The organism is Streptomyces sp. NPDC056628 (assembly GCF_042792555.1).
GTDB lineage: Bacteria > Actinomycetota > Actinomycetes > Streptomycetales > Streptomycetaceae > Streptomyces.
The window spans coordinates 1-56,528 of sequence record NZ_JBHTWG010000024.1; the positions used below are offsets into that span (position 1 = coordinate 1).

At 72.6% G+C, this 56,528-nt stretch carries 47 protein-coding genes and 1 riboswitch (1 of these 48 running past the window's edge); of the genes, 13 read left to right on the plus strand and 34 right to left on the minus strand.

Annotated elements, in window-relative coordinates:
- The 4 genes from ACFRAC_RS24950 to ACFRAC_RS24965 all read right to left on the minus strand — a co-directional run.
- A partial coding sequence (locus tag ACFRAC_RS24950) for an Hsp70 family protein (RefSeq protein ID WP_382927655.1) occupies nt 1-371 on the minus strand: 371 nt, incomplete at its 3' end.
- 81 nt (nt 372-452) lie between these two features.
- Nucleotides 453-623, minus strand: a complete 171-nt coding sequence (locus ACFRAC_RS24955; protein WP_382927658.1) for a hypothetical protein — start codon at nt 621-623, stop codon at nt 453-455.
- Nucleotides 624-956: 333 nt separating this feature from the next.
- Nucleotides 957-1,523 (minus strand): type 1 glutamine amidotransferase domain-containing protein, encoded by a 567-nt coding sequence (locus tag ACFRAC_RS24960; RefSeq protein WP_382927663.1) that lies wholly within the window; start codon nt 1,521-1,523, stop codon nt 957-959.
- 239 nt (nt 1,524-1,762) lie between these two features.
- On the minus strand, nt 1,763-2,212 hold the full coding sequence (locus ACFRAC_RS24965) for a DUF1931 family protein (protein WP_382927665.1): 450 nt from the start codon (nt 2,210-2,212) through the stop codon (nt 1,763-1,765).
- Between the two features lie 560 nt (nt 2,213-2,772).
- On the opposite strand from ACFRAC_RS24965, the gene ACFRAC_RS24970 reads away from it, so the two are divergent.
- Together ACFRAC_RS24970 and ACFRAC_RS24975 are read left to right on the plus strand one after the other, a co-directional pair.
- Complete coding sequence (locus tag ACFRAC_RS24970; RefSeq protein ID WP_382927667.1) at nt 2,773-3,150, plus strand: DUF2267 domain-containing protein; 378 nt, start codon at nt 2,773-2,775, stop codon at nt 3,148-3,150.
- A gap of 159 nt (nt 3,151-3,309) precedes the next feature.
- Nucleotides 3,310-4,362: an LLM class oxidoreductase gene (locus tag ACFRAC_RS24975; RefSeq protein ID WP_382927671.1), complete on the plus strand. Its 1,053-nt coding sequence runs from the start codon at nt 3,310-3,312 to the stop codon at nt 4,360-4,362.
- A gap of 39 nt (nt 4,363-4,401) precedes the next feature.
- Here the strand turns inward: ACFRAC_RS24975 and ACFRAC_RS24980 are convergent, their stop codons facing one another.
- From ACFRAC_RS24980 to ACFRAC_RS24990, 3 genes are all read right to left on the minus strand, one after another.
- Complete coding sequence (locus tag ACFRAC_RS24980; protein WP_382927675.1) at nt 4,402-5,010, minus strand: NADPH-dependent FMN reductase; 609 nt, start codon at nt 5,008-5,010, stop codon at nt 4,402-4,404.
- Nucleotides 5,011-5,023: 13 nt separating this feature from the next.
- Complete coding sequence (locus tag ACFRAC_RS24985; protein ID WP_382927680.1) at nt 5,024-5,869, minus strand: aldo/keto reductase; 846 nt, start codon at nt 5,867-5,869, stop codon at nt 5,024-5,026.
- Between the two features lie 118 nt (nt 5,870-5,987).
- Nucleotides 5,988-7,163, minus strand: a complete 1,176-nt coding sequence (locus ACFRAC_RS24990) for an MFS transporter (RefSeq protein WP_382927683.1) — start codon at nt 7,161-7,163, stop codon at nt 5,988-5,990.
- Nucleotides 7,164-7,447: 284 nt separating this feature from the next.
- Between ACFRAC_RS24990 and ACFRAC_RS24995 the strand changes: the two genes are divergently transcribed.
- On the plus strand, nt 7,448-8,338 hold the full coding sequence (locus ACFRAC_RS24995; RefSeq protein WP_382927687.1) for a LysR family transcriptional regulator: 891 nt from the start codon (nt 7,448-7,450) through the stop codon (nt 8,336-8,338).
- Here ACFRAC_RS24995 and ACFRAC_RS25000 read toward each other — a convergent pair.
- Together ACFRAC_RS25000 and ACFRAC_RS25005 are read right to left on the minus strand one after the other, a co-directional pair.
- Entirely contained in the window at nt 8,325-9,509 is a 1,185-nt protein-coding gene (locus ACFRAC_RS25000) for a hypothetical protein (protein ID WP_382927692.1), read from the minus strand. The two genes, ACFRAC_RS24995 and ACFRAC_RS25000, sit on opposite strands and share 14 nt — an antisense overlap.
- 150 nt (nt 9,510-9,659) lie before the next feature.
- The gene (locus ACFRAC_RS25005) at nt 9,660-10,040 is read right to left on the minus strand and encodes a DUF2267 domain-containing protein (RefSeq protein WP_382927695.1); all 381 of its coding nucleotides are present in this window, start codon (nt 10,038-10,040) and stop codon (nt 9,660-9,662) included.
- A gap of 347 nt (nt 10,041-10,387) precedes the next feature.
- On the opposite strand from ACFRAC_RS25005, the gene ACFRAC_RS25010 reads away from it, so the two are divergent.
- The gene (locus ACFRAC_RS25010; RefSeq protein ID WP_382927698.1) at nt 10,388-11,812 is read left to right on the plus strand and encodes an NAD-dependent succinate-semialdehyde dehydrogenase; all 1,425 of its coding nucleotides are present in this window, start codon (nt 10,388-10,390) and stop codon (nt 11,810-11,812) included.
- Between the two features lie 244 nt (nt 11,813-12,056).
- On the opposite strand, the gene ACFRAC_RS25015 is transcribed toward ACFRAC_RS25010, so the two are convergent.
- The 3 genes from ACFRAC_RS25015 to uvrA all read right to left on the minus strand — a co-directional run bounded on the left by ACFRAC_RS25015 (nt 12,057) and on the right by uvrA (nt 15,901).
- A complete protein-coding gene (locus ACFRAC_RS25015) occupies nt 12,057-12,377 on the minus strand; it encodes a DUF2795 domain-containing protein (RefSeq protein WP_382927700.1) in 321 nt (106 codons plus the stop codon).
- A 218-nt stretch (nt 12,378-12,595) separates the two neighbouring features.
- Entirely contained in the window at nt 12,596-13,258 is a 663-nt protein-coding gene (locus tag ACFRAC_RS25020) for an SDR family oxidoreductase (RefSeq protein ID WP_382927703.1), read from the minus strand.
- Between the two features lie 174 nt (nt 13,259-13,432).
- Nucleotides 13,433-15,901, minus strand: coding sequence for an excinuclease ABC subunit UvrA (gene uvrA / locus ACFRAC_RS25025; RefSeq protein WP_382927707.1), 2,469 nt, complete (start codon nt 15,899-15,901; stop codon nt 13,433-13,435).
- A 459-nt stretch (nt 15,902-16,360) separates the two neighbouring features.
- Between uvrA and ACFRAC_RS25030 the strand changes: the two genes are divergently transcribed.
- On the plus strand, nt 16,361-18,538 hold the full coding sequence (locus ACFRAC_RS25030) for an FUSC family protein (protein WP_382927710.1): 2,178 nt from the start codon (nt 16,361-16,363) through the stop codon (nt 18,536-18,538).
- A gap of 112 nt (nt 18,539-18,650) precedes the next feature.
- On the opposite strand, the gene ACFRAC_RS25035 is transcribed toward ACFRAC_RS25030, so the two are convergent.
- Nucleotides 18,651-20,081 carry an endo-1,4-beta-xylanase gene (locus ACFRAC_RS25035; protein WP_382927713.1) on the minus strand — a complete coding sequence of 477 codons (1,431 nt, stop codon included), beginning with the start codon at nt 20,079-20,081 and terminating at the stop codon, nt 18,651-18,653.
- Between the two features lie 375 nt (nt 20,082-20,456).
- Here ACFRAC_RS25035 and ACFRAC_RS25040 point away from each other — a divergent pair, with 375 nt between their 5' ends.
- On the plus strand, nt 20,457-21,269 hold the full coding sequence (locus ACFRAC_RS25040) for an SAM-dependent methyltransferase (RefSeq protein WP_382927717.1): 813 nt from the start codon (nt 20,457-20,459) through the stop codon (nt 21,267-21,269).
- Between the two features lie 115 nt (nt 21,270-21,384).
- Here the strand turns inward: ACFRAC_RS25040 and ACFRAC_RS25045 are convergent, their stop codons facing one another.
- The 4 genes from ACFRAC_RS25045 to ACFRAC_RS25060 all read right to left on the minus strand — a co-directional run bounded on the left by ACFRAC_RS25045 (nt 21,385) and on the right by ACFRAC_RS25060 (nt 28,183).
- Complete coding sequence (locus ACFRAC_RS25045; RefSeq protein WP_361353694.1) at nt 21,385-21,627, minus strand: DUF5302 domain-containing protein; 243 nt, start codon at nt 21,625-21,627, stop codon at nt 21,385-21,387.
- A gap of 166 nt (nt 21,628-21,793) precedes the next feature.
- Nucleotides 21,794-22,126, minus strand: coding sequence for a deoxyxylulose-5-phosphate synthase (locus tag ACFRAC_RS25050; protein ID WP_382927722.1), 333 nt, complete (start codon nt 22,124-22,126; stop codon nt 21,794-21,796).
- 110 nt (nt 22,127-22,236) lie between these two features.
- Nucleotides 22,237-26,151 (minus strand): glycoside hydrolase family 2 TIM barrel-domain containing protein, encoded by a 3,915-nt coding sequence (locus tag ACFRAC_RS25055; protein ID WP_382927731.1) that lies wholly within the window; start codon nt 26,149-26,151, stop codon nt 22,237-22,239.
- Nucleotides 26,152-26,245: 94 nt separating this feature from the next.
- On the minus strand, nt 26,246-28,183 hold the full coding sequence (locus ACFRAC_RS25060) for an ABC transporter ATP-binding protein (RefSeq protein ID WP_382928378.1): 1,938 nt from the start codon (nt 28,181-28,183) through the stop codon (nt 26,246-26,248).
- Between the two features lie 143 nt (nt 28,184-28,326).
- On the opposite strand from ACFRAC_RS25060, the gene ACFRAC_RS25065 reads away from it, so the two are divergent.
- Entirely contained in the window at nt 28,327-29,091 is a 765-nt protein-coding gene (locus ACFRAC_RS25065) for a crotonase/enoyl-CoA hydratase family protein (RefSeq protein WP_382927735.1), read from the plus strand.
- A 321-nt stretch (nt 29,092-29,412) separates the two neighbouring features.
- On the plus strand, nt 29,413-30,507 hold the full coding sequence (locus tag ACFRAC_RS25070; RefSeq protein WP_382927738.1) for a mechanosensitive ion channel family protein: 1,095 nt from the start codon (nt 29,413-29,415) through the stop codon (nt 30,505-30,507).
- A gap of 31 nt (nt 30,508-30,538) precedes the next feature.
- Here ACFRAC_RS25070 and ACFRAC_RS25075 read toward each other — a convergent pair whose 3' ends face one another.
- The gene (locus ACFRAC_RS25075) at nt 30,539-32,104 is read right to left on the minus strand and encodes a M1 family metallopeptidase (protein ID WP_382927741.1); all 1,566 of its coding nucleotides are present in this window, start codon (nt 32,102-32,104) and stop codon (nt 30,539-30,541) included.
- A gap of 244 nt (nt 32,105-32,348) precedes the next feature.
- Between ACFRAC_RS25075 and ACFRAC_RS25080 the strand changes: the two genes are divergently transcribed.
- Together ACFRAC_RS25080 and ACFRAC_RS25085 are read left to right on the plus strand one after the other, a co-directional pair.
- Entirely contained in the window at nt 32,349-34,568 is a 2,220-nt protein-coding gene (locus tag ACFRAC_RS25080; protein WP_382927746.1) for an NADP-dependent isocitrate dehydrogenase, read from the plus strand.
- Between the two features lie 160 nt (nt 34,569-34,728).
- The gene (locus ACFRAC_RS25085) at nt 34,729-35,526 is read left to right on the plus strand and encodes an N-formylglutamate amidohydrolase (RefSeq protein WP_382927750.1); all 798 of its coding nucleotides are present in this window, start codon (nt 34,729-34,731) and stop codon (nt 35,524-35,526) included.
- Between the two features lie 9 nt (nt 35,527-35,535).
- Here the strand turns inward: ACFRAC_RS25085 and ACFRAC_RS25090 are convergent, their stop codons facing one another.
- The 3 genes from ACFRAC_RS25090 to ACFRAC_RS25100 are packed head-to-tail and all read right to left on the minus strand — an operon-like array spanning nt 35,536 to nt 38,089.
- The gene (locus ACFRAC_RS25090; RefSeq protein WP_382927755.1) at nt 35,536-36,027 is read right to left on the minus strand and encodes a hypothetical protein; all 492 of its coding nucleotides are present in this window, start codon (nt 36,025-36,027) and stop codon (nt 35,536-35,538) included.
- Nucleotides 36,024-36,599: an RNA polymerase sigma factor gene (locus ACFRAC_RS25095; RefSeq protein WP_382927763.1), complete on the minus strand. Its 576-nt coding sequence runs from the start codon at nt 36,597-36,599 to the stop codon at nt 36,024-36,026. The genes ACFRAC_RS25090 and ACFRAC_RS25095 overlap by 4 nt, the downstream gene beginning before the upstream one ends.
- 59 nt (nt 36,600-36,658) lie before the next feature.
- Nucleotides 36,659-38,089 carry a S8/S53 family peptidase gene (locus tag ACFRAC_RS25100; RefSeq protein ID WP_382927773.1) on the minus strand — a complete coding sequence of 477 codons (1,431 nt, stop codon included), beginning with the start codon at nt 38,087-38,089 and terminating at the stop codon, nt 36,659-36,661.
- Nucleotides 38,090-38,235: 146 nt separating this feature from the next.
- Between ACFRAC_RS25100 and ACFRAC_RS25105 the strand changes: the two genes are divergently transcribed.
- On the plus strand, nt 38,236-40,803 hold the full coding sequence (locus ACFRAC_RS25105) for a CHAT domain-containing protein (RefSeq protein WP_382928392.1): 2,568 nt from the start codon (nt 38,236-38,238) through the stop codon (nt 40,801-40,803).
- 25 nt (nt 40,804-40,828) lie between these two features.
- Here the strand turns inward: ACFRAC_RS25105 and ACFRAC_RS25110 are convergent, their stop codons facing one another.
- A complete protein-coding gene (locus ACFRAC_RS25110) occupies nt 40,829-42,637 on the minus strand; it encodes a LuxR C-terminal-related transcriptional regulator (RefSeq protein WP_382927777.1) in 1,809 nt (602 codons plus the stop codon).
- A gap of 94 nt (nt 42,638-42,731) precedes the next feature.
- Here ACFRAC_RS25110 and ACFRAC_RS25115 point away from each other — a divergent pair, with 94 nt between their 5' ends.
- The gene (locus ACFRAC_RS25115) at nt 42,732-43,817 is read left to right on the plus strand and encodes a M12 family metallopeptidase (protein ID WP_382927782.1); all 1,086 of its coding nucleotides are present in this window, start codon (nt 42,732-42,734) and stop codon (nt 43,815-43,817) included.
- Between the two features lie 91 nt (nt 43,818-43,908).
- On the opposite strand, the gene ACFRAC_RS25120 is transcribed toward ACFRAC_RS25115, so the two are convergent.
- The 7 genes from ACFRAC_RS25120 to ACFRAC_RS25150 all read right to left on the minus strand — a co-directional run bounded on the left by ACFRAC_RS25120 (nt 43,909) and on the right by ACFRAC_RS25150 (nt 51,119).
- The gene (locus ACFRAC_RS25120; protein ID WP_382927790.1) at nt 43,909-45,321 is read right to left on the minus strand and encodes an NtaA/DmoA family FMN-dependent monooxygenase; all 1,413 of its coding nucleotides are present in this window, start codon (nt 45,319-45,321) and stop codon (nt 43,909-43,911) included.
- A 17-nt stretch (nt 45,322-45,338) separates the two neighbouring features.
- Complete coding sequence (locus ACFRAC_RS25125) at nt 45,339-46,526, minus strand: LLM class flavin-dependent oxidoreductase (protein WP_382927815.1); 1,188 nt, start codon at nt 46,524-46,526, stop codon at nt 45,339-45,341.
- 75 nt (nt 46,527-46,601) lie between these two features.
- The gene (locus ACFRAC_RS25130; RefSeq protein ID WP_382927829.1) at nt 46,602-47,624 is read right to left on the minus strand and encodes a transporter substrate-binding domain-containing protein; all 1,023 of its coding nucleotides are present in this window, start codon (nt 47,622-47,624) and stop codon (nt 46,602-46,604) included.
- Nucleotides 47,625-47,715: 91 nt separating this feature from the next.
- The gene (locus tag ACFRAC_RS25135) at nt 47,716-48,501 is read right to left on the minus strand and encodes an amino acid ABC transporter ATP-binding protein (protein ID WP_382927859.1); all 786 of its coding nucleotides are present in this window, start codon (nt 48,499-48,501) and stop codon (nt 47,716-47,718) included.
- Nucleotides 48,498-49,481 carry an amino acid ABC transporter permease gene (locus tag ACFRAC_RS25140; RefSeq protein WP_382927900.1) on the minus strand — a complete coding sequence of 328 codons (984 nt, stop codon included), beginning with the start codon at nt 49,479-49,481 and terminating at the stop codon, nt 48,498-48,500. Before ACFRAC_RS25140 ends, ACFRAC_RS25135 begins: the two co-directional genes overlap by 4 nt.
- Before the next feature lie 355 nt (nt 49,482-49,836).
- Nucleotides 49,837-49,944: riboswitch (SAM riboswitch) on the minus strand.
- 38 nt (nt 49,945-49,982) lie between these two features.
- A complete protein-coding gene (locus tag ACFRAC_RS25145) occupies nt 49,983-50,882 on the minus strand; it encodes a glutathione S-transferase C-terminal domain-containing protein (protein ID WP_382927909.1) in 900 nt (299 codons plus the stop codon).
- A gap of 138 nt (nt 50,883-51,020) precedes the next feature.
- Nucleotides 51,021-51,119: a putative leader peptide gene (locus tag ACFRAC_RS25150; RefSeq protein ID WP_361353748.1), complete on the minus strand. Its 99-nt coding sequence runs from the start codon at nt 51,117-51,119 to the stop codon at nt 51,021-51,023.
- A gap of 161 nt (nt 51,120-51,280) precedes the next feature.
- Between ACFRAC_RS25150 and ACFRAC_RS25155 the strand changes: the two genes are divergently transcribed.
- A complete protein-coding gene (locus ACFRAC_RS25155; RefSeq protein WP_382927922.1) occupies nt 51,281-52,021 on the plus strand; it encodes a class I SAM-dependent DNA methyltransferase in 741 nt (246 codons plus the stop codon).
- 19 nt (nt 52,022-52,040) lie between these two features.
- Here ACFRAC_RS25155 and ACFRAC_RS25160 read toward each other — a convergent pair whose 3' ends face one another.
- From ACFRAC_RS25160 to ACFRAC_RS25180, 5 genes are all read right to left on the minus strand, one after another.
- Nucleotides 52,041-52,499, minus strand: coding sequence for an Rrf2 family transcriptional regulator (locus tag ACFRAC_RS25160; RefSeq protein ID WP_361353751.1), 459 nt, complete (start codon nt 52,497-52,499; stop codon nt 52,041-52,043).
- A gap of 69 nt (nt 52,500-52,568) precedes the next feature.
- On the minus strand, nt 52,569-53,825 hold the full coding sequence (locus tag ACFRAC_RS25165) for an acyl-CoA dehydrogenase family protein (RefSeq protein ID WP_382927934.1): 1,257 nt from the start codon (nt 53,823-53,825) through the stop codon (nt 52,569-52,571).
- Nucleotides 53,826-53,915: 90 nt separating this feature from the next.
- The gene (locus ACFRAC_RS25170) at nt 53,916-55,070 is read right to left on the minus strand and encodes an LLM class flavin-dependent oxidoreductase (protein ID WP_382927941.1); all 1,155 of its coding nucleotides are present in this window, start codon (nt 55,068-55,070) and stop codon (nt 53,916-53,918) included.
- A 46-nt stretch (nt 55,071-55,116) separates the two neighbouring features.
- The gene (gene ssuE, locus ACFRAC_RS25175; protein WP_382927949.1) at nt 55,117-55,674 is read right to left on the minus strand and encodes an NADPH-dependent FMN reductase; all 558 of its coding nucleotides are present in this window, start codon (nt 55,672-55,674) and stop codon (nt 55,117-55,119) included.
- Nucleotides 55,675-55,716: 42 nt separating this feature from the next.
- Nucleotides 55,717-56,528, minus strand: partial view of a sulfite oxidase gene (locus ACFRAC_RS25180; protein WP_382927957.1) — the 3' portion only. It continues 478 nt past the right edge of the window; the window shows 812 of its 1,290 coding nt (coding positions 479-1,290); its start codon lies beyond the right edge, outside the window; its stop codon occupies nt 55,717-55,719.

Consider the following 56,528-nt stretch of genomic DNA (forward strand, 5'->3'; position numbering starts at 1 on the left):
TCGTCGGCGAGCTTGCGCAACACCTGAGCGCTGATCTCCTCGGGCGCGTACAACTTGTCACGCACCTTGAAACGGGCCTCACCGTTCTCACCCGGCACCACGTCGTAGGCGACGGCCTTCGCCTCGTCGGAGACCTCGTCGAAGTGCCGGCCGATGAACCGCTTCGCCGAATAGATCGTGCCCTTCGGATTGAGGATCGCCTGACGGCGGGCCAACTGACCCACCAGCCGCTCCCCGGTGTCGGTGAAAGCCACCACGGACGGTGTCGTACGGTTGCCCTCGGTGTTGGGCACGACCGTAGGCTCACCGCCCTCCCACACGGCGATCACCGAGTTCGTGGTACCCAGGTCGATACCCACTGCCTTCGCCATGAGGAACTCCTCCCGCGGCTGTCGACGTCCGTCGGCGACCGTTCATCCTCCGGGCTCTGTCCGCCCGGCTTCGAAACTCGTTCAGCTGGCGGGGCCGCTGCGCGGGCGGCCGCCCGTGTTCGCGCCAGCCCTGCTGTCCAGCGCGGCGACCGACCGGACGGCCTCGTCGGCGACGTGCTGATCCACCACGACGTCGTACCGGCTGGGTTCCATCGAGCGGACCGAGGTGATGTCCGCGGTCTGCTCGGTCATGGCCTTTCCCTCTTGCCGACGGACCGCCGAGCGGTCCTACAGGCCCCAAAGTGGCTGTTCACCCGGTCATCCGCCTGCGCCCAGCGGGTCGAAAAGTGGCGCCAACGGTCGGTCCGCGAGGACAGGCGTCTCCAGGCTGGTACGGCGCGCCGCGGCGGTCCTGTCCCTGGGCGTGGCGACGTTCGACGCGGCCGCGCGACGCCACGCCCAGGGACAGGCGCCCGTACGGAGGCGACCGCCGCGGATGACCGGCCCGTGGCGTGGGGAGTGAGTCCACGGCCACCGTGCACCGCATGCACCGCATGCTCTCTCCGCGGCGACCTGGCCGTTGGTTCAGCCGGGCGTGGGATGGTGCGCCCGGGCGAACTGCTCCACGATGGCGGCGCAGAAGGCAGGCAGGTCGGCTGGGCTGCGGCTGGTGATCAGCTGCCCGTCGACGACCACCTCCTGATCGGCGACGACCTCCGCGCCGGCGTTGCGCAGGTCGGTGCGGATGCTGGGCCAGGACGTGAGGCGGCGGCCGCGCACTGCGTCGGCTTCCACCAGGGTCCAGGGGCCGTGGCAGATCGATGCGACCGGCTTCCCGGTGGCCATGAAGTCCTTGACGAACTTCACCGCGTCGCGGTCCATGCGCAGTTGGTCGGGGTTCATGGTGCCGCCGGGCAGGAGCAGGGCCTGGTATTCGTCGACGGAGGCGTCGGCGACCAAGCGGTCCACGGGGAAGGTTCCTGCCGAGTTGAGGTCGAACTGGCGGGCCTGGATCTCGCCGGGATGGAGCGAGATGATCTCGGTCTTCGCACCCGCGCCCTGCAGCGCACCGCGCGGCAGGTCGAGTTCCACGCGCTCGACGCCGTCGGTGGCCAGAATCGCCACCCGCATCCCTTGCAGTTCCTGTGTCATGGTGTGGCTCCGTTCACGAGTCGCTGGTCGTACGACGAGAGCGGCAGGGCCTGTCCGGATCCCCTACCGGGGACCGAAAGCCTCGGCCGAGGGTGCCCCGAGCGTGTGTCGGCCGGAGCTGCCGTCGGAGTGACCTACGACTTCGGTCCGGGCCCAGCCGTCGCCGTGGGCGTCGACGGGCCGGTGTCCGTCTGCCGCCTTGTCGGTTCAGATCGGTGACATGCACCGGGGCGCGACTGCTACAGCAGCCGGTCGAACACCGCGGTCGCGCCGTCCCAATGGCTGGTCTGCGGGTTCTTGACGTCCGGGTACATGATTTTGAACGTGTCGGCGAGGGCGACGCTGAGACCGCCGATGATCTCGGGGTAGCGCTCTTCGGTCTCCTGGGTGGGTGTCCTGTCGAGGGGCGGGTGCGTGGCGAGCTGTTCCAGGATCGGCTTCAGCTCGACCTCCTCGTCAAGCCGCCGGAACCGGTGGATGCTCTCCTGGAGGCCCTTGGTGATCGGTAGGTCCCACGGTTCGACGATATCCCGGCCGTTGGCCTTGGCCGACGCCTGGCCGACGACCAGGAGGTCGTAGAGCTTGGCGTCGACGAAGTCGCCGTACCGCCTCAGGTCGCTCTTGTCCACGTCGAGGCCTGCGGCGGCGCGGAAGAACCTCTCGAACTTCGACACACCCATCACAGCCATGCCTCTCGCCTCCTCACCGGGAACCGGACCGGACGGCGTCGTTCGCTCCCGCCGGCGCCGCCATCGGCTGTTACCGGTCGAGATTCGCAGAGCCCGCCTGCTGGGCGCCTCCGCACCCCAGGCCGAAAAAGAACACCCCTTCCTACCCTGGCGGAACAGCATCGACCTCGCAGTGCGGCTGATGGAGATCACCCGACGGCTCGCGCCGTGGAACGCTCTGGACGCCGAGCGGGCCGGCCGGAAACGCGACGGCGGGAAAGCCGGCCGCGCCCCCAGGCACGGCGCCCCGACGCACGTCCGGCAGACCGGTGGCGGTGTCCCCTTCGCCGTGGCGGAGGCCGTCCGCACCTGTGCTCGGGGGTCCACGGAGCCCGCCGATTTTCCGCCCGTCGGGGGCAGGCAGCGAGTGGCCCACATCCCGAGCATGGAAGTGGGCTCCGCTGAGGCGCACGCACGATGAGGCGCATCAGCCCGCAACCACCAGGCGCACGACGCAGCCCTTCGGTGGCTGTCTCAGGCCCACGACAGGCAGGTGCAAAGCATCAGAAGGGGAACGCCTCATGGACTACAACACCTTTCTCGACACCGTCACCCGGCGCGCCCCTGTCCCCCCGGAGAAGGCGGAGCCCCTCACCCGTGCCACCCTGGAAACCCTGGCCGAGCGGCTCACCCGGGGTGAGGCGGAGGACCTCGCGTCCCAACTGCCCAAGCAGCTGAAGGAACCGCTGGTCTCCCCCACCCCGGAGGCCGAGCGCTTCGGACTCGACGAGTTCATCGATCGGGTGAGCAGGCGAGCAGGGGTGAGCCCGGACGAGGCCCGCGAGGGCGTACGGGCGGAGCTGAGCACCCTGAGGGACGCGGTCAGTGACGGCGAGTTCCGCCAGGCGATGTCCCAGTTGCCCCAGGACTTCAAGGCTCTCGTCGGCGCCCCGGGCTAGAAGGAGCCATGAGGCAGAGCGCGCTCCTGTCGGAACGTCGGCGCCACGTCGGCGAAGGGATGCGCGAGGACCCTCGGTCGGGCAGCCTCAGCACACGTCCGACGCAGACCCGGGTTCGGATCCGGACTCGGACTCGGCATGAGATCGCCGGAGGATCGCATGACACAGTCGACAGCTCCTTCAGCCGGCGCACCCGTGGACGTCGAGGGCAGGGCGCAGCGGCCGTTCTCCGAGCACGCGGCCATGGCCAGGGCGTACCCCGACGGCAGGATGACCGTCGGAGCCATCACGCCCCTGGAGGGATTCGACGGGCCCGTGCCGTCCCTGGCCGGGCACATCGAGCGGATCCAGCAGGCCGAGCAGGCCGGCTTCGCCTCGGTGTGGGTCCGTGACGTGCCGCTGCTGGACCCGAGCTTCGGGGACGCCGGGCAGGTCTTCGACCCCTGGGTGTACCTGGGTCAGCTCAGTGCCCGCACCACCTCGATCACCCTGGGGACCTCCAGCATCGTCATGCCCCTGCGGCATCCCTTGCACACCGCCAAGGCGGCCGCCTCGGTGGACCAGTTGTCGGGCGGGCGGCTCCTGCTCGGGGTGGCCACCGGTGACCGGCCCGTGGAGTTCCCGGCCCTCGGTCAGGACCTCGGCAGCCGGGCCGAGAGGTTCCGGCAGTCGCTGGAGTACTTCCGTGTCGTCCTCGAGCATCGTTTCCCGCACGTGGAGTCGCCGCTCGGCCGGATGCACGGCACCGATCTGCTGCCCAAGCCGGTGTACCAGCGGATCCCCGTACTGATGACGGGACGCGGCCGACAGGACGTCCGGTGGATCGCCGACAACACGGACGGCTGGCTGTACTACACCCCGCCGCTCCAGCAGCAGGCCGAGAACATCGAGCGGTGGCGGGAGCTGACCCGGGGCGACGACGGCAGGTTCAAGCCGTACGCGCAGGCCACCTATCTGGATCTGACCGAGGATCCGCTGGCCCTGCCCCGGCGCATCCACCAGGGCTTCTCGGTGGGCCGGGTGTCGTTCCTGGCGATGATGCGGGCCTGGCAGGGCATCGGCATCGACCAACTGATGATCAACTTCAAGCAGAGCCGCCGTCCGGTCGCCGACGTGATCGACGAACTGGCCGAACACGTGCTGCCGCACTTCCCGCCCGGGCGCTCCGGGGCGCGTGGCGAGCACCGGCCCGCGGAGCGGACCGGGCCCTGAGGGAGCACGACCCCGGTACCCCGCGTGACAGGGCCGGGCTCAGTCCCGGGAGGCCCCGGACGGCCGCTCCTGCGCGTAGTCGCACGTGCCCTCCGCCTGGAATTGCAGGGCCGCCCTGGTCACCTCCGCGCCGAGGCCGCGCAATTGGTCCGCGACCCCCTGGTCGGTGAGGAGTCCGTCGCCGTCGAAGACCCGGGAGGACCGCGGGACCGCCAGCACCAGTGGCACGGCCCAGCCGCGCAGCGACCGCACGATGAACTCCATCGCGTTGATCGCCTGCAGGCCCTGCACTCCACCGGCGGTCGTCAGCATCCCGACGGGTTTGTTGCTCAGGTAGGGCGGGTCGCGGTCGGCCAGGAGGGCGAGCCAGTCCACCGCGTTCTTGAACGCGCCGCTGACCGACCCGTGGTAGGTCGGGCTGCTCCACAGCAGGGCGTCGGCGGCCTGAACGGTGTCCGCGAGCCGGCGGGCGGACGGAGGGGCCTCGCGCTCGGACGTGTAGAACGGAAGACGCAGCCGCTTGAGGTCGAGCACCTGGGTGTCGGCGCCCCCGTCGGCCGCCCCCTCGACCGCCACACACAGTGCCGTGAGGCTGGTCGACGGGGTGCGCAGGGAACCTCCCAGCCCGACGACGAGCGGGCGCGTCATCCTGTCAACTCCTTCAGAGCATCTCCAGGGGCGTGGGCCCGCTGGGCGGCGGGAACACCTCGTCGAGGACGACGAGCACCTCGGGGGGAAGGTGGAGGTCCACCGCGCCGCGGTTCTCCCGAACGTGATCGGGCGATCCGGAACGCGGGATCGCGACCACGCCCTGTCGCAGCACCCAGGCGAGTGCCACCTGGGCCGGTGTCGCTCCGAGGGCCTGGGCCACGGCGCCCAGTGCCTCGACCCGCAGGATCCGGCCCTGCTCGATCGGGGAGTAGGCCATGACCGTCACCTCCGCCTCGCGGCACCAGGGGAGCAGATCCCACTCGATGCCGCGCCGGGAGAGGTTGTACAGCACCTGGTCGACGGCCACGTCGTCGCCACCGGGGAGGGTGACCAACTCGGTCATGTCGGCCACGTCCAGATTGCTCACGCCCCAGTAACGGATCTTCCCCGCCTCCATCAGGTCGGCGAATCCCGCCAGGGTCTCCTCGAGTGGCCACCGTCCCCGCCAGTGCAGCAGGTACAGGTCCAGCCGTTCCGTACGGAGTCGCCGCAGGCTGCCCTCGCAGGCGGCGACGGTGCCCTTCCGGTCGGCATGGCCGGGCAGCACCTTGCTGACGAGGAACACCTCCTCCCGGCGTCCGCGGAGGGCCTCCCCCACGAGCAGCTCGGCTGCGCCCTCGCCGTACATCTCCGCCGTGTCGACGACGGTCATACCCAGGTCCACGCCCAGTCGCAGCGCGGCGATCTCCTGTTGACGCCGGGCGGGGTTCTCACCCAGGTACCAGGTGCCCTGCCCGGCCGCCGCGATCTCCTCACCGGAGGGGAGCGCAACAGTCTTGGCCGATTCCGCAGACATCTCGGGCCTCCTGTCTGCCGCGGATCCGTGGCCCGCGCGCCCGCACCGGGTGCCCAGTTCCGCGCCGCCCAACAGCCGTGTCGCAGGCGCCGCGAAGAGGTCAGGAGGGGTGAGCGGACTACGCCGGGAACTCGCCGGAACCGGGTGCGCGATCCCGCAGCGCAACGACCACCGACACGACGGCGCCGCAGGAGAGGACCGTCGCGAAACCGATCATCGCGGTCTGCACGGCGAAGTGCCGCAGGGCGATGCTGAACAGGACGGAGGGCAGGCCCATTCCCAGGTACGCGACGACGAAGAACACGGCGAGGACCCCGGCGCGCGAGGCGGGCTCGGCCACTGAACCGGCCCGTACGACGCCTCCCTTGAACAGCAGACCGGAGCCGGCTCCCGACAGGGAGACGGCGGCCAGATAGAGCCAGAGCGCCGGGTGGTACAGGGCGACGGCGCACAGGGCCAGGCCGATCGGGAAGGCCACCGCCCCCACGGTCAGGACCCGGCGCAGTGGAAGACGTCCCAGCACCAGCTGGGCGGCCGCCGCGGAACCGAACATGAGGAAGGCCGCCAGGCCGACCACGAGGTGCGAGTCGGTGTGCAGGGTGCCGTGGAGCACCCTCGCCCCGAGGGAGGAGATCAGGCCGAGGATCGCGAAGGCGAAGGCGCCGAGCGCACCGGCCGCGCCGAACGTCCGCCGGCCGCCGGGGCGCAGGACGAACCTGCTGGGCGGTTCCGCCGCGGGCAGCTCCAGGTCCACGGTCTCCGGGGTGCACAGCACCAGCGCCAGGCACACCCCCATGGCGAGCGTGAAGATCGCCTGGGTGGTGATCAGGGGCGCGGGAAGCCACTCGGCGGCGGCTCCGGCGACCAGGGGCCCTGAGGCCAGGCCGCCGAGGTTGGCGGCGGTCGCCACGATGCCGGGCAGCACCGAACCCGTCCGTTCCGGGCGGGCCTCGTCGTAGAGGTCGTGCAGGTACGTCGTCGCGGTCGAGGCCATCAGCCCCAGTCCGACACCGTTGAGGACCCGGCCCGCGATCAGCCCCGGCAGGTCCCGCCACACCATCAGTACGACCGACGCGACGATGCCGACCAGCAGCGCCGGGACGATGATGCGCCGCCGGCCGAGCCGGTCCGACAGGTGTCCCAGTCCGAGGAAGGCGGCCGCCGCGCCCACGACCATCGAGGCGTACGCCACCGTGACCGTGGTCGCGCCGAAGTGGTCCCGGGCCTCGTACAGCGGCCACAGCGGGGTCGGCGCGGTGCCGAAGGCCATCAGCACGGTGAAGGCCACCGCCACGAACCAGAAGCCGGTCGTGTGCGTGGCACGGCGCCGGACGCGGGCCTGGGACGGCAGGGCGGCGGGGGCGCGGGGCGGCAGGCCGGCGGGAGCGAGAGCCTGGATCTGGTGGGTCGGGTCGCCGGGAGCGTCGGCTGTGGGACGGCTCAGCGGCGTCGGTGCGGCAGGCAGGGGTACCCCTCCTCGGACGGAAGCGGATGGCTTCTTCCATCCTCCTCACCAGCCAGGATCAACGCCAACGAATGTTTTTGCTGGGCTCGAGCCATGCGAGAGATACTTCTCTTGTGGAGCTACGTCAGCTGGAGCACTTCATCGCCGTCGCCGAGGAGCTGAGCTTCACGCGCGCCGCCCGTCGGCTGCACGTGGTGCAGTCGGGGGTGTCCGCCGCGATCCGCTCCCTGGAGCGCGAGCTCGGCTGCGCGCTGTTCGAGCGCACCTCGCAGCAGGTTCGGCTCACCGGGGCGGGCGCGGCGCTGCTGCCGGAGGCCCGGGCCACCCTGCACGCCGCCCAGGCGGCCCAGGACGCCGTCCGTGCCGCCCAGGACACGCTGCGCGGCACGGTGAACGTGGGCGCGATGGCCTCGGTCGAGGTGGTGGACCTGCCCGCGCTCCTCGGGCAGCTGCACGCGCGGCATCCGGCGATCGACGTCCGGCTGCGGCTGGCGACGACCGGCTCGGCGGGACTGGCGCACGCGCTGCTCAGCGGGGACCTGGACGTGGCCTTCCTTTCGCTGCCCGAGCGCAAACCCGCCGGGATCGACGCCCGGGAACTGGCCACGGTGCCGCTCGTGCTCGTGGTGAGCGCCACCCATCCGCTCACCCAGCGGGGGGAGTTGACACTCGCGGACCTCGCGGACGAGCCCTTCGTGGACTTCCCGCCGGGCTACGGCAACCGCGAGGTGGTCGACCGGGCGTTCGCGGCGGCGGGCGTCGTACGCCGGGTGGCCCTGGAAGTGCCCGACATCGACATGGGGGCGGCACTGGTCCGGCACGGTCTGGGCATCGCCTTCCTGCCCGCGTTCGCCGTTGCCCGCACCCCCGGCCTGCACGTCCTGGACGTCCACGGCACCGTGCTCCGCTGGAGCATGCATCTCGGCACGTCGTCGACCCGGCGGCCCAGCTCGGCTCTGCGGGCGCTGCTCGACCTGGTCGACCTCCACGTCATCGCCCTGTGACGCCCGGACCGCCGCCCGGGCGTCCTTCGTCGGTGGTGTCCGGCCCCCCGCGTCCGTCTCGCTCCGCCCGCGACATCTGCCGCAGCATCCGCTGACGCTCACGCTGCCGTCGTCCGTAGGCGGCGTCGGCCACCTCCTCGTCCCCTTCGAGGCCGGTGCCGAAGGCCCCGCCGATCATCCCGATGGCGGTGATGAACCAGGCCAGGAAGAGGTAGTCGCCGACGCCGACCTGCCGTCCGATGAACTTGCGCAGGACGGACGCGTCCAGCAGCAGGAAGGAGACCGCGACCAGAGTCGCGAACAGGGCCGTGCCCAGCACCACCACCGCGAGCGAGATGGTGAGCAGGGTGACCAGGTTGTAGGGGTACAGGGGGTGGTGCCGTGCGGGGAGGTGGGCGCCGCGCTCCCAGAGCTGGTGGTCGACGATGATCCACAGGGTGAGCGCGACGGCGGACACAGTGGTGATGACGGCATTTTGCACGGCGCCGAGTTCGGTGGCGAGGTTCCAGGCGGCGGTGTTGACGAACAGGACCGTAGCCGTGGCGAACACGCCCGCCAAGGCCCGGGAGAGGGAGCCGAACAACCGCCACGGACGGTTGGCGTACACCATGCCGGCGACGAGTCGGGCATGGCCGCGCAGGCCGGGCACGACATAGCGCTGGGGCTGCTCGGGGCCGGGACCGGTGTCCGGTACCGGTTCGCGCGGCGGGCGGCCGATCACCTCCGGGTGCCTGGGCGTCTCCTCGTCCGTGACCAGCACTCGGACGACATCCACGACGGCCAGCCGCACCCGCCGCCGAAGGCGGCGGGCCCCCAGGGCGGGAAGGGAGATGAGCGCGGCCCGCAGCGCGGTGTCGACCTCCACGCTGATCGGGTAGAGCCGGGCCCGCCGCGGAAGGTCGGTGAGAAAGACCGCCACGTCCCATACGGCACGGTCCAGGTGACGTCTGACGATCTCGGCGATGTCGGAGACGTCGGCCTGCTCGCTCCCGCCCAGCGGGGCGGTCATCGTGTCGACCTGCCATCCGACCTGGGCACGGACTGACCGGGTCAGATGGGCGGGCAACCGGGGGGCGAGAGCCCGGGCGATGTCCGACGGCAGGCCGGGGTCGGCCACCAGCACGACGCGTACGGTTCTGCCGGAGGACGTCTCCGGCACGTCAGCCGTCATGACCGCACCTTCGTGTGAGCCTCACGCCATGGCGGCCGCGAAGGACCAGCGGTCCACGGGTGTCACCCACCGTGCCGCCGGCCCCCTGCGCACACTCGGCGTCCGGGCCGCTGCCGCCGTGGCGCGGTCGGCGTACCGGAGGATCCGGGGTCACCCGGCGGACTCGACGGCCTGCGAGAAGTCCGTTCCGAGCTGCGACATCAGGTCGTTGAACTCCTTCTCGCTGATCGCCTCCCGGAGCACGGCCAGCACGGTCCGCACACCCCGGTCGGCTTCCTCCTCCTTGAGCATGGTGCGTTCGGCCACGCGCCGGACGCTGTCCTGGTGGCCGAAGCGCTCGATGCGGCCCGTGGCTCCACGGCGTACCGACTCGGCGAGGCCTTCGGGGAGCTCGGTGATGAGGTCCCTGGCCTCCCCCGCGCTCAGCCTGTGCGCCAGCGTCTCGAGCGTGGCCCGGGTCAGGTCCGCGGCCTCCTGCCGGCTCAGTCCTGTGCGCTCGGCGACGGTACGGAGGAATTCCTTCTCGTCCATGCGTCGTACCCCTTCGCTGCTGTGTTGCGACGAACGGCGCGCCCCCCTGCAAGCCTCCCACGCCGACCCGGCCCGCGCCCGCGCACGGACGGCGGTGACCACGTACGACCACCGCAGCTCGACGCCTCCGTGCACCGTGGTGTGCGGAGCGTTGCCGGCCAGGATGGTGTCCCGGACGTGGGGTCCGGCGTCTTCGCACACAGGCCGAGAGCCACACCATGAGAGCGCCGACGTAGCCGAACCGGGGCTGCGACCAGGTGCCCGATTTGTAGGAGATTATGGGGAATCGGCAAGTGTGAGTGCGTCCGGGAGTGGTAACCCGGTGATCCCCACTCCAGGGAGGCGCCATGGACGCCCATGTCACTGCCCAGGGAAGCCCCATCGCCACGGTCAATCCGTACACCGGTGAGAGGGTTCGGGAATTCCCAGAGCTGAGCGCGGAGGAGGTAGAGCGCGCGGTCGACGCGGCGCACCGCGGCTTCCCGGACTGGCGTGCCCGGTCGCGGGCCGACCGTGGGGCCCTCGTGCAACGCGCCGGCCGGCTCATGAAGGAGCGCAAGGAGGAACTGGCGGGGCTGCTGACCCTCGAGGTCGGCAAGCTGATCGACTCGAGCCGTGCCGAGGTCGACCTCGCGTCCGACATCCTCATCTACTACGGCGAGCACGGCCCCGAGCTGCTGGAAGAACGACCCCTGCCGGTGCCCGACGGCACGGCCGTGCTGGTGAACGAGCCGCTCGGCGTCCTCCTCGGTGTGATGCCGTGGAACTTCCCGCTGTACCAGGTGGTCCGGTTCGCGGGCCCGAACCTCGTCCTCGGCAACACGATCCTGCTCAAGCACGCGAGCAGCTGCCCCCAGTCCGCACTGGCACTTGAGCAGCTGTTCACGGACGCGGGTGCGCCGGCCGGGGTCTATACCAACCTCTTCGTGCGAGGCAAAGACGTCGGGAGGATCATCGATGACTCTCGTGTGCAGGGAGCGTCACTGACCGGAAGCGAGCGGGCGGGCGTGAGCTTGGGCGAGATCGCCGGCCGCAACGTCAAGAAGTCCGTCCTCGAATTGGGTGGCAGTGATCCCTTCGTCGTACTGGACGGTCACAACCTCGAGCGCACCGTGTACGCCGCGTTCCTCGGCCGGATGGGCAACACCGGGCAGTGCTGCGTGGCGGCCAAGCGTTTCATCGTCCTCGCCGACGTCTACGACGCCTTCGTCAGCGGGCTGCGTGACCGCATGGGCGAGGTGCGACCGGGAGATCCAGCCGACCCCGCCACCACGCTCGGCCCACTGTCCTCCGAGGCCGCGGCCGACCTCCTGATGGAGCAGGTTCGTGACGCGGTGGACAAGGGAGCCACGGTGGTGCTGGGCGGAGGGCGGCCCGACCTGCCGGGCTCCTTCGTCGAGCCGACCATCCTCACCGACGTCACACCGGAGATGCGGGCCTACCGGGAAGAGCTCTTCGGCCCCGTCGCCGTCGTCTACCGGGTCGCCGACGAGGACGAGGCCGTGGCGCTGGCCAACACCTCCCGCTACGGCCTGGGAGGCGCGGTCTTCGCCGCCGACCCGGAACGTGCTCGCGGAGTCGCGGACCAGTTGGAGGCGGGCATGGTGTGGATCAACCACCCGACCGCGTCCAGGCCGGAGCTGCCCTTCGGCGGCATCAAGCGCTCCGGCTACGGGCGCGAACTCGGCGACGTGGGCATCGTGGAATTCGCGAACCGCAAGCTCGTGCGCTACGTGGACGCCGACGCCCCGATCGTGGAAGTGCTGGGCTGACCTACGCCCGGTCGACCGGCAGAAGGGCGCCGCACCGCAGGTGTGACGCCCTTCTGCCGGTCCAGTCCGTGCGGGCCGTGGCGCCACCAGCGCCACCACTGTGCCGTGCGCGGCTCGCCGGCAACCCGGCCTGAGGCCAGGGCGGAGCCAGCTCCGGCCGGACCGCTCGGCGCCGGCGACGGCGCCGAGCGGGCCGCGGGGCGGCATACCCGCTGAGGGGCGCGGCCGGAGCGAGCGGCCGCTGTCAGCTGTCCAGCTCCTCCTCGACCGGCGGTTTCGGCACCTCGCGCAGACGCTGGGACTGTCCGGGCCTGCCGCCCTTCCGGGCCTGCTCGGCTCGCTGAGCCGGGCTCAGCCCCAGGTCGGAGTCGGGGTCCACACGGACCGACCGGGCCACCTCCTTGCGGTTGGCGTACTGGTCGGGCGGAATGCCGCGCAGTGCCTTGATGACCTCTGGCGGGGCGCCCTTCCGGCTCGCCGCTTCTATCAGCGTGTTCTTGTCGGCGGGGAAGTCGACATCCTTGATGGCCTCCACCACGTCCCGGGCGCTCGTACTGTGAGTCATGGCTCCTTCTCCCTCATCGGAATCCGGAATCCTGGGCCACCCGGGTAACCGGCAGGGACCGCTCACTCACCTTCTTCACCCGCCGGATTTCACCGGTTTGCCGGACTGGTCCAAAAGGACCCCGCCTGGACGGAGGTGATCGTCGTGCCCGAACCCGGGATCAGGAAGTACGGCACCGAGCACTGGCACAGCGGGTTTGTGATCGGCGGCGTGCGGCGTCAGTCGCCGGCCACGGCGCGCACCGCCTCCTCGACCGGCGTGGACCCGCTGATCAGCTCGAGAATGCGCCCGGCGGTCCTGGGCTCGTGGAGCAGGGCGGCCAGAACCGCGGCCACGTCGTCGCGCGGCACCTGGCCGCGGTCGGTGTGCTCGGCGAGCGTGACGCGCCCGGTACCGGGGTCGTCGGTCAGCAACCCCGGGCGCAGAATCGTCCAGTCCAGTCCCGGGCGGGAGGCGATGTAGGCGTCCGCCTCGCCCTTGGCCTTCAGGTAGGCGGCGAACACCGGGTCGGTTCCGGGCGGCGGCGGGCGGTCCGCGCCCATCGAGGAGATAACCAGGAAGCGGCGCACCCCGGCGCGCTCGGCCGCGTCGGCGAGGAGGATGGCCGCGTTCCGGTCCACCGTCTGCTTGCGTTCCACGCCGCTGCCCGGTCCGGCGCCCGCGGCGAACAGTGCCGCGTCGGCGCCGCCGAGGTGGCCGGCGACCTCCTCCACCGAGGCGTGCTCCAGATCGCACACCACTGGTTCCGCGCCGTCCGCGCGCAGGTCGTCGGCGTGGTCCGGGTTGCGGATCAGCCCAGTGACGTTGTCGCCGCGCGCCGAGAGCAGCCGGGTCAGCCGGCGCGCGATCTTTCCGTGTCCACCCGCGATCACCAAGTGCATGGGGTCATTGTTGCCACACGCGACCGCTCCCGCCGGGCTGCGGGACCGCTACGGCGGGTCGGGTCCCGCGGTGGCGCAAAGTCCGCGTACTCGCGCGTCGCGCTGGTGCGCGAGACCACCCGGCCACCGGGTCGCGCCGCGGGTGCCCGGGGACGCGCGATCGTGATTCTGCCGTCAGGAACGCGCGAGCCGGGCCGCGAGATAGGGCGCGGTGGCGCTGCGGCGGGCTTTCGCCACCTTGGCCGGCGGGCCCGACGCGACCACCCGGCCGCCCGCGTCGCCACCGCCCGGGCCGAGGTCGATGACCCAGTCGGCGGTGGCGACCGTGTCCAGGTCGTGCTCGACGAGGACGACCGTGTTGCCGGCGTCGACGAGCCGGTGCAGCTGGCGCAGCAGCAGCGCGATGTCCGAGGGGTGCAGCCCCGCCGTCGGCTCGTCCAGCAGGTAGAGCGCGTGCCCGCGGCGGGCTCGCTGCAGTTCGGTGGCCAGCTTGATGCGTTGGGCCTCACCACCGCTGAGTTCCGTCGCGGGCTGGCCCAGCCGCAGGTATCCCAGTCCCACCTCGCGCAGCGTCTCCAGACTGCGGGAGGCGGCCGGGACGGCGGACAGGAACGTGGCGGCGTCGTCGACGGACAGCGCCAGCACTTCCGCGATGTTCTTGCCGCGGTAGGTGACCTCCAGCGTTTCGGCGTTGTACCGGGCGCCGTGGCAGGTCGGGCACGGCGCGTAGGTGCCGGGCAGGAACAGCAGTTCCACCGCGACGAACCCTTCGCCCTGGCAGGTCTCGCACCGGCCTTCGGGCACGTTGAAGGAGAACCGCCCGGCCGAGTAGCCGCGCGCCCTGGCCTCGTCCGTCGCCGCGTACAGCTTGCGCACCGCGTCGAACATCCCCGTGTACGTGGCCAGGTTGGACCGGGGAGTCCGGCCGATGGGCCGCTGGTCGACCAGGACCAGCCGGTCGAACGACTCGACCCCCGACGCGTCCTGGACGTCGACCTCAAGCTGAGCCTCCTCGGGCTCCTCGGGTACGAGTCCGAGGTGCTCGCGGACGACCTCGGCGAGCACCTGCGTCACCAGCGTCGACTTTCCGGAACCGGACACGCCCGTCACCGCCGTCAGTACGCAGAGCGGTACGTCGACGGACACGTCGCGCAGGTTGTGGCGGGAGACGCCGCGCAGGTGCAGCCAGCCGTGCGGTGCGCGCGGGCGGTGATCGAGCGGCTGGGCGCGCCCGAACAGGTACTGGCTCGTGGCCGACTCCCCGACCCGCTCGAGACCGGCGACCGGGCCGCTGTACAGCACGCGTCCGCCGCCCTCGCCCGCGCCGGGACCGATGTCGACCACCCAGTCCGCCCGCCGTACGACGTCCATGTCGTGCTCCACGACGAACAGCGAGTTGCCCGCCGCCTTGAGGCGGTCCAGCACGTCGAGCAGCGGTTCCGCGTCGGCCGGGTGCAGGCCCGCGGAGGGTTCGTCGAGGACGTAGACGACGCCGAACAGCCCCGAGCGCAGCTGGGTCGCGATCCGCAGGCGCTGCGCCTCGCCGGGCGACAGGGTCGTCGAGCGGCGCCCGAGGCTGAGGTATCCGAGGCCCAGACCGAGCAGTACCTCGATCCGCGCGACCAGATCCCCGCAGATCCGGACCGCGACCTCGGTCGTCTCCCCGGACCGGGCGGTCGACGTGGTGGGGTCGGCCTCGGACCGCCCGGCGACCGGCCGCAGCAGCGCCACGACCTCGGTGAGCGGCATCGCGTTGATCTCGGCGATGGAACGTCCGGCGAAGGTCACGGCCAGCGCCTCGGGCCGCAGTCCGCTGCCGTGGCACTCGGGGCAGGGCACACTCACGACGAACCGGAGCGCCCGTTCGCGCATCTTCTCGCTCTTGGAGTCGGCGAGGACGTGCATGACGTGCTTGCGGGCGCTCCAGAACTTGCCCTGGTAGCCGTAGTCGATGCGGTCCTCCTCCGGCTCGATATACACGGAGGGCTGCTCGTCCGTGTACAGCAGCCAGTCCCGGTCCTTCTTCCTGAGCCTGCGCCACGGCCGGTCGATGTCGATGCCCAGGCCGTTCACGACACTGCGCAGGTTGACGCCCTGCCAGGCGCCCGGCCAGGCGGCGATCGCCCCCTCGCGGATGCTCAGCGAGGGGTCCGGGACGAGCAGGTCCTCGGCGACGTCGTGCACGACGCCCAGTCCGTGGCAGTTCGGGCAGGCGCCGGCCGCGGTGTTGGGTGAGAACGACTCGGCTTCCAGCCGTTCGGCCCCGGGCGGATAGGTGCCGGCACGGGAGTACAGCATGCGCAGCAGATTGGACAGCGTGGTGATGGTGCCGACCGTCGAGCGCGAGCTGGGCGATCCGCGTCGCTGCTGCAGGGCCACGGCCGGTGGGAGTCCGGTGATCTCCTGCACGTGCGGTGCGCCGACCTGTTGCAGCAGTCTTCGGGCGTACGGGGCCACGGACTCGAAGTAGCGGCGCTGGGCCTCCGCGTAGAGCGTGCCGAACGCGAGCGAGGACTTGCCCGAACCGGAGACTCCGGTGAAGGCGACCATCGCGTCCCGCGGAACGTCGACATCGATGTTCCGCAGGTTGTTCTCACTGGCGCCCCGGACATGCACGAAGGGGTCGGTCGCGTCCTCGGTCACCCTTCCTGATTACCTGATCGCCCCGGGAAGCGCGCGACAGGCGCCGTGACCGTGCGCGAGGGGAACGGGGACGTCGTCGTGGTGGTTGTTTCGCCTCGGAGGTCGACGGGGACCCGGACGCTGTGCCGCCAGAGCGCCGAAGCTCCGCCTGGCGGGCCGGCGGCAAAACGACCGTTGCACCTGATCCAGGTGAACGGCCCCCTCCGCCCGTCCGCCGGACGGGGCCGGGGGCGGTCGCCGCGCACCGGCCGGACCTGAACCGACAACGATGGCCCGCGCTCCGGCCCGGAAGACGGACGGCGGACGCTCAGCAGAGTGTCCGCCGTGGCAGCACCACCGTCGGCGGCTGCGGCCGCCGGCCGGCCGGCGGGCCGTGTGGGAGGCTTCCTTGCCTGACGGTTGCCGCACCTCGACCAGGCCGACGCGACACGGCACAACGTTCCGGCCAGGCGGACACCCGTGAGCTGGCGGCGGGCCTTCGGGGAAGTCGCGCGATCCGGACTCAAGATCGAGGAGACGCGGCTGGAGCCCCTGCTCGCGCTGCGTGCGGCCGCTGGGGTGGCGCTCGTCATCGGGCCGACGCTGTGGCTGGTCTCCCCCGCGTATGCCGCGTCCGCCGCCCTCGGCGCCTACTCCGCGGGTGGAGCCACTTTCCAGCGCAACTGGCGTCCACGCAAGGTGGTCGCGCTCGGCGCGGGCGCGGGTCTGGCGCTCAGCACCTTCGTGGGCTACCTGGCGGCGGGGCGACTCGTGACGTTCCTGCCGCTGCTGGCCGTATGGGCCTTTGCCGCGGGAATGGCGTGGGCCGTCGGAACGACCGCCGGGATCGTCGCGGCGACGACCGTGGGCAGCATGCTGGTGACCGTCACCTTGCCCACGAGCGTCGGGCGAGCTCTGGAGCACGCCGGGGTCATCGCGCTCGGGGGCGTGGTGCAAGCCGTGCTGATCCTGCTGTTCCCGATCCGGCGTTGGGGCGCGCATCGTGACGCGCTCGCCGACGCTCTGGCGGCCGTGGCGGACTACGCACGCCGGCTGCGGCACGACCCGACCGCGCCGTTCGACCCGGAGCCCCTGATGACGGCCCGGGACGCGGCCGCCGTGACGCCGTCACAGGCCCGCACCCGGCCCTCCGTCCTGCACGGCCCCCGGGGACTCGCCGAGCGTATTCGGCCGGTCGTCGCGGCGCTCGCCGATCCGGACGTGGGCGCCCCGGCGGAGGGACCCGGGCGGGACCGGGCGCGGGAGTTGCTCGACGCGGCCGCCGACGTCCTGGATGCGGCCGCCCGTTCGATCCGCCGCGGCACTCCCGCCGAGATACCGCCCCGGAGCGCGGACGTCCTGCGCGTCGACGAGGAGCACGAGGTGCTGGAGGGCCCCGCGCGGCAAGCCGCCGAACAGCTCGTGGAACTGCTCGGCGAGGCGTTGGAGATCGCCGGGAGCGGCGGAGCGCGCGACAAGGCGCCTCCGCCGCCCGGCCCCGCGAGCGCCCAGTTCCTGGTGCGCCCGACCATGCTCCGGCTGGTCCCGGTCGTCGCCCAGTCGGTCCGCCGTGAGCTCCGCCGGGACTCACCCGTGTTCCGGCACGCCGTCCGCCTGGCGGCGGTGGCCACGCTCGGCTATCTGATCGCCGCCCGGCTCCCCCTGGGCCACGGCTACTGGGCGCCCATCGCCTCGGTGATGGTGATGCGGCCGGACTTCCACCAGACGTACGCGCGTGCGGTGGCCCGTCTCGCCGGGACCCTGGCGGGGGTCGCGCTCGCCACCGGCATGGTGCGGGTCCTGGGCCCGGACGCCCACCTGTCCGCCGCGCTGGCGGTGGTCTCGGCGGGCCTGTCGTACACGCTGAACCGTACCGGCTACGCCTACTCCCAGTGCTTCACCGCCGCGTACGTCGTCTTCCTGCTCGGCATGGGCGGCCAGGCATGGGAGCAGACGGTCCCGGAGCGGGTGGTGCTCACCCTGCTCGGCGGGATCCTGGCCATGCTGGCGTACGTGGTGTACCCCGCATGGGAGACACCCCGGCTGCCGGGCCGGCTGGCGGACTGGCTCGCCGCCGACGGCCGCTACGCCGCCGCAGTGCTCCGCAACTACGCCGAACCGACCCGGGAACATCGCGCCGACATGCGCATGGCACTGCTCGCCAGCAGGGACGCACGGGCCGCCTGGCAGGAGGCCTACCACCGGGCACGGCACGAACCGGTCGCCCCCCGGGGTCTGACGTCCCGCGAGGCGGAGGAGGCGCAGGAGGCACTGAAGCGGTTCGGCCGGGCGGCGATGCTCATGGAGAGCCACGTCCCGCGGGCCGACAGCCGTTTCGTCCCCGAGGCGGAGCGGCTCGCCGAGGCGCTCGAGGCGGACGTCGAGCGGGCGGCGGACGATGTGCGCGAGCACCGGAACCCGGACTGGGGGCGCCTGGAGGAGGCACTCCGCGCGTGGGAGGGCGCCGCCGGCGGCAAGGGAAGCCCGGTCGTGCGGCGCGAGGCGGAACTTCAGAAACGGGCCTTGGAGGACCTCGCGGCAGCCGTGAGCCGCACCCCCTTGGAACGGGACGTGAACTCTGCTCGCGAGGAGCAGCGCGTGCGGGCGACCCTGGCTGCGGAGGGTGACGGATCGGAGCCCGCGCACCGGGGTGGTTGACGGCATGGCGACGGGGAGCGCCGCACCTCCTGGACCTGAGGGGTGGCCCCATCAGGACGGGCCGCCGTCCTCATGACGGCGGCCCTGGAGCCTGTGTCTGGCGGCTTGTGTCTCAGGTGCGGGTCCAGCGCTGGTTGCCGCCGCCCGAGCAGGAGTAGAGCTGGATCCGGGTGCCGTTGCCGGTGCCGGCGGCGTCGAGGCAGAGGCCGGACTGGACGCCGACGATCGATCCGTCGGAGTCGAGGCGCCACTTCTGGTTGTCGCCGCCCCAGCAGCTGTAGATCTGGACCTTGGTGCCGTTGCCGGTGCCGGCGGCGTCCAGGCATTTGTTGCCGTAGACCCGCAGCTCACCGGCGTCGGTCACGGTCCACTGCTGGTTGCTGTTGGTGTGGCAGTCCCACAGTTGGAGCTGTGTGCCGTCGGTGGTCGACGCGTTGGGGACGTCCAGGCAGCGACCCGAGGCGACGCCCTTGATCTGGCCGCCGCCCCCGGTCGGCGGGGGCGTGGTCGTGCCGCCGTTGAGCGCGTTGAGGACGGCGGTGTACGCGGCCTTCTTGCTGCCGTCGTTGTTGAACAGCAGCGGCGTGTCACTGGCGCGCCAGGAGTCGCTGTCGCGCACGCCCCAGACGGTGACGCCGAGGCAGCGTGAGACGGCCAGGCAGTCGTTGACCACGGCGGCGTACGTCGAGGACGGGGCACCCTGGATGTCGAGTTCGGTGACGGCGACGTCGACGCCGAGGGCCGCGAAGTTCTGCAAGGTGGTGCGGAAGTTGCTGTCGTAGGGGCTGCCGCTGTTGAAGTGCGACTGGAAGCCGACGCAGTCGATGGGCACGCCGCGCGACGTGAAGTCCCGGACCATGTTGTACATGGCCTGGGTCTTCGCCCAGTTCCAGTTCTCCACGTTGTAGTCGTTGTAGCAGAGCTTGGCGGACGGGTCGGCGGCGCGCGCGGTGCGGAAGGCGACCTCGATCCAGTCGTTGCCGGTGCGCTGGAGGTTGGAGTCGCGGCGGGCGCCCGAACTCCCGTCGGCGAACGCCTCGTTCACCACGTCCCACTGGGCGATCTTGCCCTTGTAGTGGGCCATCACGCCGTTGATGTGGTCGATCATGGCCTGGCGCAGGGAGCTGCCGCTGAGGTTCTGCATCCAGCTGGGCTGCTGGGAGTGCCAGGCGAGCGTGTGGCCTCGCACCTGCTTGCCGTTCTGCACGGCCCAGTTGTGGACGCGGTCGGCGGAGCTGAAGTTGAACTGGCCCCGCTGGGGTTCCGTGGCGTCGATCTTCATCTCGTTCTCGGCCGTCACCGAGTTGAACTCCCGGTTCGCGATCGACGTGTACGCCGAGTCGCCCAGCTTGCCCGAGGCGACGGCGACGCCGAAGTAGCGGCCGCTCTGTGCCGCGGCGGCGCCCAGCGTGCTCTCGGCGGCGTCGGCGTTCGTGGGTGCGACGAGTGCGGTCGTCAGCCCCAGGACGCCGGCGGCCAGCACCATCAGCGGACCACGGATCCTCTGGCGGACGGCGGCTCTGGGAAGGGCTTGGATGCCCATGGGGGTGCCTCCTTCGTGGTTCTCACGGAACGGCCGAAGAGCGGGGGAAGGCGCGCGCTTTCTGTAGGCGGATCATTGAGGCTTGACGGTGGATCGTCAAGGACTCTCGCAAGAATATTTCCGATTGAGGATCGAATGTTTCGCCGACCCCGTAGGGCCAGAATCCCTCATGATTCCAGCGTGATCGACGGTCGATACCGACGGTTGATCACCGCTTTTTCGCCAGGCAATGACAGGGCCGTCATGAGTACTCCGAAACTTTCGTACCCACCCTGGGAGCCCGTTGATGGGCTCCCCTCCCACCCCGTCCACCAAGACGCGGAAGAATCCCCGCACTTGATCACTTTGATCACCACGGTGTGTGAAGCTGTCCCCATGGAATCCTCGGAATCTTCGCCCGCCGACGTCGTGGCGAGGCTGCAGACCGATCGCCCCCACTCGGCGCGGGTCTGGAACTACCTGCTGGGCGGCAAGGACAACTACCCCGTCGACAGCGAAGTCGGGGACGTCATCCTGTCGACGTTCCCGGAGTTCGCCGCCGTCGCCCGGCTGCAGCGGCGGTTCCTCTCGCGCGCCGTGCGCTTCCTGGTGCAGGAGGCCGGCATCCGTCAGTTCCTGGACATCGGGACGGGCCTGCCCACCGCGGACAACACGCACGAGCTGGCCCAGCGCATCGCGCCCGAGAGCCGCATCGTGTACGTGGACAACGACCCGCTCGTGCTGGTGCACGCCGAGGCGCTGCTCACCAGCAGCGACGAGGGGGCATGCGCCTACGTGGACGCGGACGTCCGCGACCCGGAGCGGATCCTGGCCGAAGCCGCCAAGACGCTCGACTTCAGCCGCCCGGTCGCCCTCACCATGCTGGGCATCATGGGGCAGATCTCGGACGACGACCGTCCCGTGGAGCTGGTGAGCGCCCTGCTGGCGGGGCTGCCCGCGGGCAGCTGGCTGGCGCTGAGCGACGGTACGAACACCAACGAGGCGCTGAACACGGCGGTCGCGGCGTACAACCAGCAGTCGGCCAACACCTACCACCTCCGGTCGCCGCAGGAGATCGCCTCCTACTTCGACGGCCTGGACCTGGTCGAGCCCGGGGTCGTCGCCACGGCCTCCTGGCGCCCGGACCCCGACGCGTCCGAGACGGACACACCCGACGTCTCCGTCGCCGGGGTCGCGGCCAAGAACTGATCGGGCTCCGCCACGGCAGCCCGCAGGACGGCGCCTGGCCCGCAACGCGCGCTGCGGACAGGCGCGTTGCGGGCCAGGCGTCGGTCGTGCGGCCGGGCCGCGAGGCCGACCGGGATCAGCCGCCGCTCTTCCGGCGGAACGACCGCTGGTTCGCGGCCGGACCGTGGGCCGCTCGCACCTTCGACGCGTTCGCGTGCCCGGCGCCCTCGGCCGCGTCCGCCTGCGCACCGCGCCTGCGCGCCAGGGCCTCACGGAACTTGCGCTTCAGGTCGTAGGCGCCGTCGTCGTCCGGCGTCAGAGGGGACGTCTCGGCGTCGGCCGGTTCCGAACCTTCCGTGGCGGGCTGCTCTGCGGTCATGGTGACCTCCTGGGTTCGGGGGGACGGGCGGGCCCAGCTTGTCATGCCGGGGCACCGCGAGGAGCGGTCGGCATGGCGGGGCGGGGTGACAGCCCGACATTCAAGCCACGGTGCACGTCGGGCTCCGGGGGTGGTGTCCCGAGGCGTGTCGGGCTCGCGGTCTCCGTCATGGCACGTCGTAGTGCACGAGCGCCCTGGCGAAGGACTCGCCGGTGCGGCGGGCGTATGCCATCCGCTCGCGTACCTCCCTCAGCGTGCGCGGCCGGTACCCCGGTCCGCCGCAGCAGCTCTTGTGGAACCGGATGCCCGCGTGGAGCAGGACGGTGAGCACGCGCCACGCGTCGCGGTCGCGGCGCGGCGGCGCGGCGAAGGCCGATCCCGCGTGGATCAGCGGTCGCGCACAGCGCGGGCAGATGCGCCGTGGCCGGTCCCTGTCGTAGGGCTGCTTGTACGAGGCCCTGCAAGAGAGGCATACGTAGGCGGTTTTGCCGTGGGACATGCCGTCAGGGTAGGCGCCCCTCCGGACGCACTCGACAGGTTTTCGGGGCGGTCCGCGACAGCAGGTGGCCGGCGGGGTCTCCCGCCGGCCACACCTACCGCCGCTCCCGGTCACTCCAGCGCGGTCGGCCGGCGCGCTGCGCGCATCGCCCGGGACGCGTCCGCGAGCGGGCGCAGCCGGTACGTGTAGGAGTAGTCGCGGTCGGCGAACAGCTTGTACTCGTCGTGGGTGTGGGCGCCCCAGCTGTTGTCACCGCCGACGCCCATCTGGCGGTGGGCGATCCGCAGGACGACCTCCTCGCGCGGGGTCAGCTGGTAGGCGTGGCGCACGCCGGTCGACAGGTCCTCGGGGGTGAAGTGCGAGGCGTTGACCTCCACGAGGGGTTCGCCGGTGACGAGGAGTCCCGGGCCGCGGCCGCCGGTGAGGGCGAACCAGCGCACGTCGGTCCGGTTGCCGTTCTCCTGCGGGCGCAGATAGGGGGTGCCCTGGCCGGAGACGGTGCCCGAGTGGACGCCGACGTCGGTGGCGTCGTTGCGGTCCCAGTGGTTCTCCTCGGGGCCGCGGCCGTAATACCGCACCTTCTCCAGCCGGGCGGGCAGGAGCAGCAGGGTGCCCACCTCCGGGATGTAGGGGAGGGAGGCCGCGCCCGGGTGGAGGGTGTTGTCGACCTTGATCTCGCCGTTGCCGAAGACGGTGTACGTCGTGGTGTACGTCGAGGGGGTGGTCGTGGGCAGGGTGCCGGCGACCTTGATCTCGACGGCCCGGTCGCGCAGGGCGCGCACGGTGACGTCCGTGACCTCGCGGCGGGCGCCGGCGTCGCGCCAGGTCTGGTTGCGGGTGTGCTGGCCGTTGCCCCGGTCGTTGTCCGTGGGCGCCCGCCAGAAGTTCGGGGCGGGTCCGGAGACGATCAGGGGGGCGCCGTCCGCCTCGTAGGAGGTGATGACGCCGGTCGCCTTGTCGACGGTGACGGAGAAGCCCCGGCCCTCGACGGTGACCGCCGTCTCGCCGTCGGTGTGGCGCAGCGCGGGGACGCTCGCGAGCGGGACCGGTGTCACCGCGGGGGCGCCCGCGTCGACGGGGATCTGCTTCCTGGCGATCTCGAAGCCGGGCTCGGCCCATTTCGTGCGTTCCCGGGTGGTGAACGACAACCGCAGGAAGTACTCGGTTCCCGGTGCCGGGGTGCGCGGCACGTCGAAGGGCACCGTCACACGCTTGCTGGACAGCGGTGCCACGTCCAGCTGGGCCGGGCTGAGACGGCCGTGCCGGACGACCTCGCCGTCGGCCAGCAGCTCCCAGCGTCCGTCGAAGGTACGGAGGCTGGTGAACAGGTGCTCGTTGGTGAGGGTGAGCGCGGCGCCGGGCGCGAGCGTGTCGCCGTCGGCGGGGGCGGCGTCGATCGCCTGGTAGACCCGCTTGACCTCGGCCGACTTGCCGGTGAGCGTCCGGTCGGCGGTGACGATGCCGTCCCCGGAGAACGCCCCGTCGTTGGGGATGTCGCCCCAGTCGCCCCCGTACGCGAAGAAGGTCTTGTCGCGGGGCCGGCGTTCGGTGACGTGGACGGTGGCCGCGTCGAACCAGAACCGTACGCCGTCGTCGCCGCTCCCCCGCTTCTCGTCGGCCAGTTCGGCCGCGCTCAGGGCTCGGGCGTACACACGGGCCCGCCGTACGGTGCCGCTGAACTCGCGGGTCGGGTTGTCGACGTCGGTGCACAGGGCGAGCGGCGCCGTGTTGTTCTCGGGGCGGCGGGTGGTCGTGCGGGTGGCGCGGACCTGTCCGTCGACGTGCAGGGTCAGGGTGCCGGCCGTGGCGTCGAAGACGCCTGCGATGTGGTGTTCGCGGCCGGTCCAGTCGCCGGGCAGCGCCCAGTTCACGGCGATCCACTGCCCGTCGGCGTGGAGGAAGAACTCCAGGGCGCGGTCGCTCTGTTTGAGGGCGTACTGGGTGTCGCCCTTCGCGATGACCGGCTGGTGGCCGCCCGTGAAGCGGGGGGTGATCCAGGCTTCCAGGGTGAGGGAGCCGGTGAGGTCGAGACCCTTGTCACGGGCGAAGACGGTGCCGCCGGAGACGCCCTCGCCGCGGGTGAACGTGCCGGCGGGGGCGACGATCTCACCGCGCAGCGCGGCCGGCCCGGACTCGGTGAACAGGGTGCGCACCGGGGTGGGCCACGTGAGGGCCTGGTCGGCGAAGTCCCAGATCCAGCCGCCCTGCAGGACGTCGTGACGCCGTACGACGTCCCAGTACTTCTTGAAGTTGCCGTTGGAGTTCCCCATGGCGTGCGAGTACTCGATCATCACGTACGGCCGCCGGTCGGCGGTGTCCGCGGCGCGGGCCTCGACGCGTGCGGGGCTCTCGTACATCGCGGAACGGATGTCGCTGATCCCCGGCCGGTCGTCGCCCTCGTACTGGATGACTCGGGTGGGGTCGTAGGAGCGGATCCAGTCGTGCATGGCGCGGAAGGTGCTGCCGCCGCCGGCCTCGTTGCCGAGCGACCAGATGACCACGCTGGCGTGGTTCTTGTCGCGGTGGACCATGGCACGGGCCCGGGCCACGCAGGCCGTGGTCCACTCGGGCTGGTCGCCGGGGTAGCGGTCGCGGATGCCGTGGGTCTCCAGGTTGGTCTCGCCGACGAGGTAGAGGCCGTACTCGTCGGCGAGTTCGAGCCACTGCGGGTTGTTGGGGTAGTGCGAGGTGCGCACGCTGTTGATGTTCAGGCGTTTGATGACCTCGATGTCCTCGACCATGTCGGCGCGGGTGAGGGCGGAGCCGTGGACCGGGTGCATCTCGTGGCGGTTGGTGCCGCGGAAGGAGACCGGCCGGCCGTTGACGCGCATCAGGCCGTCCTTCAGCGCGAACTCCCGTACCCCGACCCGGTGGGAGAGGGTTTCGACGACCTTGCCGGCCGGGTCGCGCAGACGGAGCACGGCCGTGTAGAGGTAGGGGTCCTCGGCCGACCACAGGCGCGGGCGGGGCACGGACTTCGCGGCCTCCACGGTCTTCTCGCCGCTGGCCTCGAGGGTGACGGTCTGCCGCAGCGGCCGGGACCACACCGGGTGCCCGTCCGCGTCGTACAGCTGGGTCTCCACGGTGTGGTCGCCTGCGCCCCGGCCGCCGTAGTCCCGCACGCTCGCGGTCACGGACAGTTCGGCCGCCGTGTAGCCGTCGCTCAGCGGTGTCGTGAGGCGGAAGTCGCGCAGGTGCACGGGCGGGGTGGAGTAGAGGTAGACGGACCGGAAGATGCCGCTGAGGCGGATCATGTCCTGGTCCTCCAGCCAGTCTCCGTCGGAGTAGCGGTAGACCTCGACGGCGATCTGGTTGGTGCCCGGCTCGAGGTACGGGGTGATGTCGTACTCGGCGGGGTCGTAGGAGTCCTCGTGGTAGCCGGCCAGCTTTCCGTTGATCCACACGTAGTGGGCGGACTTGACGCCCTCGAAGTGCAGGAACGTGCGCCGTCCCGCCCAGTCGCGCGGCACGGTGAAGGTGCGCCGGTACTGGCCGACGGGGTTGTAGCGGGTGGGGGCGGCGGGCGGCTGCGCGTCCTCGCCGAGCCCGTTGGGGCCCCACCAGGGGTAGGTGATGTTGACGTAGATCGGCCGGTCGTAGCCGTGCAGTTGCCAGGCCGACGGGACGGGGACGGTGTCCCAGTCCCGGTCGTCGAGGTCGGTGCGGTGGAAGTCGGTGTCCCGGTCCTCGGGCCGCTCGGCGTAGGCGAACCTCCAGGTGCCGTCGAGGCTCAGCCGGTACGGCGAGCGGGTGCGGTCGGCGGTGAGGGCCTGGCGGACGTCGGCGTACGGCATGAGCGTGGTGTGCGGGGGCTCGGCGCCGACCTGGAAGAGGCCCATGGCCCCGTTCCACTCCGGCGGGCCGGCGTCGGCGCCGCCCCCGTCGGCCGCGTACGCCGCGGCGGAGGAGCCGGAGACGGCGAGCGCGCCGAGCAGGGCGGCGCCGCCCTCCAGCAGACGGCGGCGGCTGACCGGGACGCCGGGCAGGTGCGACGGGCCGGCGGGGGTGGGGGGCGTGATCGGCATCGACGGCGGCCTTCCTCGGGACGACAGTGCGGCGTTGCACGGTGGTGAGGGAGCGTCAGATCATGTGCGGTGCTGTGGGGAAACCGAACGCACCCTAGGTCGCGGACTTCGTAGAAGCAATGATGCTGTCGGTGTCTGTGCGTTCCTGAGGGGCGTGTGGGCCGACCTTGGCCGAATCCGGTTGCTCGAACTGGGTGCGGTACAGCTCGGCGTAACGGCCGCCCGCCGCCAACAGCTCCTCGTGGGTGCCGCGTTCGGCGATCCGGCCGTCCTCCACGACGAGGATGAGGTCCGCCGTGCGCACGGTGGACAGGCGGTGGGCGATGACGAGCGCGGTCCGCCCCTCCAGCGCCTCGGCGAGGGCCTCCTGGACGGCCGCCTCGGAGGTGTTGTCGAGGTGGGCGGTGGCCTCGTCGAGGACGACGACGCGCTGGCCCGCCAGCAGCAGCCGGGCGATCGTCATGCGCTGCCGCTCACCGCCGGACAGGCGGTAGCCGCGCTCGCCGACGACGGTGTCGAGGCCGTCGGGCAGGGAGCGGACGAGGGTGTCGAGGCGGGCACGGCGCAGCACGTCCCAGAGCGCGGTGTCGTCCGCGGTGGGGCGGGCCAGGAGCAGGTTGGCGCGGACGGTGTCGTGGAAGAGGTGGCCGTCCTGCGTGACCATGCCGAGCGTGGCGCGCAGGGAGGCGGCGCTCAGGTCGCGCACGTCGACCCCGCCGAGGCGTACCGCGCCCTCGTCGACGTCGTACAGGCGCGGGAGGAGCTGGGCGATGGTGGACTTGCCCGCGCCGGACGAGCCGACCAGGGCGACGGTCCGGCCCGGCTCGGCGCGGAAGGAGACGCCGTGCAGGACCTCGTCGCCGCCGCGGGTGTCGAGGGTCGCGACCTCCTCCAGGGAGGCGAGGGAGACCTTGTCGGCGGACGGGTAGCCGAAGCGCACGCTGTCGAACTCGACGGACACCGGGCCGTCGGGGACGTCCCGCGCCTGCGGCTTCTCCTCGATGAGCGGCCTCAGGTCGAGCACCTCGAAGACGCGCTCGAAGCTGACGAGGGCGCTCATGACCTCGACGCGGGCGCCAGCGAGCGCGGTGAGCGGCGCGTACATCCGGGTCAGCAGGAGCGCCAGCGAGACGACGGCGCCGGCCTCCAGGGTGCCGCGCAGCGCGAACCAGCCGCCGAGGCCGTAGACGAGGGCGAGGGCCAGGGCGGAGACCAGGGTGAGCGCGGTGATGAACACGGACTGGGCGGTGGCCGTGCGCACCCCGATCTCGGCGACACGGCGGGCGCGCGCGGCGAACTCCTCCGACTCCTGTTCCGGGCGCCCGAACAGCTTGACCAGGGTGGCGCCGGGCGCCGAGAAGCGCTCCGTCATCCGGGTTCCCATCGCCGCGTTGAGCGTGGCGGCCTCACGCTGCATCCGGGCCATGCGGTGGCCCATGCGGCGGGCCGGGGCCACGAAGACCGGGAGGAGGACGAGGGAGAGCAGGGTGATCTGCCAGGACAGGGTCAGCATGACGGCGAGGGTGAGGACCAGGGTGACGAGGTTGCTGACCACGCCGGACAGGGTGTTGCTGAACGCGCGCTGCGCGCCGATCACGTCGTTGTTGAGGCGGGAGACCAGCGCCCCGGTGCGGGTGCGGGTGAAGAAGGCGACCGGCATGCGCTGGACGTGGTCGAACACGGCCGTCCGCAGATCGAGGATGAGCCCCTCGCCCAGCCTGGCCGACAGGCGTCTGCCGAGGATCCCGAGAGCCGCCTCGGCGACCGCGATCAGGGCGATCAGCAGGGCGAGCCGGACGACGGCGTCCTCGTCGCCGCCGCGGACGATCGTGTCGACGACGTGCCCGGCGAGGACGGGGGTGGCGACCGCGAGCAGCGCGGACAGCACCCCCAGCACGACGAACAGGGCGATCCGGCGGCGGTGGGGGCGGGCGAAGGCGGCGATGCGGCGCAGCGTGTCGCGGCTGAAGGGGCGGCGTTCCCGTTCGGCGTTCATGACGCTGTGCAGCTGGGTCCAGGCGGTCGTTTCCATGCTCATGCGGGAAACCTAGGACCTCGACCAATGTTGAGGTCAAGGTCGACACGATCCGGGCAGGTGTGCGATCCCCGGTGGAAGGCGGAGCGACCGCTCAGTACCGTACGAGATCCGTCCAGGAACAGGGAAAGGACCTCGCCATGCCGGTCCGCGTCGAGCGTCAGGGACACGTCACCACCGTCGTCCTGTCCCGCCCGGAGGTGCGCAACGCCGTGGACGGGCCCACGGCCGCCGCGCTCGCCGCGGCCTTCCGGGAGTTCGAGGCGGACGACGAGGCGCGGGTGGCGGTGCTGTGGGGCGAGGGCGGCACGTTCTGCGCGGGCGCGGACCTCAAGGCGCTGGGCGCCGGACGGGGCAACCGGGTCGCCGAGGACGGCGACGGCCCGATGGGGCCGACACGGCTGCGGCTGTCGAAGCCGGTGATCGCCGCGGTCGCCGGGCACGCCGTGGCGGGCGGGCTGGAACTGGCCCTGTGGTGCGATCTGCGGGTCGCCGAGGAGGACGCGGTGTTCGGTGTGTTCTGCCGCCGCTGGGGCGTGCCGCTGATCGACGGCGGCACGGTGCGGCTGCCCCGGCTGATCGGTACGAGCCGCGCGATGGACCTGATCCTGACCGGGCGGCCGGTGCCGGCGGCGGAGGCGCACGCCATCGGACTGGCCAACCGGGTCGTGCCGGCGGGGCGTGCTCGCGCCGAGGCGGAGGAGCTGGCCGCCGCCCTGGCCCGGTTCCCGCAGGACTGCCTGCGGGCCGACCGGGCCTCGGTGCTCGATCAGGAGGGCCTCGGCGAGGCGGCCGCCATGCAGGGTGAACTCCGTTACGGCAAGGGTGTGTTGGCGCAAGGCATGGAGGGTGCGGCCCGCTTCGCCGCGGGCGCCGGACGGCACGGGTCGTTCACGGACCGCTGACGGGGCACGGGCGTCGGGCGCGCGCCCCGTCCGTGCCACCGGTGCGACGCCCACGCCTCGGCCGGGGGCCGTGCGGTGGCCGTCGGCCCTCGAAGGCGCCGGGCGTTCCGGGGAGAATGCCCGGAAGCGGCCGGTGCGGCCGCCGCCGGGCACGAACCGGTGTGCGCGATACGGCAGGATGAGCCCGCGCGCCGGAGACGGGGGCCGACATGGGCGGCGCGACGGCACATCGTGTAATCGAGCAGGGGACAACGTGACGAGATCTCATATCGCGCCGCCGGCGGCGGCGTTCGCCGCGACCTTCCACCCCGGAGGTGACCGGTGAAGCGCGAGCTCACGGTGGACGACCTGGTCATGGCCGGGATCGCGGTCGCGGCGGGCCTGCTGGCGGCCCTCGCGCTGCGGATCCTGCTGCGCTGGCTGCGCAAGCACGCCGACCGCACCCGCTGGAGCGGCGACGATCTGATCGTGGACGTGCTGCGGACCGTGGTGCCCTGGGCGGCGTTCCTCGGCGGCGCGGCCTCGGCGGGGGCGGCGCTGCCGCTCACCTCGACGGTGCAGCGGCACGTCAACCAGACGCTGACGGTGGTGCTCATCTTCGTGGTGACGCTGGCGGCGGCGCGCGGGATCGCCGGGGTGATGGGGTCGGTCACGCAGTCCCGCCCGGGGGTCGCCGGCTCCGCCACGATCTTCGTCAACATCACCCGGGTGCTGGTGCTGGCCATCGGGTTCCTGGTGGTGCTGCAGACGCTGGGCATCTCCATAGCGCCGATGCTGACCGCGCTGGGCGTCGGTGGTCTCGCGGTGGCGCTGGCGCTCCAGGACACGCTGGCGAACCTCTTCGCGGGCATCCACATCCTGGCCTCGAAGACGGTCCAGCGCGGCGACTACATCCGGCTCGCCAGCGGTGAGGAGGGCTACGTCGAGGACATCAACTGGCGTCAGACGACCGTGCGGGCGCTCTCCAACAACCTGATCGTCGTGCCCAACGGGGCGCTCGCGAAGACGAACATGACCAACTTCATGCGTCCCGGGCAGGAATTGACGATCCTGGTGCAGGTCGGCGTGGCCTACGACAGCGATCTCGACCTGGTCGAGCGGGTGACCGCGGAGGTCGTCGCCGAGGTGATGAAGGACGTCGAGGGGGCGCTGCCGGAGCACGAGCCGGTGATCCGCTTCCACACCTTCGGCGACTCCCGGATCGGCTTCACCGTGATCCTCGGCGTCGGCGAGTTCAGCGACCAGTACCGGATCAAGCACGAGTTCATCAAGCGGCTGCACCGTCGCTACCGCCGGGAGGGCATCCGCATCCCGGCGCCCACCCGCACGGTGGCGATCCAGCAGGGCGCGGTGACCATCCCGCAGCAGCGCGCCGCCGGGGAGGCGGACGAGATCGCTCCCGTCCGCCTCGACTGACGGCGGGGCCGCCCCTGAGGGGTGTCCCGCCCTACAGGGTGGCGGAGTTGTCGTGGCTCCGGGCGGTCGTACGGCGGCCCGGGGCGAGCGAGGCGCTCACCGGGGTGACCGTCCAGTCCGGGTGGCCGGGCATCCGCGGCGTCTTCGTCCCGTACAGCCACTCCCGCAGGAACCCGCCGAGGTCCCGGCCCGCGGCCTCGGAGGCGACGGCGATGTAGTCCTCCGTCGACGCCGAGGCGTTGCGGTAGCGGGCGAGGAAGGTGCGCTCCAGGGCGTTGAAGGTGTCCTCGCCGACGAGGTTGCGCAGCGCGTACAGCACCAGGACGCCGCCGAGGTAGCGCTGGCTGTCGAACAGGTTCGCGGCGTTCGGGGCCGCGACCGGCCCGGAGGTCCGGCGCCACTGGTCGCCCTGGGCGTAGGTGTTCTTCATCCGGGCCTCCATGGTGGAGAGCCCCAGGGAGTCCGTCCAGCCGCGCTCGTAGCGGTAGAGCAGGCCGTAGAAGTCGGCGTGGCCCTCGTTGATCCACAGGTCGGCCCAGGTGGCGGGGCTGACGCTGTTGCCGAAGTAGGAGTGGACCAGCTCGTGCATCATGTGCGAGCCGATCTTGGACTCCTCCTGGAGGAGGTAGTTCGGCTTGTAGAGGGTGAGGGTCTGCGTCTCCAGGCCGGTGAAGTCGAAGGCGTTCGGGGCGTCGGAGTTGCAGGGCAGCAGCCCGTATGTCTCGAACGGGTAGGCGCCGAGGCGCGCCTCCAGCCACTCCACCAGGCCCGGCGTCAGCGCGAGGGCCGGCTCCAGCGCGGCGGCGCGGGCGACGGGCACGACGTCGCGCAGCGGCAGCCCGTGCGGGCCCTGCCGCTCCTTGATCACGTAGTCGCCGACGGTGATCTGCACCAGTTCGGTGGCCATGGGCTCGCGCGAGCGGTAGGTGTACGCCGTACGGCCGCCGGACAGGGTCTCGGTGCGCACGAGCAGGCCGCTCGCGACGCCGCGCAGACCGGCGGGGACGGTGACGCGGAAGGTGAAGTCGGCCTTGTCGGAGGGGTGGTCGTTGCAGGGGAAGACGGTGTGGGCCAGGTTCGGCTGGCAGCAGACGGCGAACCCGTCCAGCGTGTCGACCCAGCCGGTGAGCGGCTGCGGAATCCGGCGCGGGTCCGCCGAGTACTCGACGCACACGGTCACCGAGGACTTGTCCGGCAGCGTCTGCGCGGGCGTGATGCGCAGCTTCTCGTCCACCTGCTCGAAGGTCGCCGTGCGGCCGCCGACGCGGACGGAGCGGATGTCCAGGCCGAGGGAGTCCAGGGCGAAGCGGGACAGCGCCTGCGTGGTGCGGATCCGCAGGGTCGCCTTCGCGTCGACCAGGCGGGTCGCGGGGTCGTAGGAGAAGTCGAGGTCGTACGCGCCGACGCGGTAGCCGTCGTTGCCCAGGGCCGGGTAGACGGGGTCGCCGAGGGTCTCCGGTCCCGGGGTGCCGGACTTCCTCGTGGCCGCCGGCTCCCCCGCCGGCGGTGCGGCCTGGGCCGAGGGTCCGGTGGCCAGGGCCGCCGCGGTGCCGATGAGGGCGGCCGCCGGGGCCGTCACTCGGGTGCGATATCTCATGGTCCGCCTTCGCTGGGGCGGCCGGGTGGTCAGGACCGGCCGCCGGTCGGTGATCTCCCTACATGACTGCCGAACCACGCGATCAGGTTGCACGGAGCCTGTCCGTCCGTTTGCGTGGATCCGGACGGGACCGGTCCGGCCCCGCACGGCATCCGACGTCCGGAGCCGGACCCCTGTCGAGGACGGGTCGGTCACGAGATATCTTGATGTCGAGCAATGTTGCAGACGTGGAGCGGAGCACCCGGTGACTGACTCGACCATCATCTATACGCACACTGACGAGGCCCCGGCCCTGGCGACGTATTCCTTCCTCCCGGTGGTCCAGGCGTACGCCTCGCAGGCGGGCGTCCCCGTGGAGACGCGGGACATCTCGCTGGCCGGCCGCATCATCGCGGTGTTCCCGGAGTACCTGACCGAGGACCAGCGCATCCCGGACGCCCTCGCCGAGCTCGGTGAGCTCGCCAAGACGCCCGCGGCCAACATCATCAAGCTGCCGAACATCTCGGCGTCGATCCCGCAGCTCAAGGCCGCCGTCGCCGAGCTCCAGGGCCAGGGCTACGCGCTCCCGAACTACCCGGACGACCCCAAGACCGACGAGGAGCGGGACATCCAGGCCCGCTACGACAAGATCAAGGGCTCCGCGGTGAACCCGGTGCTGCGCGAGGGCAACTCCGACCGCCGCGCCCCCGCCTCGGTCAAGAACTACGCCAAGACCCACCCGCACCGCATGGGCGCCTGGACCCCCGAGTCCAAGACCAACGTGGCGACCATGGGCCAGAACGACTTCCGCTCCACGGAGAAGTCCGTCGTGATCTCCGAGGCCGGCTCGCTGCGCATCGAGCACGTCGCCGAGGACGGCACCACGACCGTCCTGCGCGAGTCGGTGCCCGTCCTGGAGGACGAGGTCGTCGACGCGTCCGTGCTGCACGTGGCCGCGCTGCGCGAGTTCCTCACCGCGCGGATCGCCGAGGCCAAGGCGCAGGGCGTGCTGTTCTCCGTGCACCTGAAGGCCACGATGATGAAGGTCTCCGACCCGATCATCTTCGGTCACGTGGTGCGCGCCTTCTTCCCGACGACCTTCGAGCGCTTCGGCGCCGACCTCGCCGCCGCCGGCCTGTCCCCGAACGACGGTCTGGGCGGCATCTACAAGGGCCTGGAGTCGCTGGCCAACGGTGCCGAGATCAAGGCGTCCTTCGACGCCGAGCTGGCCGAGGGCCCGGCCCTGGCGATGGTCGACTCCGACAAGGGCATCACCAACCTGCACGTGCCGTCCGACGTCATCGTCGACGCCTCCATGCCGGCCATGATCCGCACCTCCGGCCACATGTGGGGTCCGGACGGCCAGGAGGCCGACACCCTCGCGGTGCTGCCGGACTCGTCGTACGCCGGTGTCTACCAGGCCGTGATCGACGACTGCCGCGCCAACGGCGCCTACGACCCGTCGACCATGGGCTCCGTCCCGAACGTCGGCCTCATGGCGCAGAAGGCCGAGGAGTACGGCTCCCACGACAAGACCTTCGAGGTCAAGGCCGCCGGCACGGTCCGCCTGGTCGACGCGAACGGCGACGTGCTGATCGAGCAGCAGGTCGCCGCGGGCGACATCTTCCGCGCCTGCCAGACCAAGGACGCGCCGATCAGGGACTGGGTGAAGCTGGCCGTCACCCGCGCCCGCGCCACCGGCGACCCGGCCGTCTTCTGGCTGGACGAGACCCGCGCGCACGACGCCAACCTGATCGCCAAGGTCCAGCAGTACCTGCCGGAGCACGACACCGAAGGCCTGGACATCCGGATCCTCAGCCCGGTCGAGGCGACCAAGCTGTCGGTGGAGCGCATCCGCCGCGGCGAGAACACCATCTCCGTCACCGGCAACGTGCTGCGCGACTACCTGACCGACCTCTTCCCCATCCTGGAGCTGGGCACCAGCGCCAAGATGCTGTCGGTCGTCCCGCTGATGGCGGGCGGCGGCCTGTTCGAGACGGGCGCCGGCGGCTCCGCGCCCAAGCACGTCCAGCAGCTCGTCAAGGAGAACTACCTGCGCTGGGACTCCCTCGGTGAGTTCTTCGCGCTGGTGCCGTCCCTGGAGCAGTACGCGACGGCGACGAGCAACGGCAAGGCGAAGGTCCTCGCCGACACCCTCGACCGCGCCACGGCGACCTTCCTCAACGAGGACAAGTCCCCGACCCGTCGCGTCGGCGGCATCGACAACCGCGGCAGCCACTTCTACCTGTCCCTGTACTGGGCGCAGGAGCTGGCGGCCCAGACCGACGACGCCGACCTCGCCAAGGCGTTCGCCCCGCTCGCCGAGACCCTCGCGGCGAACGAGCAGAAGATCGTCGAGGAGCTGAACACCGTCCAGGGCGAGCCGGTCGACATCGGCGGCTACTACCAGCCCGACCCGGCCAAGGCCGCCGCGGTCATGCGCCCGTCCGCCACGTGGAACGAGGCGCTGGCGTCCCTGAGCTGACGCCCCCGTCGCACGATTCCGCCCCGGCCGGTCCCCGGCCGGGGCGGAGCCGTGTCCGGGCCCCGGTGGCCGGCCGGCGGAGGGTGCGGCGGCGGCCGTTGTCAGTGGCGTGTGACACCTTGATCGCCGTACACCACCGACAGCACCTTCGGAGCAGCGCATGAGCGTCGTGCCACCCTCGTTCGACCACCTTCCCGGCGACCCCGAGTCCCCGGTGATCCTTCACGTGCCGCACTCGTCGCGGGAGATACCGGCCGGCGTGCGGTCCGGGATCGTCCTGGACGACGCCGCGCTGGAGCGGGAGCTGGACCACATCACCGACGCGCACACCGCCTCGATCGCCGAGGAGGCGGCCCGGGCGGCCGGCGTCACCCCGTGGCGGTTCGTGAACCGGCTGTCCCGGCTCGTCGTCGACCCCGAGCGGTTCCCCGACGACCGGGAGGAGATGCTGGCCGTCGGGATGGGGGCCGTGTACACGCGGACCACGCACCGGGAGCCGCTGCGGCCCGACGGCACCGACCCCGAGCCGCTCGTCGAGCGCTACTTCCGGCCCTACGCGCAGGCCATGACGGAGGCCGTCGCCGGCCGGCTCGCCGCCACCGGGCGGGCCGTGGTCATCGACGTGCACTCGTACCCGGCCGACCCGCTGCCCTACGAACTGCACGGCGACGGCCCCCGGCCGCCGGTGTGCCTGGGCACCGACTCCTTCCACACGCCGCCCGGACTGCTCGCCGCCGCGCGGGAGGCGTTCGCGCCGTGCGGGGAGACCGGCCTGGACAGCCCGTTCGCGGGGACGTACGTGCCGCTGGACTTCTACGGCGCGGACCCGCGCGTGTCCGCCCTGATGGTCGAGATCCGCCGGGACACGTACATGACGGAGCCGGGCGGTCCGGCCGGTCCCGGACTCACCCGGCTCGCGGGCGCGCTGGCCGCGCTGGTGGACGCCGTCAGCCGCTGAGCCGCCGGCTCAGGCCCGCGTCCACTCCGTGACGACGACCTCCGCGCCGGTCCGCAGCCGCAGGGCGAACGGGCCGGTGAGCGGGGCGTCGCTGGAGAAGCGGCCCATGGCGTCGGCGTCTACCGGTACGGCCGCCTGCGGCCCGCCCAGCACCTCGATACGGGCCGGCTGCGGCGGCAGCACCTGCCCCATCAGGCCCTGCGCCGTCACCTCCACGTCGACGGTCACCTCGCCGGCCCGGAAGGTCAGCATCCGCGGGACGTCCGCGGCTCCCCTCACCGGGATGGCGTCGACCACCGAGTCGAACGTCAGCTCGGCGATCCGGGCGTCCAGATCACGCAGCGCGAAGGCCGCGACGGCGATCTCCCGCAGCTGCGCCGGCACGGGGTCCAGGATGGCGGCCGCCTGGCGCAGCTCCGCCTCCAGCGGCCCCCCGTCGAACCCGTCGTCCTCGAAGGGCTCCCGGCCCTCCGGAGTCTCGTCGTGCAGGTCGTCGGTCACAGCGCCCCCCGTGCGTCGAGTCGGGCCCGCAGCCGGCGCAGACAGCGCTGGCGCAGCGGGCCGATGCTGCCGACGGCGATGCCCAGCGCGGCCGACACCTCCTGGTAGCTCGGCGGCGGCGACGCCATCAGGACGCGCAGCAACTGGCGGCAGCGCTCCCCCAGTTCCTCGAACTCCTGCCACATCCAGCGGATCCGTTCGCTCTCGGCGGCCGCCTCCTCCGAGTCGAGGACCGACTGCTCGGGCGTGCGCTCCTCGCTGACCCGGTCGAGCAGCTGCGGATCGCTCGTCACGGTCAGCCGCCGTAAGCTCTTGAGGACCTTCAGGCTCTCGTGCCGCGCGGTGCTGGCGAGCCAGGACCCGACCTTCTCCGGTTCCCGGATCCGCCCCAGGTTCTGGGCGAAGCGGAACCACACGGTCTGGTACACCTCGTGGGCGTCGGCGTCCCCCAGCCGGTGTGCGCGCACCACCGACCACACCAGTGGACTCAGCCCTTCCACGAGCGCCTTCCAGGCCGCCGCGTCGCCGTCCACGGCGGACCGGACCAACGCGCCGACGTCTGCACGGTCCACAACCCCACCCCTCGTGTACGACACGTCATCGTACGCCGCGGAGGGGGCCGTTCCGACCGTCATGACCGGGCGGCCGGAAGGCCGACGGGCACGGGGCGCCAGGTCGTGGGGCGCAGGGCCGGCACATGCGCCCCGCGCACCTCCGCGAAGCCGGACGACGCCGCGAGCATCTTGTACCGGGCGACGCGCGGGTCGTTCTCCTGCTGCGCGGACATGTGCGCGGAGATCATCCCGGCGACGAGTGGGGTGGCGAACGAGGTGCCGCTCCAGTGCGCGTGGCCGTCGAACGTCACCTGGTCCGGCTTGGCGCCGGGGTCCTGCTCGCTGAGCACGCCGGTGTGGCGCGGCGACTGGCAGGTGCAGGAGTAGCCGAAGCCGTACCGGCAGGCGTCGTAGGTGGAGTGCTGGAAGACGTAGGGCACGGGCCGGTCGAAGCCGGTGAGGACGCTGGTGAGCCGCTCGCCGGGCGCGTACACCTTCACCCAGGCCCCGTGGTTGCTGAAGCAGGCGCCGAACTCGCCGTCGGCGCGCAGCGCCCCGACCGACAGCACCGCGTCCTGGTAGTCGGGCAGGTCGGCGTAGGCGGCGGGCCAGAAGGGCGTGGCGCTGCCGTTGTTGCCGGCGGCGGCGACGAGCAGGGTGCGCTGCCCGCGCAGTTCGCGCATGAACGCCTCGACGCCGAGCAGTCCGTCGGTGCGGCCGTTGGACGTGCCCGCGGAGAGGCTGAGGATGTCGGGCCAGCCGTCCCGGTCGACGGCCTCGAACAGCTTCTCGCCGAACTCGGACTCCAGGATGGCGCCGGCGTCGTTGAGGGTGTTGCGCACGGTGATGGAGGTGTTGGGCGCCACGGCGGCGACGAGCCCGGCGATGAACGTGCCGTGTCCGACGTACTGCTGGAGGACGCCGTCGTCGTCGCACTCCTGCAGCTGGAGGTCGCCGTCGGTGTGGGCGAGCAGCGGGGAGGACCGGAAGTCGTTCATGAGCCCGGTGTCGACGACCAGCACGCCGACGGCACTGTCCGCGTCCCAACTGCCCTCGGCGGGAGCCGGGTTGAGCCCTTCGCCCTGGCCGACGGGAACGGGTTCGTCGCCCGGGCAGGAGTTGACGGCGATCGACACCAGGTGGTTGCGGCTGACGAGCCGGCGTCCGGCGCGGCCCTCCACCTCCCGCAGGGCGCGCAGAGCGTGCGCCACGGGCCGGTCGCCGCTGCGGTCGCCCTCCCCGGGGTCGCCGACCTGGATGCGGGTGATGCCGGAGCGGTTGGCACGGGGACTCGCGCGGCGCACGTGGTCCTGCACCAGGTCGGGCTGGGCGGTGAAGTGGGCGCGGACGGTGTCCTCGACGAGGGCGGCGTCCTCGCCGTCCCGGACCAGCACATGGCCCTTCTCGTAGATGAACTCGGCCGAGTCGTCCGGTCCCATCGCGAGGGGGACGTCGGGCATGGAGCGCTGGATCTGCTCGAACTGCTCGTGGAATCGCTGTGGTGCCATGGGTGTCCTCCCGATGGGGCGACGGTCGTCAGTCAGAGCCGTGGTGCGGCTGATTGATACAGCGACAAACCGTGTGGCACGGTTCCGGGGCAACTACCATCCGTGGAGTGACAGCGGGAAGCGACTCGGTTCTCGAACTGCTGCCGATGGTGTTCGCCGCCCCGAACGACGCGCTGGCGAGGGCGGAGGGCGTGCTCGACGCCGATCCGTCGCCGTTGCACGCCTCCGTGGCCCATCAGGTGATCGGCATCTGGCAGCGCGACTGGGGCGACATGCGGATCGCCCTGCACCACCTGCGGCGTGCCCGGGACCTCGCGGCCCGCGCGGAGTCGGCCGAGCGGGAGGCCGACGTCCTGGCTGCGCTCGGGGTCGCGTTGGTGCACGCGGGGCGCACTCAGCAGGGGCTGGCCGCGCTGGAGCGCGGGGTGGAGCGCGTCAGCGGGCATCCGCGCGCCCGCGTGCTGTTCCGGCGTGCCTACGCCCGCTGGGTCCTGGGGCACCACCGGGAGGCGCTGGAGGACGTCCGCCGGGCGATCCCGGTGCTGCGGCAGGCCGACGACGTGATCTGGACGGCGCGGGCCCTGACGCTGCGGGCCACCGTGCACCTGGCGCTCGGCGCGGTGGACCGGGCGGACGCCGACTTCACGGCGGCCGAGGCGCTGTGGGACACCACCGGCCAGGAGCACGACAAGGCGGACGCGGTGGAGAGCCGCGGGCTCGCGGCGTTCCGGTCGGGCGACATACCGGCGGCGCTGCGGCTGCTCGACGAGGCCGAGGAGCGCTACGCCAAGCTCGGCACCCCGACGTTCATGCTCAGCGTCCGGCGCTGCGAGGTGCTGATGGCCGCCGGTCTGGCACCGGAGGCGCTCGCCGAGGCGGACGCGGCGATCGCCGTCCTCGACGGCATCGGCGGCCAGTCCACCCGCAAGGCCGAACTGCTGCTGGCGGCCGCGACGGCGGCCCGGCTCGCGGGCGACCCCCACACCGCGATCGCGCGCGCCGACATGGCCGTACGGCTGTTCACGGGGCAGCGGCGGCCCTGGTGGGAGGCGCACGCCCGGCTGGTGCTGATCGAGGCGCGGGTGGCCGCCGGGCGCAGTTCGGGCCGGCTGGTCGCCGACACGGCCGCGGTCGCCGAGCGGCTGGCCTCCTTCGGCGCGCCCGCCGCACCGGAGGCGTCGCTGCTCGCGGGCCGGATCGCGCTCGGGCTGGGCTGGCGGGCCGACGCCGAACGGCATCTGGCGCTCGCCGCCCGCAGCCGGCGCAGCGGGCCGCCGCTGGCCCGGATGACGGGCTGGGCGGCGCAGGCGCTGCGGGCCCGGGCGGCGGGGTCGGGACGCGGGGTGCTGGAGGCGTGCCGGCGGGGGCTGGACGTGCTGGACGCGCACCGGATGACGCTGGGCGCGTCGGAGCTGCGGGCGCGGGCGAGCGCGCAGGGCGCGGAGCTCGCGGCGCTGGCGCAGCGGGCGAGCCTGGACGCCGGGGGGCCGCGCCGGCTGCTGGTGTGGAGCGAGCGCTGGCGGGCCACGGCGCTGTCGGCCCCGCCGACCCGGCCGCCCGCCGACCCGCAGCTGCAGAGCGACCTGACGGCGTTCCGGGAGATCGCCGCGCGCGCCGAGGCCGCCCGGATGGAGGCCCGTCCGGTCCCGGCGCTGGAACGCGAACAGCGGCGCCTGGAACGGGAGATCCGCGCCCGGACGCTGCACATGCGGGGCGACGCCCCGGGCGACGGCCACCGCTTCGACCCGGAGCGGCTGCTGGACCGGCTCGGGGACGACGTACGGCTGGTCGAACTCGCCGTCCTGGACGGGCGGGTCCAGGTGCTGCTGTGCGGGCAGGGGCGGGTGCGCCGGTTCGAGGCCGGGCTGCTGGCGGAGGCGGAGGTGGAGGCCGAGCACGTCCAGGCCGGGCTGCGCCGGCTCGCGCATCCCGGGGCGGAGGCACGGCTGCCGGTGGTGGAGGCCGCCGGACGGCGGCTGGAGGAGCTGCTGCTGGGGCCCGCCGCGGCCCAGCTCGGCGACGGCCCCGTGGTGGTCGTGCCGCCGGCCCGGCTGCACCGGGTGCCGTGGGCGCTGCTGCCGTCGCTGCGGGAGCGGGTGGTGAGCGTGTCGCCGTCGGCGACCAGCTGGCTGCGGGCCCGGGAGACCGAGCCGCCGCCGCGGGGCCGGCATGTGCTCGTGCGCGGGCCGGGGCTGGCGACGGGCGGCGCCGAGGTGCCGCACCTGGCCGTCCGGTACGGCGGCGCCGTCGTCCTCGAACACGCCGACGCGCGGGTGCCGCGGGTGCTGGAGGAGCTGGACGGCGCCGAGTTGGCCCATATCGCGGCGCACGGCGCGTTCCGGGCCGACAGCCCGCTGTTCTCGTCGCTGCGGATGGCGGACGGCCCGATCGTCGTGCACGACTTCGAACGGCTGGACCGCAGTCCGTACCGGATCATCCTGTCCTGCTGCGACACCGCCCGCTTCGCGTCGGTCGGCGCCGACGAACTGCTGGGCCTGGTCACCGCGTTGCTGCCGCTGGGCACGGCGGGCGTGGTGGCGTGCAGCGCACCCGTGAACGACGCCGCGGTGGTGCCGCTGATGCTGGCGCTCCACAAGGGCCTGGACGCCGGGCTGTCCCTGGCGGAGGCGCTGCGCGACGCGCGGGCGGCCCTGCCGGACGACGCGCTGCACCGGGCGACGGGCTGGGCGTTCACGGCGTTCGGGGCGGCCTGACGGGAGGGCGCCGGGCTCGGGCTCCTCAGGCCGGGCGTGCTCCCTGGGGTGCCAGCAGCCACGGCAGGGCCCCCCGGTCGCTCGCGCCGAGCCGTGCGTAGGCGCTGTACAGGTGGTTGCCGACGGTCCGGACGGACAGGGTGAGCTTCTCGGCGATCTCCCGGTTGCTGAGGCCGACGGCCGCCAGGTCGACGATCTGCCGTTGCCGGGCGGTGAGTTCACCGAGGGCCAGACCGGACAGCGCGGGGGTCCGTGCGCCCTGGCAGCGCCGGGCGAGCGCGACCGCGCGGGTGCGGGCTGTGCGGGCGGCGCTCGGGTCGCGGTGCGCCCGGGCCGCCTGCGCGTGCGCCTCCGCCGCGAACAGCAGGAAGCCGCGTCCCTGAAGCTGTTCGGCCACCCGGTCCAGGGCGTCGCCGTCGCCGCGCGCCAGGGCGTCGGCGTGCGCGGCGAAGACCCCGGTGAGGCGGCCGGCGGCACGCCCGGGGTCACCGAGGCGGACGGCGTCGTACGCGTCGTCCCCGACAGCGGCTCCGGGTGCGCCGGCTTCCGTCGGCCGGGTGACCGCCCCACCCCCGTGAGGGCGGCCACCCGGGATCGTGGGCACGGCCGGGGCATCGCCCGACTGTGCTGTGGCCAGGGCCAGTTCACGGCGGCAGGCGGCGTCGCCGGTGCCGTCGCGCAGTCCTTCCCTGGCCCAGGCCGCCGCCTCCCGCAGCTCACCGCGCAGGCGTGCGTAGCGGGCGCGTACGGCCGCGTACCCGGCCGGCAGCGGTGCGCCCTGCGCGACCAGCCACTCCCCCACCGGTGCGGCCACGGTCCGGACGTCCGCCCGCTGGATACGGCCGAGGAGCGCGGCCCGCTCGGCCTCCAGGGCGGGACCGCAGCGGCCCGGGGCACGGGACAGGCGCCGCGCCCGCAGCCTGCCCGCCGTCGCCCGCAGGACCGGGCCGTGCAGCGGGTGCGCGAGCCGGACGGCGCCCCGGTCGTCGACGCGGACCAGCCCGTCGGCCTCCAGCCGCTCCAGCGCGCGCAGATCGAGCGCGTCCCGCTCCGGGTCGACGGGCAGGGGCTCGGCGAAGGCGAGGCGTTGCAGCGTCTCGCGCTCCGCGGGGTAGCGGTCCAGGACCCGGGCGGTGCGTTCGCGTACGGTCGCGGTGACCGGCAGCGGCCCGCGCCACGCACGGGTGTCCGTGCCGTCGACCCGGCTGAGCAGACCGCGCTCGCGCACCGCGTCGACCAGGTCGCGCAGCAGTCGCAGATCCCCCTGGCACAGGTGGTGCAGCCGGTTCACGGTGAGCGGCTCCAGGTCGGCGCCGCCGGGCGCGCCCGCCAGCAGCCGCGCGGTGTCCTCCCGGGACAGCCGCTCCACGGTGAGGCGGGGCAGGAGGTCACCGGTCCAGAGGCGGGAGACGGCGGCCGGCGCGGGTGCGCCGTCGGTGGTGACGGCGACGAGACGGACGCGTCCGTGGACGGCCAGTTGGTGGACGAGGGCGGCGGAGGCGTCGTCGAGCAGATGCGCGTCGTCGACCACCAGCAGCCGTACGTCGGACAGGTGCCGGAAGGCGCCGTGCAGGGAGGACGCCTCGGGGACGAGGTGCGCGAACGCGGCGAAGCGGAGGTGCCGGGTCTCGGGGGTGCCGGCCACGCGGGCGCACCCGGTCCCGCGGGTGGCCTCGGCGACGAGCCGGGACTTGCCGCAGCCGACCGGTCCGGTGACGACGGCGCCGTCCCGGCCGGCGGCCAAGGAGGCGCGCACGACGTCGAGTTCGCTCTCCCGGCCGGTGAACGGCCAGGGCGGATCCAGGGTCCTCACCGCGCGTTCGTAGCTCGTCACGGCATTAGGAGCACGATGACTCAGGTCTGATACACCGGTACTTGAGTAGCCCTCGACTCAGGCGTCCGGGGCACCGCGACGGCACCCTGGGGGCATGACCGCTCGCTACTGCTCGCTCCCGCGGCAGTCGGCGCCCGCCTTCGCACCGGGGCTGGCCGCCGGGCGGCTCCACGCGCTGGTCTCCGGGCACCGTATGTGGGTGAACGGCACCGTCCTGCACTACTGCTTCTTCGACCGGGACACCGACACGTCCGTGATCGCCGACCCCGGCACGGGCCGGACGCGGCCGGTGTCATGGGTGGGCGGCAAGGAGCAGCGGGACGTCGTGCGCGAGCGCTTCCAGGAGTGGGGCGGGCTCGGGATCGGGCTGTCGTTCGTGGAGGTGGGCGACCGGTCGGAGGCGGAACTGCGGATCGGTTTCCAGACCGGTGACGGCTCCTGGTCGGCCGTGGGCAGGGACGCGCTGCGGGTCGGCCTCGACGAGCGCACCATGAACGTCGGCTGGGATCTGACCGCGCCCGGGGAACGCGGGACGGCCCTGCACGAGATCGGGCACGCGCTGGGCATGCTGCACGAGCACCAGAGCCCGTTCGCCGGGATCCACTGGGACGACGAGGCGGTGTACACGGACCTGGCGGGGCCGCCGAACTTCTGGAGCCGGGACACGACGTACTTCAACATCCTGCGCAAACTGGACGCGCACGAGGTCAACGGCTCCGTCTGGGACCCGCACTCGATCATGGAGTACCCGTTCTCCGCGGGACTGATCCTGGAGCCCGAGCAGTTCCGCGCGGGCCTCAACCCGCCGGGCGCGCTGTCGCCCGCCGACAAGGACTTCGTCCGCCGCTGGTATCCGCCGGGCCCGGTGCCCGAGCCGCGCGAACTGGTGCCGTTCCGGTCGGTACCGCTGCGGCTCGCGCCCGGCGCCCAGGCCGACTTCACCATCGAGCCGCCGGAGACGCGTACGTACACGGTGGGGACCTTCGGGGACGCCGACACGCTCGTGGTGCTCTTCGAGGAACGGGACGGCCGTCCCCGCTACCTCGCGGGCACGGACGACGGCGGCACCCCGCACAATGCCACGGTACGGACCCGCCTGGTCAAGGGCCGCCAGTACGTCGCCCGGGTCCGCCTGTACTCCACCTGGGGCTCGGGAGAGACAGCGGTCATGTGCTGGTGACCCGTGGACCCCACAGTCCGGCGCCGGGGGAACGCGGCCGGACGCCGCCTTCGGGGGAGGGCGACGTCCGGCCGCGGCGTGCGGCGCCGGGTCAGGAGGCGCGGCGTTCCTCCCGCTCGGCGTCCGGGTGGGACAGGCCCAGGTGGTCGCGGAGGGTCGGGCCCTCGTAGTCGGTGCGGAAGACGCCCTGTTCCTGGAGCAGGGGGACCACCTTGGCGGCGAACTCGTCCAGGCCGGTGGGGGTGAGGTGCGGGACGAGGATGAAGCCGTCGCTCGCGTCGGACTGGACGTACTCGTTGATCGTGCGGGCGAGTGTCGCCGGGGAGCCGACGAAGTTCTGCCGGTTGCCGGTGTGGATGACCAGGTCGCGGATGGACCAGTTGTTCGCCTCGGCCAGGGCGCGCCACTCGCGGGCGGTGGTGATCGGGTCCCGGTACATGCGGACCTGGGCGCGTCCCTGCGCGATGTGGCTCTCGCCGACGTCCGGGTCCACGTCGGGCAGGGGGCCGTCCGGGTCGTACGCGGAGAGGTCGCGGTTCCAGACGAACTCCAGGTGCCGGAGGGCGGTGGCTCCGCTGACCTGCTGACGGCGTACCTCGCGCGCGAGTTCCTCCGCGTCGGCGTCGGTGTCGGCGAGGGCGAAGGTCGCCGCGGGCAGGATGAGCAACTGGTCGCTGCGGCGGCCGTACTTGGCGAGGCGGGACTTGACGTCCGTGTAGAAGGCGCGGCCCGCCTCCAGGGTGCCGTGCCGGCTGAAGATGGCGTCCGCCTCGGCGGCGGCGAACTCGCGGCCCTCGTCGGAGTCGCCGGCCTGGAAGATGACGGGCCGGCCCTGGGGTGAGCTCGGGACGTTGAACTGCCCGTGGATGTCGAAGTGCTGCCCGGTGTGGGTGAACGAGCCCGCCTTGGCGTCCTTGAGGAACGTCCCGGTGGCCTGGTCCGCGATGATCTCGTCGCCCTGCCAGGAGTCGAAGAGCTCCTTGGCGGTGGCGAGGAACTCCTTGGCGCGGGAGTAGCGCTCCTCCTGCGGCAGGAAGCCGCCGCGGCGGAAGTTCTCCCCGGTGAAGGCGTCCCAGGAGGTGACGACGTTCCAGGCGGACCGTCCGCCGGAGAGGTGGTCGAGGCTGGCGAACTGGCGGGCGACCTCGTAGGGCTCGTTGAACGTGGAGTTGATGGTGCCGGTGAGCCCGATGCGTTCGGTGACGGCGGCGAGCGCGGCGAGCACCGTGAAGGTGTCGGGGCGGCCCACGACGTCGAGGTCGTAGATCTTCCCGCCCTGTTCGCGCAGCCGGAGCCCTTCGGCGAGGAACAGGAAGTCGAACTTGGCGCGTTCGGCGGTCCGCGCGAAGTGCGCGAAGGAGCTGAACTCGATGTGACTGCCGGCCCGGGGGTCGCTCCACACGGTGGTGTTGTTGACGCCGGGGAAGTGGGCCGCCAGGTTAATCTGCTTCACGGAGCGCTGAGGCTTCGAGGGGAGATTCGAAGGGACAGTGGAGCTGGTCATCGGTGGGTCCTTCCGGCTCAGGCGGCGGCGTAGCGGTTGGCGGGCCGGTCGAGGCCGAGCAGGCCGCGCAGGGTGCCGGCCTCGTAGGCGTGGCGGAAGACACCGCGCCGCTGGAGTTCGGGCACCAGGCCGCGGGTGATCGCCGGCAGGTCGTGGCCGGCGACGGCGGGGCGCAGCCGGAAGCCGGTGAGTCCGGCGGCGTGGAACTCCTGCAGAAGGTCGGCGAGTTGGGCGGGGTTGCCGGTGAAGATCAGTGCGTCGCCGGTGTACGGCTCCCCGGCGAGCGTGTCGAGCCGTTCCCGGCGGGCCCGCGCGGCGGCCGGGTCGTCGTCGAGGAACACGACGAGGTCTCCGAAGACGTGCAGCGGCTCGTCGGCGCGGCCCGCCGCCCGCTGTTCGGCGCGGATCGCGGCGACCACGGCTCGGGCGCCGTCGGCGTCGTGCGGTGTGACAAAGCCGATGTCGGCGGAGCGGGCCACGAGCCGGTAGGGCACGGTGTCGTGGGCGAGGGCGGTGACGACGGGCTGTCCCTGCGGCGGCCGGGGGGTGATGGAGGGGCCCTTGACGCTGAAGTGGCGGCTCTCGAAGTCGATGTAGTGGAGCTTGTCGCGGTCGATGAAGCGTCCGGTGGCGGTGTCGCGGATCTCGGCGTCGTCCTCCCAGCTGTCCCACAGCCGGCGGACGGCCTCGACGTGGTCGGCGGCCTCGTCGAAGAGCTCGTGGACGGCGGGGGTGTCGTAGTCGTCGATGCGTTCGATCGTGCGGCGGCCGAAGTGGGCGGCCTCGTTGGGGCGCGCGGTGATCTGGACGCGCAGGCCCGCCCGGCCGGAGCTCACATAGTCGAGGGTGGCGATCGCCTTGGATATGTGGAACGGCTCCGTGTGCGTGGCCACCACGGTCGGCACCAGTCCTATGTGGTGTGTCAGGGGGGCCACGCGGGAGGCGATGAGGACGGCGTCGAGCCGGCCGCGTACCTGGTCGGTGCGCCCGTCCGGGTCGAGGAAGTGCGAGGACTGCGGGCCGAGGCCGTCCTCGATGGTGACGAGGTCGAGCAGGCCCCGCTCGGCCTCGGTGACGAGGTCGGTCCAGTAGGCGGCGGTGAACAGGTCCCGGGGCCGGGCGGCCGGCTCGCGCCAGGAGGCGGGATGCCAGCCGGTGCCGTCCAGGGCGACGGCGAGGTGCAGGGTGGTGGGGCGTGAGGACACGGTCGGTGCCTTCCTGTGGTCCGTACGACGGCGCCGGGCCCTCCGCCGGGGAGGGCCCGGGCCCGGTGATGGTCGTCAGGAGTTGTCGAGCGGCAGGCCGGGCGGGTCGACCTCCGCCTTCTCCACGGCCTCGCCGGAGAGGTTCCACGCGGCGAGCCACTGGGCGTACTGCCCGTTGTCGACGAGGTGGTTGATCGCCTCGGCGAGCGGCTCGGCGAGCCCGCTGCCCTTCTTCGCGGTCGCGGCGATCAGGCCCTGCAGGGTCGCCCCGGCGCCGGAGAACCGCCCGGCGATCCGGGTCGGGTCGGGCGTGCCGCCGGTCTGGGTGACGTGGTAGGAGAGGTTGGGGCTGGGGCCGAAGTAGGCGTCGATCTTGCCGCTGTTCAGGGCCAGGTACGTGCTGTTGGTGTCCTGGAAGTACTTGACCGTCAGCTCCTTGCCCTCCTTCTCCAGGCGGCTCTTCCACTCCAGCAGGATGCGTTCCTGGTTGGTGCCGGCGCCGACGGAGACGGTCGTGCCGGCGAGGGTCCGGTAGTCGCCGTCGAAGCGGAACGTCGAGTCCTTCGGCGCCTCGAACGCCAGGTCGTCCTTGCGGTAGGAGGCGAACTCGTACTTGCGCTTGCGCTCCTCGGTGTCGGTGATGTTCGAGAAGCCGACGTCCACCTTGCCGCTGTCGATGCCGACGAACAGGTTCTCCCAGGTGAACCGCTTGACCTCGGGCTTGAGTCCGAAGACGGCGGCGACCAGACGCGCGAGGTCGATCTCGGAGCCGGTGAGGGTCTTCTGGTCGCTGCCCACGAATCCCAGGGGCGGCGCCCCGGAGGGCAGCGTGCCGGAGCCGATGACGAGTCGTCCGCTCTTCTTCAGGGCGGCGGGCAGCTTGGCGCTGATGGACTTCACCTCGGACACCTTGAGGGTCTTCTCCTCGGCGGCGCCGTTGGAGAGCCGGCCGACGGTGACCGTGCCGGTGCTGTCCTGCGTCGAGGTGGCGGCGTCGCTCTCCCCGCCGCAGGCGGTGAGCCCGGTGGCGAGGGTGGCGGCGGCGGTCGCGGCGGTGATGCCGCGGAGCAGGGCACGTCGGGTGATGTGGGTGGGCATGGCCGTCCTTGGGTGTGCGAGGCGGGTCGTGGGCGGGCGTGGGGGGAAAGCGGGCGAGCGGGTGGGAAACGGCAGACGGGCGTGGGTGGGGTCACAGGACCTTGCTGAGGAAGTCCCTGGTCCGTTCGTGCCTGGGTGCGTCGAGGACCTCGGAGGGCGGGCCCTGTTCGACGATCCGGCCGGCGTCCATGAAGACGACGCGGTCGGCGATCTCGCGGGCGAAGCCGATCTCGTGGGTGACGATGACGAGGGTGGTGCCGCTGGTCGCCAGGTCCTTGATGACGGCGAGCACCTCGCCGACGAGTTCCGGGTCGAGGGCGGAGGTCGGCTCGTCGAAGAGGATGACGCCGGGGCGCAGGGCGAGGGCGCGCGCGATGGCCACCCGCTGCTGCTGCCCGCCGGACAACTGCCGCGGGTAGGCGGTGGCCTTGTCGGCGAGACCGACCCTGGCGAGCAGGTCGCGGGCGAGTTCGAGCGCGGCGGCTTTGGGGAGCCGGCGGGTGGCCACGGGGGCGGCGGCCACGTTGTCGAGGACCGTCAGGTGCGGGAACAGGTTGAAGTTCTGGAAGACGAAGCCGATCCTGCCGCGCTGGGCGAGGATGGCCCGCTCGCTGAGCTCCTTGAGGCGCCCGCCGTGCCGGCGTACCCCGATCGGTTCGCCGTTGAGGCTGACGTACCCGATCTCGGGTTTCTCCAGGTGGTTGACGACCCGGAGCAGGGTGGACTTGCCGGAGCCGGACGGGCCCAGGATCACGGTGACCTCGCCGGGCCGCACCGTCAGGTCCACCCCGTCCAGCACGCGGTGGGCGCCGTACCACTTGTGCACGTCGTGCACCTCGACGGTGGCGGGCGCGTGGTCGTCGACGGCGGTGCTCATACGGCGGCCTCCCGGCGGACGCGGGCCCTCAGCTCGGTGACGGAGGCCCGCATTTTCTGGAGCGGGGTCGGCGGCAGGGAGCGTGTGGCGCCCCGGGCGTAGTACCGCTCGACGTAGAACTGGACGACGGAGACGACGCTGGTCAGGACGAGGTACCAGACGGTGGCGACCATGAGCAGCGGCACGATGTCGCCGGGGTAGGTGGAGCCCATGGACTGGGCGGCGCCGAACAGGTCGAGCAGGGACACGTAGAACACCAGCGAGGTGCCCTTGATCAGGCCGATGAGCTGGTTGACGTAGTTCGGCACGATGGACCGCAGCGCCTGCGGGAACACGATCCGGCGGAACTGGTAGCCCTTCGGCAGCCCGAGCGCGGCCGCGGCCTCGTGCTGGCCCTGGTCGACGGAGAGGATGCCGCCCCGGACGACCTCGGCGGCGTACGCGGACTCGTGGAGGCTGATGCCGACGACCGCGATGACGAGGTCGGTGGCGAGCTCCGACTCGTCGAAGGTGAGGAAGGCCGGCCCGAAGGGGACGCCGAGGCTCAGCGTCTTGTAGAGGGCGCTGAAGTTGTACAGGAACAGCAGGACGACGATGAGCGGGATGGAGCGGAACGCCCACACGTACACCCAGCTCACGGCGCGGAGCACGGGGCTGCGGGAGAGCCGGGCGAGCGCGAGCAGGACGCCGCCGACGAGGCCCAGGACGGCGCTGTAGGCGGTGACTTCGAGGGTGATGAGGAGGCCGTCGACGATGGTGGGCCGCAGGAACCAGTAGCCGAAGCGGTCCCACTGGTAGAAGGGGTTGGTGACCAGGCCGTGGACGAACTGGGCGGTGAGGACCAGGACCACGGCGGTGGCGATCCAGCGGCCGGGGCGCCTCAGCGGCAGCACGCGCTGGGCGGTGAGCGGTGCGGACGGGGTGGCGGCGGGCGGCGGCGCCTCGGCCAGGGAGACGGCGGCGCCTGGGGGTTCAGTCATGGTGGGCTCCGGCAGGAGTCGGATGCCCCCGCGGGACGTGGACACCTCGGCCGCGGGCACGGCCGGTCGACGGCAGGGCCGGGGAGGTGAGGGCGCACGGTCACCGGGGGCGGGGCGGGCGACGGCACACCGCCGCGGCGATGGTCGTCTGGGGTGCGGTGCCGCGGAGGAGAGGTCAGCCGCGGCGGCGGGCGCAGCCCGGCGCGGTACACAGTGCGCTGTTCACGCGGAGCAGATCGACGGCCCGGTCGGCGGCGAACAAGGTGGCGTACGCGTGGACGCGGCCGCGAGGGCGGCCTGCGGCCGTCCTGGGGACTGCGTCCATGGCGTCACTCACTCTTCCGGCCCGCTCGGGCCTGCGCGCTTACCGAAGTCATCCGGTCCGGTCGTCACCTGGGGCACCCCACCGCGACGCGAGGGTTGCCGGTCAGCGAGCCAGGGCTTGTCGCTGACGCTCATGACCGATCTGGGCCGTAGTCAATCCAGTTGAACGAGGAAATGTCAACGGTGGTCCACGGAGCGGGACGGTTCGGCGGCGGTCCTGGCGGTGTGCGCCGCCCAGTCCAGGATCTGCACGGCGGCTCCGGCGGCCTCCAGGCCGCGGCAACGGGCCTGGTGGCGGCGGGAGATGGCGTCCAGGTCGAGGTGGGCGCCGAACGCCGGGTGGGCGGCGAGCCGGCGGGCGTATCCCCACAGGGCGGTGTGGGCGGCGATCCGCTCGACGGCGGCGGCGTCCAGGTGGTGCCGGTGCACGGTGTCGAGCTGGACGAGGGTGACCCACAACTCGACATCGGCTGCCGTGATCTGATCCCTGATCATGCGGGTGCGTCCGGTCAGCCAGCGGTCGAGCGCGCCGAGGGAGCGCAACAGGGTCTCCAGAGCGGCCTCGCGCTCCGCCGGCCCGGCGCCGGCGGTGCCCGCGTTCTGCGCGGCGTCCTCGATGTCCTGCGCGCACATCCGCTCGACGGCCTCGATCTCGGACTCGGCGCCACAGGGGTACAGGGACTCGCGACAGCCGCCGAAGTGCCGGTCGAGGTCGCGCATGATGTCGGGGGCGTGCGTGCTCACGATGCGCCCGGACCAGTCGTCGCTGAGGACCGGGGCGAGGGCGGGTCCGGGGTAGCGGTGGGCGCTGGCCTCGTACAGCGGGCGCAGCCCGGTGTGCCCGCCGTCGGGGCAGTCGGGGACCGCGGGCAGGAAGGTCGCCGGGCAGACGTCACCGAGTCGGAGCAGGCTGTGGGCGACGGCGATGCGCAGGCCGTCCGGGCAGGCGATGGACAGATGGAGGCGGTAGCGGCGCGGCACGGCGTAGTGACCGCTGCGCGCGTCGCTGCCGATGCGGCCGCGGAAGGCGGGGGCGGTCCGGGTGGACGTGTGGGCGGCCGACGGTGCGACGGTCATGGCTCTCCCCTGGGCAGGCGTGTGGGCATACGGCTGGGCCGGCGGGTGGACGTCCGGCGGGCGTGGGCATGCGGCGAAGTGGTGTGCGGGCATGCGGACCAACGCGTGGCGGGGGGTGGCGGGGGCCGCGCTCAGAGGTCAGATCGCGCTGCAGACGCGCTGCAGGTCGATGTGGCGGCGGGAGGTGAGGAGGGGCGTACGGGTCACTCGACCGGTGACCGTCCCTTCGTGCCCCATGCTTCCCTACCTGTTCACTAGGAAACCTATGGTGAGTGTCGGTCCCCGCGTGCCCGGCGTCAAGAGGGCGTCCGAGGATCGGTCGTCCCGCTCCCCCCTCCCTCGTGCCCTCGTGGAAAACCGTGTGCCGTGGGGCCGTGGCCGGCAGTACGGTGCCCGGCGTGATCGATGACGACGGATATTTCGGAGAGCCCATCGCGGCCCGCTACGACGACACGACGGGGGACATGTTCCGTCCCGAGGTCGTGGACCCCGCGGTCGATCTGCTGGCGGAGCTGGCCGGTGACGGCGCTGCGCTGGAACTCGGCGTCGGCACCGGCCGGATCGCCCTGCCGCTGGCCGCGCGGGGCGTGCCGGTGCACGGCATCGACATGTCCCGGGCGATGGTGGCGCGGCTGCGCGCCAAGCCCGCCGGTGACGGGGTGGACGTGACGATCGGGGACTTCGCGACGACACGGGTGCCGGGCGAGTTCGCCGTCGCCTACCTCGTGTTCAACACCATCAACAATCTGACGACGCAGGACGCCCAGGTCGACTGTTTCGCCAACGCGGCCGCGCATCTGCGTCCCGGCGGCTGTTTCGTCGTGGAGGTGGGGGTGCCGGAGCTGCGACGGCTGCCGCCGGGGCAGAGCGCGGTGCCGTTCCTCATCGGCGACACCCGCTGGGCGTTCGACACGTACGACCCCGCCACGCAGGCCATGAGCTCCAACTACGTGACCATCGCCGACGGCCGCGCGGAGCACCGCTCCATCCCGTTCCGCTACGTCTGGCCGGCCGAGCTGGACCTGATGGCGCGGCTCGCCGGTCTCAGGCTGCGGGACCGGTGGGAGGGCTGGGCCCGCGAGCCGTTCACCGGGGAGAGCGTCCGGCATGTGTCGGTGTGGGAGAAGCCGGCCGGCTGAGCGGGGCGCGCGGGACCGGTCAGGGGTTGGTCCAGGCCTCCGGGTCGTCCGCGAGGTGCAGGACGTCGTCGGGGAGTTTCGCCGCGGCCACGTCGGCCAGGGTGACCTCGCCGAGGATCTTGCGGACGTTGGCGCGGACGGCGATCCACAGCGGCAGGAGCGATTCGGCGGGTCCGCTGTAGGAGAGGTCGGGCGGGCGGACGCCGCGCACCGAGACCAGGGGGCCGTCGGCCACCCGGATGACCTCGGCGATGGCGATGGCGTCCGCGGGGCGGGCGAGGCGGTAGCCGCCCTTGCCGCCGCGCTGGCTGACCACGAGGCCGCCGCGGCGCATGTCGCCGAGGATGCCCTCGAGGAACTTGTGCGGGATGCCCTGGGCGTCGGCGATCGCCTCGGCCTTCAGGGAGGTGTCGTCGCCGGCCGCGGCCAGCTCCAGCGCCGCCCGCACCGCATAGTCCGCCCTGGCCGAGATCCGCATGCGCCGATTATCTCTCACGTGCTTCCCACGCTCACCAACCGGGCCGGGTGCGGGGAGAGGGCGCGGGGGTCAGGCCGGCAGGTGGAACGGCGGGTGCGCGCCGTTGAGGAAGTAGTCCCCGATCTCGCGCAGCCGGTGGGAGACCGGCTCGCGCAGGGTGTGGGTGCGGGTGTCGCGCCAGAACCGGTCGAGGCCGTGCCGGGTGAAGGCGGCGGTCGCCCCGATGGCCTCCAGGGCGCGGCTGGTGATCTCCTGCGCGGCCCGGGAGGCCGCGGCCTCGGCCGCGCTGGCGAGGACGGCGATCTCCGCGCACTCCTCGTCGTCGAGGTCCTCGCCCCGGTCGAGGCCGGCGATCAGGGCGTCCACCGCCTGGTCGGCGAGGGCGGACGCGGCCCGCGCGGCGACCGCGAGTTCGCCGTAGGCGGTCAGGGCGTACGGGTCCTGGGGCGGGCCGCCCGGCCAGGGCTGGGCCGAGAACGGCTGCCAGGGCGCCCGCACCACCCGTCCGTGCTCCCGGACCTCGCCGAGCAGCCCTTCGGCGACGCCGAGACAGAACTGGGCCGAGACCAGGCGGGCGGTCGGGGCGGACAGACCGGCGAAGGGCGACAGCGCCCCGTCGTCCGGGGAGAGCGACCCGAGCACGTCGTCCGCCCCGACGGGGACCGCGTCGAAGCCGACGCCGCCGCCCGCGGCGAGCCGCTGCCCGAAGGTGTCGCCGGCGCCCGCGTTGAGGACGCCGGGGTGGGCGGGGTCGACCAGGACGGCGACCGGTTCGCCGGTGCCGGGCACGGCGGCGCGGACGACCAGGCGGTCGGCGACGCCGACTCCGGTGTCGTACCGCTGGTGCCCGTCCAGCAGATACCCGCGCGCGGCCGGGGTGAGCATCAGCGGGGCTTCCTGGGAGGCGATGCCGCCGCCCCAGCACCACTGTCCGTCCGCGAAGGCCCGCTCGATCCGGGCGGCCCGCTCGGGTCCGCCGAAGAACCGGGCGGTGGAGGACAGGAAGTAGTGGTTGCCGAGGAGCCGGCCGATGGCCCCGTCGGCGGCGGCGACGGTCCGTACGACGGCGTAGGCGGTGCGCCAGTCCGCTCCCCCGCCCCCGAGTGCGGCCGGGACGAGCAGGGTCAGCAGCCCCGACTCGCGCAGCCGGGACACCTCGTCGTGCGGCGGCTTGCCGGCCTGCTCGCGCTCGACCGCGTCGATGGCGAGGTCGTCCGCGAGTTCGCGGGCGACGTGCCGCCAGCCGGCGGGGGCCGGTGCCGGTGCGGAGGTGTCCCGCCCGGCGTGGCCGGACACTGGGGCCGGGTCCGGTGGGGCGATCGTCATGGCGTCATCCTCACTCGCGCCACGGACCAGGGTCAACACTTCCCTAGTAATTCGATAGGAATTCTAGGGAACGTGTCTCGATCCCGCCGCTCACCGCCCCGCGAAGGGGACTTGGGCGGCCGGCGCCGCGGCCCGGGCGCCGTGGAACGGGTGCGTCCACAGCCCGCGCGCCGCCAGCCGCGGCAGCACGTTCTCCCCGAACCAGTACGCCTCCTCCAGATGCGGATAGCCGGAGAGCACGAACTCGTCGATGCCGAGCCGGTGGTACTCCCCGATCCGCTCGGCGACCTCGTCGTGGCTGCCGACCAGCGCGGTGCCCGCGCCGCCCCGCACCAGCCCGATGCCCGCCCACAGGTTGGGGTGGATCTCCAGGTCGTCCGCGCGGCCGCCGTGCAGGGCCAGCATCCGCCGCTGCCCCTCGGACTCGCTGCGGGCCAGCCCGGCCTGCACGGCCCGGATCGTCTCCGCGTCGAAGCCGCCGAGCAGCCGCCGTGCCTCGGCCCACGCCTGTTCGGCGGAGTCCCGGGTGATGACGTGCAGCCGGATGCCGAAGCGGAGCTCACGGCCCTGCCCGCGGGCCAGTTCCCGCACCCAGGCGATCTTCTCCGCGACGGCGGCGGGCGGTTCGCCCCAGGTGAGATAGACGTCGGCGTGCCGGGCGGCGACCTGCCCGGCGAGGGGCGAGGAACCGCCGAAGTACACCTCGGGGACCGGGTCCGGCACCCGGGCGAGCCTCGCGTCCTCGACCTGGAGGTGCTCCCCGACCAGGTCGACGCTCCCGCCCTCCCACAGCCCCCGGACGATCTGGAGGAATTCGCCGGTGCGGCGGTAGCGGTCGTCCTTGTCGAGGAAGTCGCCGTAGGCGCGCTGCTCCTGGCTCTCGCCGCCGGTCACGACGTTGAGCAGGAGCCGGCCGCCGGTGTGCCGCTGGAAGGTGGACGCCATCTGCGCGGCGAGCGTCGGTGAGACGGCGCCGGGCCGGAACGCGACCAGGAACTTCAGGCGTTCGGTGTGCTGGCTGACCATCGCGGTGGTCAGCCAGGCGTCCTCGCACCAGGCGCCCGTGGGCGTGAGGGCTCCGGCGAAGCCCAGGTCCTCGGCGGCGCCCGCGATCCGGCTGAGATAGGCGATCGACGGCGGCCGGTCGCGGCCCGAGGCCGTGGCGGGGCTGCCGTGACCACCGCCGACAACATGGCGGCTGTCGCCGTTGGTGGGCAGGAACCAGTGGAAGGTGAGGGGCGGCACGGGGGTTCTCCGATCGTGGTGGGCGTCGCGGCGGGACGGGCGGGGGTCAGCCGGTGGCCGCCAGCACCGCGGGCCGTCCGCCGAGGGCGAGCGAGAACTGGTCGGTGACCTGGGCCAGGGCCTCGGCCGAGGCCGGCGCGACGGTGAGCGTGCCGTCGTCGGCCGCGGTGATGTCCTTGTCGAGGGTGAACCAGCCGGGCGTGATGTGGGCGGGCCCCATGGAGTTGAGGACCGGACGCAGGGCGTAGTCGATGGCCAGGACGTGGGCGGTGCTGCCGCCCGTGGCGAGCGGGAGGACGGTCTTGCCCGCGAGGGCGTACTGCGGGAGCAGGTCCAGCAGGGCCTTCAGCAGACCGGAGTAGGCGGCCTTGTAGACGGGGGTGCCGATGACGACGCCGTCCGCCCGCTCGAACAGCGCGGTGGCCTCGACGATCGCCGGGTGCGCGAAGTCGGCGTGCAGCAGCGCCTCGGCCGGCAGGGTACGGACGTCGAGCGGGACCACCTCGTGCCCCTGGGCCCGCAGCCGGTCGTCGAGCAGGCGCAGCAGCCGGGCGGTGCGTGAGGTGGCGGAGGGACTACCGGAGACGGACAGGACGGTGGCCATGAGGGGACCTTTCGGAGGTGGGGCGGGGTACGCGGTCGGCGGTCAGATCACGGTCACCGGGTGGCGCACCACCGCGTCGAACAGGTAACCCTGGGTGTTGGGCACGGCCACGTCGGGCTGGCGCCGGCCCGCGGTGTCGGTGGCGCGGGCCAGCAGGTGGGTCGCGCCGCGGCCGGTGGGCCGCCAGGGGACGGACCAGCGGGTCCAGGTGCCGGCGCGCGGCCGGTCGTGGAGGTCGGCCCGCCGCCAGGTCGCGCCGCCGTCGGTGCTGACGTCGACGTGTGCGACACCGCCCGCGCCCGACCAGGACCGGCCGTGCAGCACATGGCCGCGTCCGGCCGCGAAGGTGGCGCCGCTCGCCAGCTCGAAGGCGCTCTTGAGGGTCTGCCGGGTCAGCGGGGCGCTGCCCTGCGGCGGGTGGGCGGGCCCGAACAGCCGGTAGAAGGTGGTGTTCCAGGGCGAGTACAGCGGCTGCGCGGACACCTCGATGTCACCGACCCACTTGATGGACGCGATCCCCACCCAGGAGGGCACGAGGACCCGTACCGGATACCCGTGGTCGTACGGCAGCGGCTCGCCGTTCATCTCGTAGGCGAGCAGGACGTCGTCGAGGGCCTTGGCGAGCGGCAGCGGCCTGCGCACCCGGCCGAGGCTCTCGCCCCCGCTGACGTACTCGGCGTCCAGGCCGCGCGGCTGCACGTCCACGGCGTGCCGGGACAGTCCGGCGCGGTGCAGGACGTCGCCGAGGCGGACCCCGCGCCATCGGGCCACGCCGATCGCGCCGAGGGTCCAGGCGGTGCCGCTCACCGTCTCGCCCTGCTGGGTCGTGTAGTGGCTTCGGCCGTTGCCGGCGC

What these genes read in the sequence shown, in the direction of transcription:
- ACFRAC_RS25160 (WP_361353751.1), bottom strand. Translation starts at nt 52,499, where the DNA reads ATGCGGATCTCGGCCAGGGCGGACTATGCGGTGCGGGCGGCGCTGGAG.
- ACFRAC_RS25085 (WP_382927750.1), top strand. Translation starts at nt 34,729, where the DNA reads ATGAGCGTCGTGCCACCCTCGTTCGACCACCTTCCCGGCGACCCCGAG.
- ACFRAC_RS25130 (WP_382927829.1), bottom strand. Translation starts at nt 47,624, where the DNA reads ATGCCCACCCACATCACCCGACGTGCCCTGCTCCGCGGCATCACCGCC.
- ACFRAC_RS25050 (WP_382927722.1), bottom strand. Translation starts at nt 22,126, where the DNA reads ATGTCCCACGGCAAAACCGCCTACGTATGCCTCTCTTGCAGGGCCTCG.
- ACFRAC_RS25045 (WP_361353694.1), bottom strand. Translation starts at nt 21,627, where the DNA reads ATGACCGCAGAGCAGCCCGCCACGGAAGGTTCGGAACCGGCCGACGCC.
- ACFRAC_RS24980 (WP_382927675.1), bottom strand. Translation starts at nt 5,010, where the DNA reads ATGACGCGCCCGCTCGTCGTCGGGCTGGGAGGTTCCCTGCGCACCCCG.
- ACFRAC_RS24985 (WP_382927680.1), bottom strand. Translation starts at nt 5,869, where the DNA reads ATGTCTGCGGAATCGGCCAAGACTGTTGCGCTCCCCTCCGGTGAGGAG.
- ACFRAC_RS24955 (WP_382927658.1), bottom strand. Translation starts at nt 623, where the DNA reads ATGACCGAGCAGACCGCGGACATCACCTCGGTCCGCTCGATGGAACCC.
- ACFRAC_RS24965 (WP_382927665.1), bottom strand. Translation starts at nt 2,212, where the DNA reads ATGGCTGTGATGGGTGTGTCGAAGTTCGAGAGGTTCTTCCGCGCCGCC.
- ACFRAC_RS25065 (WP_382927735.1), top strand. Translation starts at nt 28,327, where the DNA reads ATGCCGGTCCGCGTCGAGCGTCAGGGACACGTCACCACCGTCGTCCTG.
- ACFRAC_RS25055 (WP_382927731.1), bottom strand. Translation starts at nt 26,151, where the DNA reads ATGCCGATCACGCCCCCCACCCCCGCCGGCCCGTCGCACCTGCCCGGC.
- ssuE (WP_382927949.1), bottom strand. Translation starts at nt 55,674, where the DNA reads ATGGCCACCGTCCTGTCCGTCTCCGGTAGTCCCTCCGCCACCTCACGC.
- ACFRAC_RS24960 (WP_382927663.1), bottom strand. Translation starts at nt 1,523, where the DNA reads ATGACACAGGAACTGCAAGGGATGCGGGTGGCGATTCTGGCCACCGAC.
- ACFRAC_RS25120 (WP_382927790.1), bottom strand. Translation starts at nt 45,321, where the DNA reads ATGACCAGCTCCACTGTCCCTTCGAATCTCCCCTCGAAGCCTCAGCGC.
- ACFRAC_RS25145 (WP_382927909.1), bottom strand. Translation starts at nt 50,882, where the DNA reads ATGACCGTCGCACCGTCGGCCGCCCACACGTCCACCCGGACCGCCCCC.
- ACFRAC_RS25000 (WP_382927692.1), bottom strand. Translation starts at nt 9,509, where the DNA reads ATGACGGCTGACGTGCCGGAGACGTCCTCCGGCAGAACCGTACGCGTC.
- ACFRAC_RS25010 (WP_382927698.1), top strand. Translation starts at nt 10,388, where the DNA reads ATGGACGCCCATGTCACTGCCCAGGGAAGCCCCATCGCCACGGTCAAT.
- ACFRAC_RS25040 (WP_382927717.1), top strand. Translation starts at nt 20,457, where the DNA reads ATGGAATCCTCGGAATCTTCGCCCGCCGACGTCGTGGCGAGGCTGCAG.
- ACFRAC_RS25075 (WP_382927741.1), bottom strand. Translation starts at nt 32,104, where the DNA reads ATGAGATATCGCACCCGAGTGACGGCCCCGGCGGCCGCCCTCATCGGC.
- ACFRAC_RS25150 (WP_361353748.1), bottom strand. Translation starts at nt 51,119, where the DNA reads ATGGGGCACGAAGGGACGGTCACCGGTCGAGTGACCCGTACGCCCCTC.
- ACFRAC_RS24975 (WP_382927671.1), top strand. Translation starts at nt 3,310, where the DNA reads ATGACACAGTCGACAGCTCCTTCAGCCGGCGCACCCGTGGACGTCGAG.
- ACFRAC_RS24970 (WP_382927667.1), top strand. Translation starts at nt 2,773, where the DNA reads ATGGACTACAACACCTTTCTCGACACCGTCACCCGGCGCGCCCCTGTC.
- ACFRAC_RS25140 (WP_382927900.1), bottom strand. Translation starts at nt 49,481, where the DNA reads ATGACTGAACCCCCAGGCGCCGCCGTCTCCCTGGCCGAGGCGCCGCCG.
- ACFRAC_RS25035 (WP_382927713.1), bottom strand. Translation starts at nt 20,081, where the DNA reads ATGGGCATCCAAGCCCTTCCCAGAGCCGCCGTCCGCCAGAGGATCCGT.
- ACFRAC_RS25060 (WP_382928378.1), bottom strand. Translation starts at nt 28,183, where the DNA reads ATGGAAACGACCGCCTGGACCCAGCTGCACAGCGTCATGAACGCCGAA.
- ACFRAC_RS25100 (WP_382927773.1), bottom strand. Translation starts at nt 38,089, where the DNA reads ATGGCACCACAGCGATTCCACGAGCAGTTCGAGCAGATCCAGCGCTCC.
- ACFRAC_RS25165 (WP_382927934.1), bottom strand. Translation starts at nt 53,825, where the DNA reads ATGACGATCGCCCCACCGGACCCGGCCCCAGTGTCCGGCCACGCCGGG.
- ACFRAC_RS25020 (WP_382927703.1), bottom strand. Translation starts at nt 13,258, where the DNA reads ATGCACTTGGTGATCGCGGGTGGACACGGAAAGATCGCGCGCCGGCTG.
- ACFRAC_RS25005 (WP_382927695.1), bottom strand. Translation starts at nt 10,040, where the DNA reads ATGGACGAGAAGGAATTCCTCCGTACCGTCGCCGAGCGCACAGGACTG.
- ACFRAC_RS25015 (WP_382927700.1), bottom strand. Translation starts at nt 12,377, where the DNA reads ATGACTCACAGTACGAGCGCCCGGGACGTGGTGGAGGCCATCAAGGAT.
- ACFRAC_RS25115 (WP_382927782.1), top strand. Translation starts at nt 42,732, where the DNA reads ATGACCGCTCGCTACTGCTCGCTCCCGCGGCAGTCGGCGCCCGCCTTC.
- ACFRAC_RS25105 (WP_382928392.1), top strand. Translation starts at nt 38,236, where the DNA reads ATGGTGTTCGCCGCCCCGAACGACGCGCTGGCGAGGGCGGAGGGCGTG.
- ACFRAC_RS25135 (WP_382927859.1), bottom strand. Translation starts at nt 48,501, where the DNA reads ATGAGCACCGCCGTCGACGACCACGCGCCCGCCACCGTCGAGGTGCAC.